This is a genomic window from Phenylobacterium ferrooxidans, assembly GCF_042714595.1.
In the GTDB taxonomy this organism is placed as follows: domain Bacteria; phylum Pseudomonadota; class Alphaproteobacteria; order Caulobacterales; family Caulobacteraceae; genus Phenylobacterium; species Phenylobacterium ferrooxidans.
In genome coordinates this window covers 1-48,435 of the sequence record NZ_JAOTJD010000040.1, presented here as the reverse complement: position 1 = coordinate 48,435, position 48,435 = coordinate 1, and the positions used below count along the sequence as shown (strand labels likewise).

Sequence of the window (48,435 nt, the reverse complement as noted above, 5' to 3'; positions counted from 1 at the left end):
CCAAGGGCCAGACCCTGGACCTGATCGCGCCGGCCGGCTCCGCCGCCGCCCGGGTGCTGCTGGTGGGCGCCGGCAAGGCCGACGGGTTCGACGGCCTGGGCGCGGAGAACGCCGCGGCGAGCGCCTATGGCGCCTTGAAGACCTCGGGTCTGACCACGCTGCGGGTGCAGCTGGCGGGTGATGCGGCCCAGGCGGCCAAGGCCGCCTTCGGCGTGCGCCTGGCCGCCTACCGGTTCGACCAGTACCGCACCAAGGAAGCCGCCGAGAAGAAGCCCTCGCTCACCCGGGCCGAGATCGTCACCACCGACGTGGACGGCGCCATCCAGGCCTTCGCCGACCTGGCGGCGCTGGCCGACGCCATCGCCTTCGCCCGCGACCTGGTCTCCGAGCCGCCGAACGTCCTCTATCCCGCCGAATTCGCCAAGCGGGTGAAGCAGCTGGAGGAGCTGGGCCTGGAGGTCGAGATCCTGGGCGAGGCCGAGATGGCCAAGCTCGGCATGGGCTCGCTGCTGGGGGTCGGGCAGGGGAGCGTGCGCGAGAGCCAGCTCGCCATCCTCAAGTGGAACGGCGCGGCCGACAAGAACGCCCAGCCCGTCGCCTTCATCGGCAAGGGGGTCTGCTTCGACACCGGCGGCATCAGCATCAAGCCCGCCGACAACATGGAGCACATGAAGACCGACATGGGCGGCGCGGCCGCTGTGTCGGGGCTCATGCACGTGCTGGCCGCGCGCAAGGCCAAGGTCAACGCGGTGGGCATCCTGGGCCTGGTGGAGAACATGCCGGACGGCAACGCCCAGCGACCGGGCGACGTGGTGACCTCCATGTCGGGCCAGACCATCGAGATCATCAACACCGACGCCGAGGGCCGCCTCGTGCTGGCCGACGCCGTCTGGTATTGCCAGCAGCGGTTCAAGCCGAAGTTCATGGTCGACCTGGCCACCCTGACCGGGGCGATCATCATCGCGCTCGGCGACGACGTCGGGGGCCTGTTCAGCAACAATGACGAACTGGCCGCCAACCTGATGGCGGCGTCGGAGGGGGAGGCCGAGCCGCTGTGGCGCATGCCGCTGCCCGCCCACTACGACAAGAACATCGACTCGGTGATCGCCGACATGAAGAACACCGGCGGCCGGGCCGGCGGCTCCATCACCGCGGCCATGTTCATCCAGCGCTTCGTCAACGGCGTGCCATGGGCCCACCTGGACATCGCCGGCACCGCCTGGAAGAAGCCGTCCACGATCCCCACCATCCCCGACGGCGCGACAGGCTTCGGCGTGCGGCTGCTGAACCGCATGGTGGCGGACAAGTACGAAGGCTGATCACCCGCCGTGCGGTTCGCGCTGCTGCATAGCCCGCTGGTGGGCGCGAGCTGCTGGCGGGCCGTGGTGGGGGACTTCGCGGCGCGGGGAATCTGGGCCGCGGCGCCGAGGCTGCCGGCCTGGGGCGCGGCCGAGCCGCCCTACTATCCGGCCCTGGCGGCCAGGGTGGCCGAGCAGATCGCCCAGATGCATCCCGTCGTGCTGGTGGTCCACTCCGGCGCGGGGTCGCTGGCGGCCTCCGTGGTGGCGGCGGCGAAGGGCGGGGTGAGCCAGGTGATCTTCGTGGACGCCATCCTGCCGCATCCGGGACGGACCTGGTTCGAGACCGCCTCTCCGGTGCTTGGCGACTCGCTGCGGGCCAAGGTGACGGACGGGGAGGTTCCGGCCTGGGATCAGTGGTTCCCGCCCGGCGCCCTGGCGGCGACCCTGCCGGAGGGCGAGACGCGGGAGCGCTTCATTTCCGAACTGACCCCGACGCCGGTGGCCTATCTGGAAGAGACCGCGCCGGAGATCGATCTGCCCGGTGACATCGGCTGGGCCTATCTGCGGCTCTCCAAGGCCTATGAGGACGAGGCGCGGGTCGCCCGCGAGCAGGGTATTCCCACCCTGCGGCTGGCGCGGCATCATCTGGCCATGATGACCCATGCCGACGAGGTGGCGAGCGCCCTGGTGAACCTAGTGCGGGGCGACCATGGCTGATCCCTGCGAGGTCTGGTTCTATCACCTGGAGCGCACGAGCCTGGACCAGGCCCTGCCCGAGCTGCTGGAAAAGACCCTGGCGCGGGGGTGGAAGGCCATCGTGCGCGCGACGGGTCCGCAGCGGGTGGAGCATCTGGACGGCTGGCTGTGGGCCTATCGCGACGAGAGCTTCCTGCCCCATGCGCCCGCCGATGAGCCGGGTGCGGCGCGGCAGCCGATCCTGCTCACCACCAGCGACGAGAACCTGAACGCGGCCGACGCCCTGTTCCTGGTGGACGGCGCCGAACCGGGCGAGCTTGGCGACTATACCCGGTGCGTGGTCTTGTTCGACGGCGGCGACGAGGAGGCCCTGGCCACGGCGCGCCGCCAATGGAAGTCGGTGAAGGCCAAGGGCCTGCCGGCGTCGTACTGGAAGCAGCAGGCTCGCGGTTGGGAGAAACAGGCATGAAGATCAAGATCCTGGCGGGCGCCGCCGCGCTGCTGCTGATGAGCGCCTGCGCCAGCGACGCGCCGGCCCCGTCGCCGCCGCCGCCGTCCTATCGTCCGCCGCCGCCCCCGCCGCCGCCCGCCGACCAGTGCGGGGCGGCCGAGGCGCAGAAGTATGTCGGGCGTCCGCGCAGCGAGATTCCGATCCCGGTGCTGCCGGCCCTGCAGCGGGTGGCCTGCACCACCTGCCCGGTGACCATGGACTACAGCCCTCGGCGGCTGAACTTCTACTACGACGCCCAGACCGGCATCGTGAAAGAGGTGAAGTGCGGCTAGAGCCTTTTGGGGTCAGATGGAATCATCTGACCCGTTCAAAAAGGCTCTAATCCAAAGAGATAGAGCGCGTCGGACGGGTTAACCGGCGTCCACTTAACCCTGACGCGCTCTAGGGGCGTTGACCTGACCAAAGGTCAATCTGGCCTGCTGCCCGAAACGGAGAGGCAGGCATGAAGTGGGTCGTCGGAATACTGGTGGTGGTCGCGGCGGGCCTGACCCTGGCCGGATGCGCCCTGACCGCCAAGGACATCCCCTATCCGGTGCTGGAGGCCAAGTATGGCGGGCCAGCCTCGCACTACATGGACCTGCCCGGCGAGCTGCGCATCCACTACCGCGACCAGGGCAGGGCCGATGGGCCGGCCGTGGTGCTGGTGCATGGGTTCGCGGCCTCGCTTCACACCTGGGAGCCGTGGGTGACGCGACTGGCGCCCGACTACCGGGTCATCAGCCTGGACCTGCCCGGCCACGGACTGACGCGGGCGCCAGAGGGCTATGTGGCGGCCCAGGCGACCAATGTGGCGGTGGTGGACGAACTGACGCGGCGTCTGAAGGCCGACCGGTTCGTGATCGTCGGAAACTCCATGGGGGGCGGGGTCTCCTGGGCCTATGCGCTGGCCCATCCCGAGCGCCTGAACGGGCTGGTGCTGGTGGACGCCGCCGGCTGGCCGCGCGAGGACAAGGGGAATGAGAAGCCGCCGGTGGTGTTCAAGCTGCTGGGCAATCCGGCGGGCCGCGCCCTGCTGCGCAACATCAACCCCCGGCCGCTGGCCACGCGGGGGCTGAAGTCGGCCTATGTGGACGAGACCGTCGTCACGCCGGCCGTGGTCGACCGTTACGTGGAGCTGGCGCTCGCGCCGGGTCACCGCGCGATCCTGACGTCGGGCCGCGACGGGCCGCAGCGGAGGGTCGACCGGTCGGTCTTCGCCACCATCAAGACCCCGACCCTGGTGATGCACGGCGAGGCCGACACGGTGATCGACGTGGCCGCCGGACGGGGGCTGGCCAGCGCCATCCCGGGGGCGAAACTGATCACCTATCCCGGCGTCGGCCACGTGCCGATGGAGCAGGTCCCCGACCGGTCCGTGGCTGACTTGAAGGCCTTCCTCTCGAGCCTTCCGCCTACTTAGCGGCGAAGCAGTAGAAGAGGCCCGCGCCGCCCGTCGACACCAGGTCGGGCTGCGAACAGCTGCGGGTCTGGTGGGCGGAGTTCCAGGAGGTGGGGTTCTGGCCGCCGCCGATGCGGTCGTGGTGGCCGACCATGGTCCGGCTCTCGCCCGAGGACGTCCAGTTGTTGCAGGTCAGGTTCGGCGGGGCGACCGGGGCCGGGGTTCCGGCGGGCGCGTTGGCGGGCAGGGGCGAGGCCACCGGCGGCGCCATGCGGCCGTCGGTCAGCGAGCCGGTCATGATGTCATGCTGGTTGGGGCTGTCGCCGCGGCCTTTGACGGGGTTGCCCTTCTCGTCGAGGGAATTGGCCTTGCTGGTAAGCGCCGCCTCGCTGTGCAGGTCATCGAGGCTGGAGGCGATCTGAACGCCCTTGGCGTTGAACCAGGGGCCCTTGCCGATGCGGTCGCGGGCGTGGATCGCCTTGCCCTTGGCGTCGGTGGCCGAGAGGTAGGCGCGCCAGGTGTGGTCGCCGATTCCGGCGTCAGTGGCCAGCTTCTGGCACCAGGCGTCCGCACCCTTCAGCCCGCCCAGGTCGCCGCCCTTGCCGGGGCCCACGCTGGTGATGAAGAAGGTGGTCTTGGACTTCTCCTTGGCCACGACCGCCGTGGTGGTGAGTGCGCCCGTGGCGACGAGCGCCGCGGCGCCGGCGAGGATCAACCGGTTCATGCTTGCCTCCCTGGATTTCAGGGCGATGCTAGCAGCAAAGAGGGAGAAGACGATGGCTGACTTCACCGCCGAGATCGCCGCCGCGCAGGGCGTGCTGGACGAGTTCATGGCCGGGTTCAACGCCCGCGACGTGGCGCGCTGGGACGCCACCTTCAACTTCCCCAGCGTGAGGCTGGCCTCAGGGACCCTGGTGATCCTGCAGGCGGGCGACCACAAGCCGGGCATGTTCGACAAGGGCGCCCTGGCGGAGTGGGATCACTCGGCCTGGGAACGGCGCGAGGTGATCCACGCGGGCGCCGACAAGGTGCATATCGACACCCGCTTCAGCCGCTTCCGCAAGGATGGCAGCGTGATCGGCGGGTTCGATTCCATCTATGTGATCACGCGCGAAGACGGCCATTGGGGCGTCAAGGCGCGGTCGAGCTACGCGCCGTAGAGCCTGACGGCCCTACGATTCTTGCTTAGTCGCGAGACGGACGCCCGAACCGGCATCCACTGTCACGCTCCAGCTACTTGGTGACGCTGAAGGATCCGGCGGCGCCGGGGAACACCACCGGGCTCTCGTAGCCGTCGGCGGAGATGGCCGAGACTCCGAAGAACCAGTCGTCGATGACGACATTCTTCAGGGTTTCCGCCGTGGCCGTGGTGTCCTTGGCGTGCTGCCAGCGCGGGGCCGTGGTCTCGCGCCAGTGGACCCGGTAGCGCGCCGCGCCGGGGCTGGCGGTCCAGGAGAGTTTGGTGTCGGGCGAGACCGCGCCCTCGATCTTCACGCCCTCGGGCGGGGCCGGCGCGCGGGCGAGCGCCGCCATCATGATCACGTTCAACCGAGTGACCTTGGCCAGATAGGGGAAGTCCACACCCTCTATGGTGTCGCCATAGACTCGGCCGTTCTCGGTGCGCAGGTCCTGGTGCTGGCGGTCATAGTGCTCGGCGGCCTCGGTGACGCGGATGGCGGGGATGCCGGCGTTGAGCATCTCCACCTGGTCGCCGCCGCGGCCATAGCGGTCGGTGCGGTAGACCATCACCACGTCGAGGTTCTTCAGATAGGTGTCGGCCAGGACGTCGGCGAAGCGGGCGAGGTTGCGCGACGGCGAGTCCACCTCGCCGCCGTTGTAGCGGCGGCTGTTGGCCTGTTCCTGGGTCTCGACCGCCTTGGTGCCCTCTGAGAAGACGCGGACCTGGCGGTCGTTGTGGACGCCGCTGGCGCCCCGGGTGTTGCCGATGATGTCGTTGTTCAGGTCGGCCTCGACCCGCCAGCCCTGCGCCTTGGCGTAGGCGGCCAGCACCTTGCCGCCGTAGAGGCCCTGTTCCTCCCCCTCCAGCACCGCGAAGACCAGGGTGGCGGGGAACTTGTGCTTCGACAGCACGCGGGCGGCCTCGATCACGGCGGCCACGCCTGAGCCATCGTCATTGGCGCCCGGCGCGTCGGAGGTGGCGTCCATGACGTCGCTGACCCGGCTGTCGATATGGCCGGAGATGACGATCACCCGATCCGGATCGGTGGTCCCCTTCTGGATGGCGAGGATGGCGCCGATCTCGGTGGGGTTGGGCACGCGGCGGCCGGTGAAGGTCTGCTTGGGGACGGCCACCGTCAGGCAGCCGCCGCACTCTTTCGAGATCGCCTCGAACTCGGCGGCGGTCCAGCGCTCGGCGGCCCCGATCCCGCGCGTGGCGGAGGTGCGGTCCGACAGGGTGTGGCGGGTGCCGAAGCTGACCAGCTTGGCCACCGTGGCGTGGAGACGCGACTGCTGGACCCCCTTGGCGATCTGGACCAGCTCGGGCTGCGGCTTGGCGGCGGCGGTGAGCAGGGGGAAGGCGAGGAGGGCGGTCAGCAGGATGGGGCGCATGGGGGACCTTCGAAAACCTGCTACGACTGTTACGCCACGACGGCGCCCTCTGCTAGGAGAGCGCCATGAAACTCCCCATCGATATCGACAGCGTCAAAGGCTTCATGGACCCCGCCGAGGGCGCGGCCCTCTACGAGGCGGCCCTGGCCTGCGCGCCGAGCGGACCGTGCCTGGAGATCGGCGCCTATTGCGGCAAGTCGGCGGTCTATCTCGGAACAGCGTGCCAGGCGGCGGGCGGGGTGCTGTTCTCGGTCGATCACCATCGGGGCTCGGAGGAGAACCAGCCGGGTTGGGAGTATCACGACGCCGAGCTGTGGGATGACGCGGCGAACGCCATTGACACCCTGCCGTTCCTGCGCACGACCTTGCGCCGCGCGGGGCTGGAGGATGTGGTGTTCCCGGTGGTGGGCCGCTCGGCCCTCATCGCCAAGGCCTGGGCGACGCCGCTCAGCTTCCTGTTCATCGACGGCGGCCACACCATGGAGCACGCGCTCGGGGACTGGCGCCACTGGACGCCGCACCTGATGGCGGGCGGGACGCTGGCGATCCACGACGTGTTTCCAGATCCCGCTGACGGCGGCCGGCCGCCGTTCGAGATCTACCAGCGGGCGCTGGCGTCGGACCTCTATGAAGAGGTGGCGGCGGTGAAGAGCTTGCGGATTCTCAGAAGGGTGTGACGCCCCTCCACCGCTCGTCCCGGCGAAGGCCGGGATTCAGGTCGTGAGTCGCGACCTGGGGCAAAAATTCGGAATGCGGTGGATGTATCTGGGTCCCGGCCTTGACTGCTTCGCGCCTCCGCTTCGCGGTCGCCGGGATGAGCGGGGGATTATTGCCGCGAGATCAGCACGTCCGACGCCGCCGAGGCGCCCAGCCGGGCGTCGAAGGCGAGGATGGCCGCAGCCTGGGTCCAGGTGGGGCGTTCGCGGGGCCAGACGATCTGTTCGGCGAACTGCCAGCCCATCCAGAAGGCGCCGTCCCCGTCGCGGTGATTGAGCTGGGCGTCCAGCAGGGCGCAGGCGGCGGCCCGGGCGCCGAGGCCCAGCAGCGCCAGGGCCAGTTCGCAGGACTCCGCCACCGTCACCCAGGGCTCGCTGGCCACGCAGCGGCAGCCGCGGCCCAGGACGGCGAAGCGCGGGGCGCGGGCCTCCAGGCGGGCGAAGGACGCGCCCGGCGACAGCACCCCGGCCAGGGCCGGATAGTACCAGTCCATGGCGAAGTCGGAACGGTCCTGCAGCCGGTCGAAGCGGTGTGGGGCGTTGCGGATGGCGCAGCTGAGCCGGTCCTTGGCCAGGCGCCAGGCAGGCTGGGGTTCGCCCAGCAGGTCGGCCAGCTTAAGGCCGCAGTCGAGGCTCTTGAAGATCGAGGCGTTGCCGGCCAGGACCGCGTCGTCGGCGCCGGTGCCGAAGGCTTCCTGGCTCCAGGAGATATCGCCCTCCGGGTGCTGCAGGGTCAGGACGAAATCGATGGCTGACTTCACCATCGGCCAGTAGCGGCGGGCGAAGGTCAGGTCGTTGTCGAGCCGGTAGCGGTGCCACAGGGCCACGGCGGGATAGGCCGCGAAGTTGGAGTCCCGGAAGGCGGCCGCCGGCGTGCGGGCCATGTGCAGGCGGTCGGCCATGGGCAGGGTGTTGCCGTATTCGCCCAGCCAGGCGCCCGAGGTCTCTTGAGACCAGGCCAGGTATTCGAACCCGCGATCAGCCGCCTCGAACTCGCCCATGGCCCCCAGGGCCATCAGGCATTCGGCGTGGTTCCAGGGGTCCCACGGGCCCTTGTCGAACCAGGGGATGGCGCCGTTACGCGTCTGTTGCGCCAGGATGACGTCCAGGGCGCCGGTGAAGGGCGCGAGCGGGCCGCCGACGCGGTCAAAGGCCAGGCTCATGCGGGCGCCTTACGGAAGTAGAGCGCCACGCTCTTGCCCGCCAAGGGGTTGGCGATCGCCTCCAGCACGCGGGTGAGGGCGGGGCGGTCCATCAGGTCCCAGACCAGGAAGCGGTGGTAGAGCTTCACCAGCGGATGGTCGTCGCGGCGGTCCCAGAAGGCGCACTTCAGCCACCAGTAGGGCGAGTGCAGGGCGTGGGCGTAGTGCTTGCCGCGATAGGAAAAGCCCAGCGCGCTGATGGATTTGCGCAGATCGGGCTCGTGGAAGATGCGGACGTGGCCGCCGGGCTGGTCGGCATAGCCGTCCTTGCCGGGCGCCAGGGCCCAGCAGATGCGCTCGGGCCAGGCGCGGGGCACGGTGGGGACGAAGCGGCCGCCGGGCTTCAACACGCGGCGGATTTCGGCCAGGGCCCGGTCGTACTCGTGCAGATGCTCCAGCACCTCGGAACAGATCACCACGTCGAAGGCGTCGTCGGCGAAGGGCAGGCGGTAGGCGTCGCCGGACAGGAAGGATGTCGCCCCCTCGGCCGCCACCGGCGGAAGGTGGTCGAGGCCGTCGCGGGCCTTCACCAGGCTGGGGATATCGAGATCCAGGCCCACGACATTGACGCCCGGGATCATATGGACGCCGTGGACGTGACGTCCCTCGCCGCAGCCAAGGTCCAGCACCCAGTCACCGGCCTTGAGGCCCAGGGTCTCCAGCCGGACGGTCAGCATTTGCGGGCGATGGCGCGGCGCAGGACCGCTTCATAGGTTTCGGCGGCGCGGTCCCAGGAGAAGGCCTTGCGGGCGCGCTGGCGGGCGGCGGCGCCCAGGTCGGCGCGGCGGGCCGGATCATCCAGCAGGGCGGCGATGGCGCGGGCCAGCGCGGCGCTGTCGCCCTTGGGCACGACGACGCCGGCGTCGCCGACGACCTCGGGCAGGGAGCCGCCATCGGTGACCACCACGGGGGCGCCGCAGCTCATGGCCTCGGCGGCGGGCAGGCCGAAGCCTTCGTAGAGGGACGGGGTCACGCAGATGGTGGCCCGGGCGTACTGCTCGGCCATCTCGTCATTGCTGAGATCGTGGATGAAGCTGACCCGGTCCAGCAGGTTGAGGTCGTCCAGCAGCTCGGCGGTCGGGCCCTCGCGCAGCTTGCCGATGACCACCAGTTCGAGACGCGGGTAACGCTCCAGCAGGCTGGAATAGGCCTCGATCAGGTGCTTCAGACCCTTCAGCGGCACGTCGGCGCTGGCGGTGGTGAGCAGGCGATTGTCGCGGCGGCGGATGTCGGGCTGAGGTTTGAAGGTTTCCTGGTCGATGCCCAGGTGGATCACGGTCATGGCCCGACGGTCGACCTTCAGGCAGGCGGCCACGTCGGCGGCGGCCGCCTCGGAGACCAGGATCACTTCGGCCAGGCGCGGGGCGACCTTCTCCTGCATCTTCAGGAACGAGTACCACTGGCGGGTCAGGAGGCGCATGCCCCACTGGGGCTCGGCGGCGAGCGCCAGTTCCAGGTCGCGGCGGATCGGGTGGTGAATGACCCCGACCACGGGCAGGCCGGTTCGCTCGATGGCCAGCAGGCCTGAAGACAGGGACTGGTTGTCCAGCACCACGTCATAGTCGCGGCGGTGGGCGCGCAGGTACTTCGCCGCGCGGCGTCCGAAGGTCCAGGGTTCCATGAACTTGCCGGCCCAGTGGCCAACATATTCGGCGGTGTCGGTCCAGCTTAGCAGGTGTTTCCAGCGCAGGGCGCGGTGGCCGTTGTGCGGCTGATTGTAGAGGTCCAGCGACGGCAGGGTGATCAGGCGCACGCCCTCGGGCACATCGGGGTAGGGCGGGCCTGACAGGATATCCACCTGGTGGCCTCGTCGCGCGAGGGCCGCGGCGGCCTGGCTGAGATAGACGCCCTGTCCGCCCACACGCGGATCGGAGCGATAGGAGAGGAAGGCGATGCGCAGCGGCGGCTGATCGAGCGTCCCGGAGCGGACGCGCGTCTCGGAGACGCCCACAGGAGGAGAAGGTGTTTTCAGCATCGCCGATGTCCTTAACGCGCCAGCGGCGGAAAGGACTAGGACCAAACCCGGAGAACAGCGGAGTTTGTTGTTTCAGGGCCGATATCTAGCGGGTTGCTGCGCCACACGGGGCGGGACGCCTACACCTGCTCCACGATCAGCGGCAGGCCGCTCTTCGGGCGGATGGCGATGTCGCCGGTGGGTTCGACGGTGTGGCCGGCGACAGGGCGGAAGCGGAACCGGGCCAGCCAGTGGGAGAGCACCAGCAGGCCCTCGGCCTGGGCGAAGGCCGCTCCGATGCAGACCCGCGGCCCGGCGCCGAAGGGGATGTACTGGAAGCGGTGGTGCGCGGCCTTGGCCTCCGGGTGGAAGTTCTCCGGATTGAAGGCGTCGGGGTCGTTCCACAGCCGGCGGTGGCGGTGGACGATCCAGGGCCAGATCGAAACCTGGTCGCCCTTGCGCACCCGGTGGCCGCAGAGCTCGTCGTCGACCAGGGCCTCGCGGTCGATGCGCACGGCCGGTGGGTAGAGGCGCAGGGTCTCCTCCCAGACCATCTTCAGATAGGGCAGGCGGGTCAGGACCTCCTCGGGGGTTCCCCCGGTGTCCCAGGCGGCGCGCGCCTCCTCGCCGGCCCATTCCTGGGCCTGACGGTCGCGACTGAGCAGGTAGAGGGCCCAGGTCAGGGCGTTGGCGGTGGTCTCGTGGCCGGCCCCCAGGAAGGTGACGGCGTTGTCGAGGGCCAGCCTGGCGGCCTCCTTGGGCGGATGGGTGGCGCTGAAGGCGTCGATCACCCGGGTCATGAAGTCCTGGGGCGGGGCGGGGTCGGCCTGCCGCCGGGCGATGAACTCCGCCAGCCGGTCGATGATGAAGCGGCGGCCCGCTGCGCCCCGCCACTGGACCGGATTCTGGTCGAGCCAGGGCATGCCGATGATCGGGCCCAGGCGGTACTGGGTCAGGGCCTTCATCACCGCGGCCATGTGGCCGGACGCCTCCTGCGCCGTGAAGCCGGCGGCTGACGAGAAGAGGGTGGCGTTGATGATGTCGAAGGTGGTGCGCAGGCTTTCGGCCGCCACGTCGACGACGTCACTGTCGCCGGTGGCCCAGCGGTCGCCGGTCTGCTGGGCGATGCGGACGAAGGTCGGGGTGAACTCGGTGACCATGTGCGGGGTGAAGACCGGGGCCATCATCCGCCTCTGCTCGCGCCAGGCCTCCCCGTCGGTGGTGAGCAGGCCCTGACCCAGGGCGACGCTGAGCATCTTATTCACCAGCGGGGGCTTCTGATAATTGCCGAGCTTGTCCATCAGGACGTGCTGGATGGCGGCCGGGTCGCTGATGAAGTGGTAGTTCAGGGTGAGGACCCTGCGGGCCTTGTAGTGGTCGTCGAAGGCCTGTTTCGGCCAGCCGTTGAGAGCGTTCTGAGCCTCCTTGTCCACGAAGATCCGCCACACCGGCAGCCAGTCCTCGGGGCGCTCAGGCGTGGCCGGCCGGAAAGGGGCGCGGGGCGCCGGGGCCCAATCGAATGTGGCGGTGTCGCTCATCAGCTTGTCCCTCGGTCGGTGACCTCGCGCGAAGATGGGAGAAATTGATGCATCGCAACAAACGATATAACGGTGCTATTCTTGTGAGCTGAGATCACAGAGCTGGCGATGACACGACGTTCGCTTCCGCCCCTGACCGCCCTGCGCGCCTTCGAGGCGTTCGCGCGGCTGGGCAAGATGACCACGGCGGCCGATGAGCTGTGCGTCACCCACGGTGCGATCAGCCGGCAGATCCGCAGCCTGGAGGAGTCGGTGGGCCTGGCGCTCACCGAAGGGCCGCGGCACCGGCTGAAGCTGACCGACGCCGGCGAGCGGCTGGCGGCGTCGCTGTCGGGGGCCTTTGACCGGGTTGAGCGGACCCTGGCGGACCTGAGGTCGGCGGCTGACACCGAGCTGCACCTGTCCTGCCTGGGCACCTTCGCCATGCGGTGGCTGATCCCGCGGCTCGGGTCGTTCCATGACCGGCATCCGGGCCTGCGGGTGCGGGTGACCGAGAGCTTCGCGCCGGCTGATTTCGCCCGCGAGCGCTATGACGCCGCCATCCGGCTGACCGAGCACGTGCCGGCCCACGGCGGAGAGGCCATCGCCTTTCTCGACAATTTCCATGGCCCGGTAGCCGCGCCGCAGCTGACCGGCGCCACGCCTGGGGTAAAGGCCTTCGCCAGCCTGCCGCGACTGCACACCCGGCCCCACCTGCAGGCCTGGTCGGAGTGGGAAAGCCACACCGGGCTCTCGTTGCCCGAGGCGGCGCAGAACCGGGAGTTCGAGCACCTGTTCTACATGCTGGAGGCGGCGGTGGCCGGCCTGGGCGTGGGGCTCAGCCCCTTCGTCTATGTGGCAGCGGACATCGAGGCGGGGCGGCTGGCGGCTCCGGTGGGTTTCGTGCGGACGCCCGCCCAGTTCTACCTGATCCTGCCGCCGGGACCTGCCCGGCCGGCGGCCTCGGCGTTCCGGGACTGGCTGCTGGACGAGGCGGCCAAGGTTCCTGTGCCTAGTTGAAGACCTGGGTCAGCCGGAAGGCGGCGGGGAGCAGCAGCACCCCCAGCAGGCAGGGGAAGATGAACAGGATCAGGGGGACGGTGAGCTTCACCGGCAGGGCCAGAGCCTTTTCCTCGGCCCGCAGCATCCGCTTCTGGCGCATGTCCTGGGAGAAGACCGACAGGGTCTCCCCCAGGCTGGTGCCCATGTCCTCGGCCTGGCGCAGCATGGTGGCGAAGGCGCGCGCGTCGTCGATGCCCAGGCGGTCGGCGAAGGCGGTCCAGGCCTCCTTGCGAGATTTGCCGGCGCGGAGTTCCAGGGTCAGCATGCGCAGGTGGATGGTCAGGCGCGGATAGCGGCGGGCCAGCTCGTCGGTGACCCGGCCCACGGCGGCGTCGAGGGAGAGGCCCGCCTCGACGGAGGCCACCAGCAGGTCCAGCAGGTCGGGGAAGCCGTCGGCATATTCCCGCTCCCGGTCCTTCTGGCGCATGGAGAGGACCTGGTCGGGGCCGAGCAGGGCGATGAGGGCCAGGATCGCGGCCAGCAGCACCGGGGCCATGCCGTGGCCCGGCTTCAGGGCGAAGGGCAGCAGGACAATGGTCCCCAGGGTGGCGGCGGCCAGGGCGGCGGCGCGGGCGCCAAGATAGTAGATGGCGGCTTCACGGCCGAAGAAGCCGGCGCGGACCAGGCGCATGCGGACGTCCGAGACCTTGGACGGATCGCGGACGGCGGCCTGCTGGCCCAGGCGGCGCACGCTGGCGGTGACCTGGCCCAGGATGCGTACCTCGCCCCGGTTCGCCTCGACCGCAGGGCCGGCGGGGTCCTGGAAGCGGGCCTTGCGCAGGGCGCGCACGCGAAGCTCGCCCATGACCAGCACGCCGCCGCCGGCCACGCCGAGGCCGACCAGGGCTAGGCCGAACCAAAGGATGAGGGTCTGCAGGTCCATGGCCTAGATCCGCATGTCGACCATGCGGCGCATGATCAGGTTGCCGATGGCGATCCATATGCCCATGGCGATCAGGCCGGTCTGGATGAAGGGCTCTCCCAGGACCTCGCCATAGAAGTCGGGCGACATCAGGTGGATGGCGCCGCCGGCGATGAAGGGGGCGGCGGTGAGGATGAGGGCCGAGATGCGCCCCTCGGCCGAAGCGGCCTTGATCTTCAGGCGCATGCGGTGGCGCTCGCGCACGGTGGCGGCGTTGAGCTTCAGCAGGCCGGTCAGGTTGCCGCCGGCCCGTTCCTGCAGGCGCACGGTGGCGGCGAACAGGTCGACATCGGGGTGCTGGCAGCGCTGGGACATCCGGCCGATGGCCTGTTCGAGGGTGGCGCCATAGGCGATCTCGTCGGCGGCCATGCCGAACTCCGAGCCGATGGGATCAGCCATCTCGCGGCCCACAAGCTGGATGGCGGTGGGGACCGGATGGCCGGCCTCAAGGCTGCGGACAATGATCTCCAGGCCCTGGGGCAGCTGGTGACCCAGGGCCTTGGACCGGCGGCCGGCCATGAACCTCAGGAAGAAGATGGGCCCCGCGCCGCCGAACACGATCGCGCCCACCGGCGCCATCAGCAGGCTGTGGGTGAAGAAGGCCAGGAGGACGGCGCCTGCGACCGCCGCGGCTATCACCGCCATCAGCCACTTCCTGGGGTCATAGGGCACGCCGGAGCGGACGATCAGTTCGGCCAGCCACTTCACCCCGGCCCGCAGGTCGCCGGCGGCGGTGAGGCCGCGCTGCTTGCGCAGCTCCACCACCAGCTCCTGGATGCCGCCGATACGCTCGGAGACCTTCAGGCGCTGATTGACCTTGCGCCTGACCTTGGCGGTTCCCAGCAGGCCGAAACAGGCCTGGCCGGCGGCGAAGACGGCCGCGAAGACCAGGACCAGATAGGCGCTCTTGGCGTCGAACCCCATCAACCCAGCACCCGCGACGGGTCGAAGTTGGCGGTGTCGTAGGCGATGCCGCGGCGGGTCATCTCGTCCAGGCAGCGGGCCCGCAGGCCGCTGGCGCGGAACTCGCCGTGCACCACGCCGTCAGCGGTGGTGTGCAGGCGGTTGAAGAAGAAGATCTCCTGCATCTGCACCACCTGGCCTTCCATGCCGGTGATCTCGGTGACGCTCATCAGCTTCCGCTTGCCGTCCGAGAGACGCATGATCTGGATGATCAGGCCCACCGCCGAGGCGATCTGGCCGCGCACCGCCTCAGGCGACAGCTTCATCCCCGACATGGCCACCATCTGCTCCAGGCGGGTGATGGCGTCGCGGGGCGTGTTGGCGTGGATGGTGGCCATGGAGCCCTCGTGGCCGGTGTTCATGGCCTGAAGCATGTCGAAGGCTTCCTCGCCCCGGACTTCCCCCAGGATCACCCGGTCGGGCCGCATGCGCAGGGCGTTCTTCACCAGCTCGCGTTGACGGATCTCGCCCTTGCCCTCGATATTGGGGGGCCTGGTCTCCAGGCGCACGATGTGCGGCTGCTGCATCTGCAGCTCGGCGGCGTCCTCGATGGTGATCAGCCGCTCCTTGTGGCTGATGGCGGCCGAGAGCGCGTTGAGCAGGGTGGTCTTGCCCGAGCCGGTGCCGCCGGAGATCACGGTGGAGACGCGGGCCTTGATGGCGCCGTGCAGGAAGTCGGCGACGCACTGAGGCATGGCGCCCACGTCCACCAGCTTTTCCAGGGTGTAGGGCTTCTTGGAGAACTTGCGGATCGAGACGCAGGCCCCATCGATGGCGATGGGGGCGATGGCGGCGTTGACCCGGCTGCCGTCGGGCAGGCGGGCGTCGACCATGGGCTGGCTCTCATCGATGCGGCGGCCGACCCCGGCGACGATGCGGTTGACGATCCGCAGCAGGTGATCGTTGTCGCGGAAGCGGACGGCCGTGGGCTCCAGCTCGCCGCGGCGCTCGACATAGACCTGGAAGGGGCCGTTGATCAGGATGTCATTGATGCTGTCATCCTTGAGCAGGGGCTCAAGGGGGCCCAGACCCATCATCTCGTCATAGACCGAGGAGCCCAGGTCCTCGAGTTCGGCGGTGTTGAGCACCAGGCGCTCGGCGCGGGCGAAGTCGCCCACCAGCACCATCACCTGGCGGCGAAGCTCCTTCTCACCAACCGATTCAAGCTTGGATAGATCAAGTTCTTCAATCAGTTGCGCGTGCAACTTGAGCTTGATGTCGAGCATCTGGCTCTCGGCCATAGCGCTGGCGGCGGGCGGTGGCGGCGCGCGTTCCGGCGCGGGCCCTGGCTCTTGCGTCTCGATGACTTCCAGGGCGACGGGCTTGGCGGGGCTGAAGCGTCCCATCAGGCGGCTCGCGAGGAGGTGGCGGCGGGAACCGGCTGGGGCGCGCGGCGGCCGCGGTCGGCCAGCATGCGGTCCACCAGGGACGCGATATCGCGGACGATCTTCGACTTGGGCCGGTGCTGGCTGATGGCGCCGCCCAGGTTCACCGAGGCCGCCGCGGCGTCCCAGTCGGACGCGATGGCGCCATCGGCCTTACGCTGCAGAGCCTTCTCGGCTTCGGCGGTGGAGGGGGCGGGGCCGAACATGCGGTTGGCGAGCCGGTTGAGCACGATGCGGGGGCGCAGACCCGCGGCGGCCTCCACCTCGTCGGACAGAGCGCGGGCGGCCAGCAGCGCCGGCACAGTCAGCTCGGAGACCACGACCACCTCGTCGGAGCCGGCCAGGGCGTCCAGGGTCCAGGAATGGCGGTGGCGGGGCATGTCGAGGACCACGTGGTCGTAGGCCTCGCAGGCGATTTCCAGGATGCGCAGGACAGCTTCGCGGGAGATGGCGTTGAAGGCGGTCGGATCACGGGGGCAGGCCAGCAGGTCCAGGCCCTTGCCGACCGGGGTGGCGAAGGCGGCCAGCAGGGCGGCGTCCATGCGCTCGGCGGCGGGGCCGAATTCGGCCAGGCCCATCGAGGGCGTGGCGCCGAGATAGGGGGCGCAGGCGCCGTCGGCCAAGTGCAGGTCAATGAGGCAGACGCTGTTGGCGCGCGAGGACCGGGCGGCGAGCGCGCTGGCGATCTCGATGGCCGCCATGGTGGCGCCGGCGCCGCCGACTGCGCCCATCACCGACCAGCACCGGGAGCGGTGTCCCTGGGCGCTGGGCGCCTGGGCGGCGGCCTGGTCCAGCAGGGCGTAGATGGCGTTCTGCAACTGTTCGTGGGTGAAGGGGGTCTCCACCACGTCGGCGTGGGGCAGGCGCATCAGGGCGCGTACCAGGCCGGCCGGCAGATGTGCGCCGAGGAAGAGGGTCGGCGGCAGGTCGACGACCTGGGACAGGGTGGCCACGGCGGCGGCCAGGGCGGCGGGCTCGGCGTGGTCGGCGTCGATCAGGATGAGGTCGGTCATCCCGGGGCGCAGGTCGGAGAGGCGGTTGAGGCCCGCGACCTCCATGGCCGCGCCGAACAGGGGGCCGCGCGCCAGGGGGGCGAGGCTGTCGCCGATCGCCAGGACCCGGCGGCCCAGAAGGCTCCAGTTGCTCATGTGGGGGCCCCGGTCCGGGCCGAGCCCTCGACCTTGGCCAGAGGCTTGTCGAGGGCCAGGCCATTGAGGATCAGGTCGATGGCGGTGGCCTCATTGCCGGCCATGATGGTGGAGGTGGCGCGATAGTCCTCCTCGCCGGCCATGCGTGGGGTGACGATGATGACCAGCTCGGTCTCGGCCTTCTTCCAGCGCGAGGAGCGGAACAGGCTGCCCAGGACCGGGACGTCGCCGACCCCAGGCAGTTGTCGCACGGCGTTGGAGTAGTCCTGCTGGAACAGGCCTGCGATCGCGAAGCTCTCGCCCGAGCGCAGCTCCACGGTGGTGTTGGCGCGGCGGACCACCAGGCTGGGGATCTCGATGCCGTTCAGCTTTAGGGGCGTGCGGCTGTCGAGCTGGCTGACCTCCGGGGCCACCTGCAGCCGGATCAGGCCGTTGTCCTGCACGGTGGGTTGGAAGTCCAAGGTCACGCCGAAGGGGCGGAACTCGATGGTGACGCTGTCGCGGCCGTTGGGGACCGGGAAGGGGAATTCGCCGCCGGCCAGGAAGCTGGCCTTTTCGCCAGACAGCGCCACGAGGTTCGGCTTGGCGAGGGTGCGGATGACGCCCTTCTCCTCCAGCGCGCGCAGCACCACGTCGATGGTGGCGCTGCCGATCGAGCCGCGGAGTGACAGGCCGCCCTGGGGCGCGGTGTTGCCGATCAGGCCCGTGCCGGTCTGCAGGGCGAAGGTGGAGCCGTTGCTGGCGTTGATGTTGAAGCCGATGTCCTTCAGCGAGGAGCGGCTGGCCTCCAGGACCCGGACCTCCAGGATCACCTGCTGCGAGGCGCGCACGGTCAGGGCCGAGGTGACCGAGCCAGGCGCGAACTTCTCGGCCAGGCTCTTGGCCTTGGCGGCCGCGGCGGTGGTGGAGACGTCGCCAGCCAGCAGCAGGCCTTCGCCGAGATTGCGGACCTGGATCATCTCGCCGGGGAGGGCGGCAGTTAGGTCCTCCTGCAAGGCTTCGGCGTCGTAGCCGACCCGGACGTCCACCACCTCCTGCAGGGCGCCGCCCGCGCCGTAGATCAGCAGGTTGGTGGAGCCCAGGGCCTTGCCGCGCACATAGAAGCTGCGGTCGGTGGTGGCGACGATCTGGGCGGTCTCGGGCTGGGCCACCACGATCTTGCTGGCGGGGCTGTCCAGCCGGAAGGATGCCGACTTGTTGCGCGGCACGCTGATGACGCGAGACCGGGCGGCCTCGCTGGAGAACTGTTCGGCCGCGACGGGCAAGGCGGCGCCGAGAACCAGGGCGCCGGCGAGCGCGCCGATGAGGGGGGAGCGGAGCATGGCTGTGGTGTCCTTAGGCCGCGGGCTTGGGGCTGGCGGCCGGGGCGGAATTCTCGCCTTCGACGATGGTGATGCGGCCGCCCGAGGCGGCGCCGGACGCCGAGGCCCGGAGGGCAGGGCCCCGGGCGCGGGGCGGCGGCGCCGAGAGCTCGGCCACCGGTTCGACATCCGAGGCGCCGAGCGGGCGTAGCGCGAGCGAAAGGGAGCCCAGTTCCGCGGCCATGGCGAGCTTCTGGGCGTCCTTGACGCTGACCTCCAGGGTCGTGGTCGAGGGCTTCTCGGCCTTTGTGGAGGTGGGGTCGGCGTTGAGATCAACCCCGAGGACGCGGACGTTCTGGACCACCAGCTGGGAGGTCAGAACCTTGTTCGGGCCGTTGGGGGTCAGGTTGCGCATCATCACCACGTCCACGCGGTCGCCCGGCAGGGCGTGGCCGCCGACGCCGGAGATGTCGTTCACGCCGATGGCGTAGGCGCGCATGCCGGGTTCCAGCTCGGCCGCCACTGAGGGGCGGGCCCCGGGTCCGGAGAGCTTGGCCGGCAGCAGGGGCTCGCGGGCCGCGATCAGGGTCAGGGCGACCGGGGCGCCGCCGTGATCCTGCGCCAGGACCTGGGCCACGGACCCGAAGGCGTTAACCGGGGCGCCGTCCTTGGGGATGCGGATCAGCTTCAGGTGACCGGCCTCCAGGCGTTCGCCATAGGCGATGTCGCGGGACGCCACGACCACCGAAACCGCGTTGGCCATGGGGGAGATGACAACCTGCGCCGCCTGCACCTTTCCGGTGTCCGGCAAGGCGACGCGGGCCACGATGATGGCGCCGAGGCCAAGGGCGACCGAGGCGCCAAGACTGCCAATTGTAACGAGCCGCATGCCCCGCCTCTGGTGCTAATAGCTTCAAACTATCAGCCAGTTATGGGCAGGCCCCCTTGCGAGAGGGACAATAAAGAAGGTGAGCGGATGTAAACCCTAACCGCGCAGTTTCCGTTGACGCTCGGGCTCCCGTCCGGTTGGCGAACTCGCGAGCGGCCTCAGGCGTCGGCCTTCAACGCCTCGTAGGCTTCCACGGCCGCCATCCACTCCTGCTCGGCCGCGTCGAGGGCGGCCTGGGCCTTGGCGCGGTCGGCGCCCAGGCGGGCGGCCTTGCCGGGATCCTTGGTGAAGACCGTGGGATCGGTGAGAGCCTTGTCGAGGTCGGCGACGGCCGCGGTGGCGCGGCCCAGCGCGGCTTCGGCCTGCTCGGCGCGGCGGCGTGCAGTGCCGGTGGGGACCTTGGCCTTGGGGGCGGCCTTGGCCGCCGGGGGCGCTGCGGCCTGCGGAACCTGCGACGGACCTTTGGCGGCCTGGCGGGCGCGGTCGATCACCAGCTTCGCGTAGTCGTCCATGTCGCCGTTGAAGGGCGCGATGGTGCCGTCGGCGGCCAGCCACAGACGGTCGGCCACCAGCTCCATCAGCGAGCGGTCGTGGGTGATCAGGATGACCGCCCCGGCATATTCGTTCAGCGCGTCCAGCAGGGCGCGGCGGCTGTCGATGTCCAGGTGGTTGGTGGGCTCATCGAGGATCAGGAGGTGAGGAGCCTCCATGGCCACCATGTTCAACAGCAGGCGGGCCCGTTCGCCGCCCGACAGGTTGGCGACCGTGGTCTCGACCTTCTGCACGCCCATGCCGAACTGGGCCAGGCGCGAGCGGCGCGCCGCGTCGCTGGCCTCGGGCATGGCCCGGCGGATGATCTCCAGCGGGGTGTCGGAGGGGTCGAGCGCCTCGATCTGATGCTGGTGGAACCAGCCCACCTTCAGGCGACGGTCGCGGCGCAGGTCGCCGTGCATGACCTGCAGAGCGCCGGCGATCAGCTTGGCGAAGGTGGACTTGCCGGCGCCGTTGACGCCCAGCAGGCCGATGCGGTCGTCCAGGTCCAGCCGCAAGTCCATGTTGCGCAGGATCGGCGAGCCGTCATAGCCCGCCGAGGCGCCTTCCAGGCGGATCAGGGGCGGCGGCACGGGGCGCTCAGGCGAGGGCAGGATGAAGGGGGCGGTGCGCTCGGCCGCGACGACGGAGACCGGCGGCAGCTTGGCCAGTTGCTTCAGGCGCGACTGGGCCTGGGTGGCCTTGGATGCGGTGGCCCGGAAGCGGTCGACGAAGGCCTGCAGGTGGGCGCGCTGAGCGTCGATCTTGGACTTGTTGGATTCCAGCAGGCGGGCGCGCTCGGCGCGTTGGGTTTCGAAGTTGTCGTAGTTGCCGGGATAGAGGTCGAGCTTACCCGAGTGCAGGTGGAGGATGTGGTCCACCGAATTGTTCAGGATCTCGCGGTCGTGGCTGATGATGATGGCGCTGTTGGGGTACTTCTTCAGCCGCGCCTCAAGCCAGAGCGCGCCTTCCAGGTCGAGATAGTTGGTGGGTTCGTCCAGCAGCAGCAGGTCGGGTTCGGCGAACAGGGCCGCGGCCAGGGCCACGCGCATCCGCCAGCCGCCGGAGAACTCCGCCATCGGGCGGGCCAGGTCGGCGTGCGAGAAGCCCAGGCCGGACAGGATTTCCGCCGCCCGGCTGGGGGCGCGGTCGGCCCCGATCTCGCTGAGCCGGGCATAGATCTCGCCCAGATGCTCGGGCTCGGCGGTGTCCAGCGACGCGGTCAGTGTCTCGCGTTCGACGTCGGCGGCCAGCACGGTGTCCATCAGGGTCACCGGGGTGGCCGGGTGCTCCTGGTCCACCGAGGCGATGCGGGCGGCCTTCGGATAGCCGATCTCGCCCGAACCCTGGTGAAGCTGACCTAGGATCAGCTTGAACAGGGTCGACTTGCCCACGCCGTTGCGGCCCACCAGGCCGACCTTTGAGCCCACGGGCAGGCTGATGGTGGCGTCGTCGAAGAAGCGACGGCCCCAGGAGTCAAAGACGAGTTCGTGGATCTGAAGCATGGGAGTCGAACTTACAAAGCAGGAGGAGAGAAAAGCGTCGCCGTGCGGCCGCCGCAGATGTCGTCGCTCGCGGCGTTGACTAGGAGCTGATCAACCGTCTCTCGATGACGCGGGCTCCATAACAGAGGTCGGCGCCGCAGTCGCGCGTAACCTGCCTTGGCGCTGTCACCTCCGGCGGCTATAAGCCCGCACCCTTCGGCGCGGACGGCCGCGCCCCGAATACAAAGAACAAGCCAAAGACCATGACTGAACGCACCTTCTCGATCATCAAGCCGGACGCCACCAAGCGGAACCTGACCGGCAAGATCAACGCGGTGATCGAAGACGCGGGCCTGCGCATCGTCGCCCAGCGCCGGATCCAGATGACTGAAGCCCAAGCCAAGAAGTTCTACGAAGTGCACGCCGAGCGTCCCTTCTACGGCGAACTCGTCGAGACCATGACCTCGGCCCCCGTGGTCGTGCAGGTCCTGGAAGGCGACAACGCCATGGCCCGCTATCGCGAAGTCATGGGCGCCACCAACCCCGAACAAGCCGCCGAGGGCACCATCCGCAAGCTGTTCGCCCTGAACGTCGGCGAGAACTCGGTGCACGGTTCGGACTCCGTCGACAACGCCAAGATCGAGATCGCCCAGTTCTTCAAGGACGAAGACATCGTTGGCTAAGCGGCCCGTGGTCCGCTAGCGGACGCCGCGTCACCGTTTCCAAGGAGCCCTCCATGCGCTAGCCAAGGCTGGTCGCAGGGAGGGCTTTTTCGTGGGCGCAGCAGCGGGTGAGACCTTCCCCGAGATCCGCGATGCGGTGCGCCGCCTCTGCGCCCAGTTCCCGGGAGCCTATTGGCGGGCGCTGGACCGCGACCGCATCTATCCCACCGAGTTCGTGACGGCCCTGACGGAGGCCGGCTTCCTGTCGGTGCTGATCCCCGAGGCCTATGGCGGGTCTGGCCTGGGCCTGGCGGCGGCCACGGCGGTGCTGGAGGAGATCCACCGGTCGGGCTGCAACGGGGGCGCCTGTCACGCCCAGATGTACACCATGGGCGCCTTGCTGCGGCACGGGAGCGAGGCGCAGAAGCAGGCCTATCTGCCGAAGATCGCCAGCGGCGAGCTGCGCCTGCAGGCCTTCGGGGTGACGGAGCCCACCGCGGGCACCGACACCACCCGCATCTCCACCTTCGCGCGACGCGAGGGGGACAGCTATTTCGTCACGGGCCAGAAGCTGTGGATCAGCCGGGCCGAACATTCCGACCTGATGATCCTGCTGTGCCGGACCACCGCGCGGGAAGACGCCGCCAAGCCCACGGCGGGGATGAGCGTGCTGCTGGTGGACATGCGCGACGCGGTCGGCCGCGGCCTGACTATCAATCCGGTCCGCACCATGCTGAACCACGCCACCACCGAGCTGTTCTTCGACAATCTGCAAGTTCCTGCCGCCAATCTGATCGGCGAGGAGGGCAAGGGGTTCGGCTACATCCTGGACGGCATGAACGCCGAGCGGATCCTGATCGCGGCCGAGTGCATCGGCGACGCCAAGTTCTTCATCGACCGGGCCAGCGCCTACGCCACCGGGCGGGAGGTGTTCGGCCGGCCCATCGGCCAGAACCAGGGGGTGCAGTTCCCCATCGCCCGGGCCCATGTCCAGATGACCGCGGCCTCGCTGATGGTGGACAAGGCCGCGACGATGTTCGACGCCGGCGAGCCCTGCGGGACCGAGGCCAATATGGCGAAGATGGTGGCGTCCGAGGCGTCCTGGTTCGCCGCCGACACCTGCCTGCAGACCCATGGCGGCTTTGGTTTCGCCGAGGAGTACGACATCGAGCGCAAGTTCCGCGAGACGCGGCTCTACCAGGTGGCGCCGATCTCCACGAACCTGATCCTGAGTCACGTGGGCACCCACGTGCTCGGCATGCCAAAGAGTTTCTGACCCGGCGAAGGCCTTAGACGATCGGACCGCGGAGCTATCAAGATATTGAACCACGAACCTCACGAACCCACACAAACGCTTTCCGGGAAGGCTCGGCCAGCTCCGCCCGTTCGTGTGGGTTCGTGAGGTTCGTGGTTCAATATCCCTTCGGCCTCCGGCCAGGAGCACTGAATGTATGACCTGCTGAAAGGCCTTCGCGTCGTCGAGGGCTCGGCCTTCGTGGCGGGGCCGACCTGTGGGCTGTACCTGGCGCAGATGGGCGCCCAGGTGATCCGCTTCGACAATATCGGCGGCGGGCCTGACTTCCGGCGATGGCCGCTCTCCGAGGGGGGCGACAGCCTCTATTGGGAGGGGCTGAACAAGGGCAAGATGTCGGTGGCCCTCGATCTGGCCCGCCCCGAGGGCCGGGAGCTGGCCCAGCGGCTGGCCGCCGCGCCGGGCGAGGACGGCGGGCTGTTCGTCACCAACTTCCCGGTGGACGGCTTCCTTTCTTACGAAAAGCTCAGCGCCATCCGGGCCGATCTGATCTGCGTTCGGGTGATGGGCTGGGCCGACGGCTCCCAGGGCATGGACTACACGATCAACTCGGCGCTCGGCCTGCCATTGATGACCGGGCCGGTGGGCGACGATCGGCCCGTGAACCATGTTCTGGCGGCCTGGGACTTGCTGACCGGAGCCTATTGCGCCTTCGCCCTGGTCTCAGCCTTGCTGGCGCGGATGCGCGGCCAGGGCGGGCGGGAGATCCGCGCGCCGCTGTCGGACATCGGGGCGGCGACCATGGCCAATCTGGGCTTCACCGCCGAGACCCTGCTGGCGGGCCACCAGCGGCCGCGCATGGGCAACGACATCTACGGCGCCTTCGGTCGCGACTTCACCACCAAGGACGGCCAGAAACTGATGCTGCTGGCGATCACGCCCAAGCAGTGGAGTAAGGCCCTGGAGACGCTGGGGATCGTCGCCGAGGCCGCCGCCGTCGAGGCCGAGCTGGGTGTCTCCTTCGCCACTGACGAGGGCTTGAGGTTCACCCACCGCGCGCGGCTCTATCCGCTGTTCGAGCGGGCGTTCGCGGCCAGGACCGCCGCCGAGCTGACCCCGGCCTTCGACCTAGGCGGGGTGACCTGGGGCGCCTACCAGACCCTGGAGGCGGCGCTGGAAGACCCGCGCCTCTTCAAGGCCAACCCGGTGTTCCAGGATGTGCGCCACCCGAGCGGGCTGAACTATCCGGCGCCGGGCGCCATGGCCACCATTCCCCAGGACGACCGCGGCGACGTGCGTCCTGCGCCGAAGCTGGGCCAGCATACCGACGAGGTGCTGGCGGAGCTCCTGGACATGTCCGGGGTCGAGATCGCCAGGCTGCACGACGCCAAGATCATCGCCGGACCGGAGAGCAAATGAACCAGACCATCGCCGTCGAGGAGACGGGCCCCGGCCTGCTGGTCGTCACCCTGTCGCGACCTGAGGCCGCCAACTCCCTGAACACCGCCATGGGCCGCGAACTGCTGGCCCTGTGGATGCGGATCGCGGACGACGAACAGGTGCGCGCCGTGGTCCTAACCGGGGCGGGGCGGTTCTTCTGCGCCGGCGCCGACCTGAAGGAACGCGACGGCATGTCCGACGCGGCCTGGTCCGAGCAGCATCGACTGTTCGAGGACATGATCCGCGCCCAGCTGGCCTGTCCCTTCCCGGTGATCGCGGCGGTGAACGGCGCGGCCATGGGCGGCGGGGCGGAGATGGCCCTGGCCTGCGATTTCGCATGGGCTTCGGAGACCGCGCGGATCGGTTTGCCGGAGGCGGGGCTTGGGATCATTCCCGGGCTGGGCGGCACCCAGTTGCTGACCCGGGCGGTGGGGGAGAGGCGGGCGTCGGAGCTGTTGATGTCGGGCGCGCCCATCGATGCGGCCGAGGCCCTGGCGATCGGGATCGTCAATCGAGTGTGCGGGGCGGAGGATCTTCTGCCGAGGGTTCTCGAGCGCGCGGCCCTGATCGCGTCCAAGGCGCCGCTATCGGTGCGGGCGCTGAAGCGGGTGGTGCGGGGAGGGGCGGTGCTGCCGCTGGATGAGGCGATGGCTCTTGAGCTCGACGCTTACAACCAGCTGTTCACCACGCAGGATCGCCGGGAGGGCGTGGCGTCCTTCAACCAGAAGCGGACGCCCAACTTCCGAGGTCTCTAGCGCGGGCGGCGGATCTGGCTGTCGCGGAGGAAGGGCGAGTGGAGGCGTTCGTAGGGGGGCGCCTCCGATCCCCTCACCAGGGCGTCGATCAAGTCTGATCCGTGCAGGCCACAGGGCGGGGACCCTTCCTTCATGGCCTTCCAGAGGTCGCGCGCCTCCTGCTCGATCTGTTGCTCCCGGGTCATCGCATCCTCAATTCCAGGTGGAAAAGGCGCGAGGCGAGGGGCTGTTCCGAAAAAACTCTCTTTATTTTCGGTAGCTTGGCCTTAACTCGGCGGTTGTGTGGCCGAAGATGGGCGCTAGCCTGCGGCAAGCTCGCCGCAGACGAAGGCGTCTTCGCCCGCGGCCAGGAGAGCCTCCAGCACCGCAGGCGCGTCGCCGGGCGCCACGATCAGGATCAGGCCCACGCCGCAGTTGAAGGTGCGGCGCAGTTCGTGGTCGGACACGCCACCCACCTGCTGCATCCAGGCGAAGACCGGGGGCAGGGGCCAGGCGTTCCAGTCGAAATTGGCCGTCAGGCCCTCGGCGATGGCGCGAGGCGGGTTCTCGATCAGGCCTCCGCCGGTGATGTGGGCGCAGCCCTTGACGAGGCCGGCCTTGATCTGCGGCAGGACGCTCTTGATGTAGATGCGGGTCGGGGCCATCAGCGCCTGAGCCAAGGTCTGACCCTCGGCGAAGGGGGCCGGGTCGGCCCAGGCCAGGCCCGAGCGCTCGACGATGCGGCGGACCAGAGAATAGCCGTTGGAGTGCGGACCACTGGACCCGAGGCCGATGATCAGGTCGCCGGCTTTCTGGTCGTCCATGCGCGGCAGCACCGAGCCACGCTCAACGGCGCCGACGGAGAAGCCGGCCAGGTCATAGTCGCCCTCGCGGTACATGCCCGGCATTTCGGCGGTCTCGCCGCCCACCAGGGCCGCGCCGGCCTGGCGGCAGCCCTCGGCGATGCCGCTGACGACGCGGGTCGCTTCCTCGACGTTGAGCTTGCCGGTGGCGAAATAGTCCAGGAACAGCAGGGGCTCGGCGCCCTGGGCCAGCAGGTCGTTGACGCACATGGCCACCAGGTCGATGCCGACGGTGTCGTGCATGCCGGTGTCGATGGCCACCTTGAGCTTGGTGCCGACGCCATCTGTGGTGGAAACCAGCAGGGGATCGGCATAGCCGGCCGCCTTCAGGTCGAAGAGCGCGCCGAAACCGCCGAGCGCCGCGTCCGCGCCGGGGCGTCGGGTGGCCTTGGCCAGGGGCTTGATACGCTCGATCAGGGCGTTGCCCGCGTCGATGTCGACGCCGGCTTGAGCATAGGTGAGGCCGTTCGGACGGTCGGTCATGGAGAAATAGGCCTCAAGAAATTCGCCGCCGGGGTTGCAGACTCGGGCGTGCGCGGGGCTATAGCTAATTGATGACGCCGATTACAACCACCGCCGAACTGGCGGCGTACTGTGACAAAATCAAAGGCCAGCCTTTCGTCGCCGTGGACACCGAGTTCATGCGCGAGACGACCTACTGGCCCAAGCTCTGTCTGATCCAGGCCGCCGCCCCCAACGCCGAGTGCGTTATCGATCCCCTGGCCGAGGGTCTCGACCTCGAGCCGTTCCTGGAGATCCTGCGCGACGAGAGCATCGAGAAGGTGTTCCACGCTGCCCGTCAGGATGTTGAAATCTTCAATAATCTCAAAGCGATGCCGAAGCCTCTCTTCGACACCCAAGTGGCGGGGATGGCGGCCGGCTATGGCGAGCAGATCGCCTATGACGCCCTTGTGCGCCAGATGCTGAAGATCGAGTTGGACAAGTCCAGCCGCTTCACGGACTGGGCCCGGCGGCCGCTTTCCGAGGCCCAACTGACCTATGCGCTGGCCGACGTGACCCACCTGGCGGCCCTCTATCCGATGCTGAAGGCGCGGCTGGAAAAAGAAGGCCGATTGGGCTGGGTGCACGACGAGATGCAGAACCTCTGCGATCCTGCCGTCTACGACGTGGAGCCGGAGAACGCCTGGAAGCGGCTCAAGCCGCGCCGGCATACGTCGAAATATCTCGCGGTCTACAAGGCCGTCGCCGCCTGGCGCGAACGCACCGCCCAGCAGCGTGACCAGCCGCGCGGCCGCATACTGAAGGACGAGGCCATCGACGAGTTGGCGACCCAGGCGCCCACCGACGCCGCCGCGGTCGATCGCCTGCGGTCGGTTCCGAAGGGGTTCTCGGGCTCGCGGTTCGGACCTGACCTGCTGGACGCCATCAAGGAAGCCCTCAAGGACCCCGACGCCTACGCGCCGGTCATCGAGCGCAGCAAGATCGCCGCCTCGCCGGCCGCCGGCGCGGTGGTGGAGCTGCTGAAGGTGCTGCTCAAGGCGCGAGCCGAGGATTCCGGCGTGGCGTCCAAGCTGATCGCCACGGTCTCGGACCTAGAGCAGATCGCCAATGACGACAACGCCAAGACCCCGGCCTTGGTGGGCTGGCGCCGCGAGGCCTTCGGCGAGGACGCCCTGAAGCTGAAGCGCGGCGAACTTGCCCTGGTGCTGGACGGCACGCGGGTGCGGGTGGTCGAGGTGCGACGCGCGCCTAAGGCGAACGCGGCAGAGTGATGTTGCGCCTGCTCCTCAACATCCTCTGGTTCGTGCTGGGCGGGTTCGTCGCGGGCCTGTTGTGGCTGCTGTCGGGGGTGTTGCTGGCCATCACCATCGTCGGCCTGCCCTGGGCGTTCGCAGCCTTCCGCCTCGCCGGATTCAGCGCCTGGCCCTTCGGGCGCCAGGTGGTGTCACGCGACCTGCACACCGGCCGCGAGGATCTGGGCACTGGTCCGCTGGGCTTCGTGATGAACGTGGTCTGGTTCATCCTGGGGGGCTGGTATCTGGCGCTCAGCCACCTGGTCATGGCCTTTGGCCTGGCGGTCACCATCATCGGCATCCCCTTCGCCCTGCAGCACGTGAAACTGGCCCTGATCTCACTGGCCCCGGTCGGCAAGCAGGTCGTCGAGGTCTGACGCCCTCACAAAGCGGTGGATAGTTCGCGCGCCCTTAGGGCGACGCGGGTTGCGAGCCGCCGTCCACCCGTCACGCACCGTTTGTGCACCGCTGACCCACCGGTGGCGGCCAAAACGCGCTTGCGGGTTTGGCGCGATGGGCGGACCCTCATGAGGCCGAGAGGGACTGCGGCGCGGGGGACCTGAGAAACCGGGTCACCAGGCGGGCAGGAGGTTCCAGGCAAGGGGCTGACGGGGCGACCTGTCAGCAACCAGCCCGGGCGACACCGGTCGAAGGCGAAGCGGCGCAGGGCGACCTGCAAACCGACGCGGCGACTGACCTTGGAAGCGCAGCTCCCGCAAGGGATCTGGATGAGAGGGCGGCATGTCGGGCGACCGACGTGTCGCCCTCTTGCTATGGACTATGCCGCGGCGCTCACGTGGGCCTCGATGAAGGCGGCCGCCAGTTCCAGGGACTGCCGGGCCTCTGCGCTCTCCGTGCGTTCCCACACGTGGGTCTGGCCGCGCCACACCCGCAGGGTCAGTTCGCCGCCCGTGGCCTCGACGGCGTCGGCCAGGCGTTTGGCGTCATCAAAGACGATGTCGGTCTGGCTGGCGTGCACCAGGATTGGAGGCAGGCCCGAGAGGTCGCCGAAGATGGGCGAGGCCACCGGATGGGTGGCGGGTCGCCCCTGCAGGTAAAGGCGACTCATCACGCCAAGCGAGGCCATGCTGTAGGGCGTGGACCCCGCCAGCGAGGCCGCCGTCACCGACCAGCTCTGCAGCGACAGGTCCACCCAGGGCGAGAACAGCAGCACCCCTTCCGGCAGACGACCGCCCTGGTCGCGCACCTGGCACAGGGCCGCCAGCAGGATCGCCGCGCCGGAGGACTGCGCCACCGCGATCAGCGGTTCATCAGGATAGGTGAGGGCCAGCCAGTCCCAGGCGGCCACGACGTCCTCGATGCCGGCGGGGCAAGGATGCTCGGGCGCCAGTCGGTAGTCGGGGGAGAACACCCTGGCGCCGGCCGCGGCGGCCAGCTTGGCGATCATGCGGGTGACCCGGGGGCTCTTCTCGCAGACGAAGGATCCGCCATGCACATAGAAGACGAAGCCGCGGTCCTCTCCCTTGGAGGGCCGGAACCAGGTCGCCGCGATGGGGGCCGGCGAGGGCGGTGAAGGCGGCCCGCTCCAGGCCTCGGCCTCGACACGGGCCAACGGGCCGACCGGCCGGTCGTGGCGCAGATAGGCGCGGCGCAGGCGCTCGACCGACCGCCGCAAGCGCTCGCCGCCGCCCTCCACCAGATGAACCTCGCGGGCTATGCCGCGGTCGAAGGCCCATTGAAAGAAGCGGTTCTTGATCGTCTGGGCGGTTAAAGACCACGCCTTGGCGTCGCCGCGACTCGCCACGACTTCCATACGCACGCGTCTCGCGCGGGACTGTTCAAACAAGGCCACTGATGCGCCAATCTGCGGGATATCGCCACCGCGCGGGGCGCTGCGGTCGCCACGGTCCGCAACCAGGTCAAGAGCGTGATGGCCAAGGCCGGGGTGCGCCGCCAACCGGAGATGGTCGCGCGGCTGCTGGCCTACCTCTAGAGTCCCACCTCGCTGGGCGAGGCTTCGTTGATCAGCGGGTCGCCGGCCAGGAAGCGTTGTAGATTGTCGACGAACAGTTGGTCCCCCCGCGCCGCCGTGCCGTGGCCGGAATTGGAGGTGTGGGCGCTGATCCGGACATTGGGGTGGTCCCACATCCAGCTGTCGGCGGGCAGGGGCTCCACCTGGAAGACGTCCAGCACCGCATAGCCAGGCTTGCCGGCCTCGAGGCCGCGCTTGAGGGCGTCCTCGTCCACCAGGCCGCCGCGGCCGATATTGATCAGGATGGCTCCAGGCTTCATGGCCTCGAAGAAGGCGTCGTCAGCCATGTCGCGGGTGTCGTCGTTCAGGGCGCAGGCCAGGACCACCACGTCACTCTGCGGCAACGCCTGGGGCAAGCCGGCCATGTTGATGGTGGCGTCGGCCATTTCGGCCGGCTTGTCGCTATGGCGCACGACTGTCAGGTGGACGCCGAAGGCCTTGGCGCGCCGGGCGATCTCCGTGCCGATTGCGCCCGCGCCCACGAGGGTCCAGCGGGTCTGGCTGATCTCCCGATAGGGCGTCGACTTCCATTCCTTTCTCGCCTGCAGGTCGCGCTGAGCGGCGATCGGGGCGATGAGGGCGAGGGCATGGGCGAGCACGTATTCCGCGATGGCCACGGCCTGGGCGTTGCTCTTGGACAGCCGCACGCCCTTGGCCATCACCGACTTGAAGATGGGCGCGTCGATGCCGGCGTTGAAGGTCTGCATCCATTGGGTCTTCGAGCCCTTGAGAATGCGGCCCATGAGAGTGGGCAGCAGGCCGCCGCCATAGGCGTCCAGGGTGGTCCAGACGATCTCGGGATCGACCTCTTCAACGCTGATATCCTGGCCGTTGCGCTGGAAGCTGTCGGGCCCGGTCACGGTGACGATGTCCAGCTCGCCGACGAAGGGGGCGATTCGGGCCTTTACGCGCTCATAGGCGGTGGCGGAGAGCAGCAGCTGCATCGGTCAGGCCATTTCGAGTTTGAGTTTCAGCGCCTGGGCCAGGGTGGCGGCGCGCTTGGCGGTCTGTTCGCCCAGCAGCATGTCGCACCAGTCCGGCTCGGCGCCCAGGGTGAGGCGGCCGCCGCTGATCACCAGGCTGGCGTGGGGCAGCAGGGTGGCGTTGCGGCCGGAGAGGTCGCAGCCCAGGCGGACGGCGGCCCCCAGGGCGCGGGCCCTCTGGCGGCGCTCGGGCGAGAGCACCTTGGCCACGGTCTCGGGCTCGGGCGTGACAGGCGCGCTGGAGTGGCGCGCGAAGGCGACGCAGGCGAGGAAGGCGCGCTCGGCGTGGGTCATGCCGGCGATGGGAGCCCGCAGGACCTGGTCGAAGGCCAGATCTGCCCGGTGATCGGGGTGCAGGCGGGCGCCGAGGTCGGCCAGTCGGCAGGCGGCCGCGGTGAGGACAGCGTCGCGCTCGCCGAACACCGGCGGCAGGGTGGCGAAGGCCCGGGTCAACCAGGTCTCCAGGGCGAGGCCCAGGTCCTGCGAAAGGCCACGCACAGCGGTCAGGGCCTCACAGCCTTCGATCAGCGGGTCGCGGGCGCGCTCCTCCGGTGACATGGCCTCCAGCAGCAGGCCCTCGCGCAGGCCATAGGCTGAGATCACGACCTTCTCGACCCCAAGCCGTTCGATCAGGGCGTCCAGGACCAGGGCCGAATAGGGCAGGGTGTCGAAACGCTTCTTCGACAGGCCCTGGATACGTTCGAGCGAACCGCGGGACTGTCGGCTGACGAAGCGGGCCACGTCCTGGGCGTCCGCGCGTGTCATCTCATACTGATGGGCGACGCGCAGGGGGTAGTCGGCCATGATCATGTGCAGCAGGGCGAGGTTGCGCCAGGCGCCGCCCACGGCCTGGAACTGCGACGTGGCGAAGCGCTCCCCCATGGGGGCCAGGGCCGCGTCGATCCGCTTGCGGGTCTTGTCGACGTCCAACGGCCGTGGGGCGCCGAGGGAGAAGGGTCCCAGGGGCAGGGTGACGCCGTCGCCGGACCGTCCGTCCTGCAGGCGGATCAGTTCCAGGCTGGACCCACCCAGGTCGCCCACCACGCCCTTGGCGTCGGGCTGGCCGGCGATCACGCCAAGGGCGGCGTAACGCGCCTCCTGTTCGCCGGTCAGGATGCGGACCTGCAGGCCCGTCTCTTCCTGAACCCGAGCCAGGAAGTCCCGGCCGTCGACGGCGTCGCGGGCGGCGGCCGTGGCCACCACCATGATTTCCGAGGCGTGCAGCCCGTCCAGCACCGCGCGGAAGCGGCGCATGGCGGCGATGGCGGTCTCTATGCCGTCTGGCGATAGCCGGCCCGTGGTCGGCAGGTCGCGGCCAAGGCCAGCTAGGGCCTTTTCGTTGAAGATGGTCCAGATCGCCCGGCCTTCCAGCCGGTAGATGACGAGACGTACGGAGTTGGAGCCCAGGTCGATGACGGCGGCCTGGCGACCGGGTGAACTATCCGTGCGTGGCCACATGATCGATCGCGCGCGGCATGTCCTTAACCTTCTGTCCCCGGCCAGACAGGCTGGGATTGGTCATGAAATACTCGTGCGCGGAGAAGGCGCCCGGGTGGTCCCACGAAGGATCGCGGGTATAGCGGCCCTCGGCGTCCAGCGTCCAGCTCTGCGCCTCGTCTTTCAGGTTGGCGACCATGATCTGCTGGAGGACCTGCTGGTGCACCGTGGGATTCTCCACCGGCGTCAGGCACTCCACCCGGCGGTCCAGGTTGCGCGGCATCCAGTCGGCCGAGGAAATGAACACCCGGGTCTCCGCCGAGGGCATGGCCGCGCCGTTGGCGAAGGCCACGATGCGGGAGTGCTCCAAGAAGCGGCCGACGATGGACTTGACGCGGATATTCTCCGACAGGCCCGGCACGCCGGGACGCAGGCAGCAGATGCCGCGAATCACCAGCTCGATGGCGACTCCGGCCTGGCTGGCCTCGTAGAGCGCGTCGATCAGCACGGGATCGACGATGGAGTTGAGCTTGCACCAGATGCCGGAGGGCTTGCCGGCCCGGGCGTTCTCAACCTCCCGGCCGATCAGGGTCAGCAGGTCGGTCTTCATGGTGATCGGCGAGAAGGAGAGCTTCTCAAGCCGGTCAGGCGTGGCGTAGCCGGTGATGTAGTTGAACAGCCGGGCGCTATCGCGGGCCAGCGCCGGGTCGGTGGTGAACAGCGACAGGTCGGTATAGATGCGCGCCGTGATCGGGTGGTAGTTGCCAGTGCCGAAGTGGCAGTAGGTGCGCAGGGTGTCGCCTTCCTTGCGGACGACGATCGAGAGCTTGGCGTGGGTCTTGTACTCGACGAAGCCGAAGACGACGTGGACCCCGGCGCGTTCGAGATCGCGCGCCCACTTCAGGTTCGCCTCTTCGTCGAAACGGGCCTTGATCTCCACCAGGGCGGTGACGTTCTTGCCGTTCTCGGCGGCCTCGATCAGGGCGGCCACGATTGGGCTGTCGGACGAGGTCCGATAGAGGGTCTGCTTGATCGCCAGGACATTGGGGTCGCGGGCGGCCTGGCGCAGGAACTGCACCACCACATCGAAGCTCTCGAAAGGATGGTGGACCAGGATGTCCTTCTCGCGAATGGCGGCGAAGCAGTCCCCGGCATGGTCACGGATCCGCTCTGGGAAGCGGGGCTCGAAGGCCTTGAACTTCAGGTCCGGGCGGTCCGGCGGGATCAGCTGGGAAAGTTCGTCGAGCCCCAGCAGGCCGTCGACCATCAGGATGTCGTCTTCGCGGGCGTGCAGGTTGCTGACGATGAAGGCTCGCAGCTCTTTGGGCATGGCCTGCTCGATCTCGACCCGGACGACCGAGCCCAGGCGGCGCTGCTTCAGGCGCGCCTCGAACTCCCGCATCAAGTCCTCGGCCTCTTCCTCGATCTCGATGTCGCTGTCGCGGATCAGCCGGAAGACACCCTGGGCCTCGATCTCGCAGTCGGGGAACAGATGGTCGAGGAATAGGGAGACCATGTTCTCCAGCGAGATGAACCGCCGCTCGGGCTTGCGTCGGCGCGATGGAACCGCCGGCAGGGGCCAGAACCGCGCCACCTGGGCCGGGATCGGCACCAGGGCGTAGAGCCGCCGTCCGTCCGACTGGCGCCGCAGCTTCAGGGCCAGGGAGAAGGCCAGGTTCGGGATGAAGGGGAAGGGGTGCGCGGGGTCGATGGCCAGCGGGGTCAAGACGGGGAACAGGCGGCTGGCGAACGTGTCCTTGAGGGCTTCCTTCTCGGCGGCGGTCACATCCTGCGGACCCACGACGTGCAGGCCCTCGCCGGCCAGCTCGACGCAAAGTTCGCGCCAGCGGGTCTGCTGGCCGCTCATCAGGTCGGCGGCTTCGGAATTGACCCGTTCAAGCTGCTCGGCGGGGGTCAGGCCGTCCTGGCTGACAACCCGCACGCCTTCGCGGACCTGGGCCTTCAGGCCGGCCACGCGGACCATGTAGAACTCGTCGAGGTTGTTGGCCGAGATCGACAGGAAGCGCAGGCGTTCCAGCAGGGGGTGCCGTGTGTTCTGGCTCTCGCCCAGCACGCGCTTGTTGAAGGCCAGCCAGGACAGCTCGCGGTTGAAGAACCGGCTTTGGGATTTCAGCAATTCGGCGTCCAGGCTGAGCGGTTCGCGCCCGATTTCGACACCGTCGGATCGCAGGGGCGCGGCATAGGTCATCGGTGGACATTCCCGAGGCTGGAGATCGAGCCTCTTCTGACCCAACCGACTTGAGGCTTCAAGTTATCCATCGAAAAGGTCAAGATTGTCCGTATCCTCTTCAAGGATCTGTCGCGCGAGCGCGCGCGATATGGGCCGCTGTTCCTCGTCGGCCGCCTCATCCAGCTTCCTGACGATCTCGCGGGCCGCGGGGATCGACCTTTCCATCCGCCGCAGCAGATAAGGGAAAACCTCCTTGGGCGGCCGAATGCTCCGCTCTCGGAAGAATTTTCTCAATACACCTTCCAGAACCTGGTCGTCCGGCTCCTCGATGAGGGCGACAGGCAGGGCGTTCAGACGCGAGCGTAGGTCGGGGAGCTGGGCAGGCCAGGCGGCGGGGGCCAGGCGCGCGGTGAGCAGCAGGCTGCCGCCATCGTGGCCGGCCATGTTGATCAGGTGGAACAGGGTCTCGGCGTCCATGCCCTGATCGACATCCTCCACCAGGACCGGACGCCCATTGGCCGCGGCGATGTCGGTGGCCTCGCGGTCCAGGACCAGAGCCCGGGACTGAGCGGCCCAGCCCTGGGCCAGGTGGGTCTTGCCGCTGCCAGGCGCACCCACCAGCACCAGGCAGCCGCCATGCCATGCCGGCCAGGCATCCAGGGTCGCGATCGCCTGCGCGTTGGAAGGGCCCTGGCTGAACTCGCGGCGCGCGTAGGACACGGGTCGCCTGAGGCTCAGGCGCAGCTGTCGCACTATGCGTCTCTCGGGGCGGTGACGGTCACGGGCCGACCTTACCTGCCGCGCCGCACGGGGTCGATGTGGACAGGGCGCGCAGTTGGGGATGAACGGTGCGCCGCTGCAAGGGGAAGGCGCCGCGCGGCGCGCGGGGCATGGGTCGGCGCCGCGTTGGGGGGCAACCAGCTGCCTGTCTGCGCGCCGATCCGGCGATCGCCCGCATAATGCGGAGCTTGACCAGTTGTCGCTGTCTGCAGCCGGGGCGGTAGGCCAGCTTTCCTCCGCACCAAGAACGGTGAGCTGGGGATAGCTCGATGAACATTCTGAACCTGCGCCGCACGGCGCTGTTGTCCGGCGCGGCGGTGGCCACGGTCCTGAGCGCGCCGACCTGGGCGCTGGCCCAGGGGCCGGGGACCGTGGAGGAGCTGGTGGTGACCGGCAGCCGGGTCTCCGAGGCCTCGGTGGCCATCGGCACCGACCAGGCCACCGCCACCGTCGCCATCACCCGGGAGGCGTTGCTTTCGGCGCCGGCGGGGGTGACCGGCCTGAAGATGCTGGAGTCGCTGCCGGGGTTCAACGTGCAGGCCAATGACGCGCTGGGCATGTACGAGTTCGGCAACTCGGTCTCGGTCCGGGCCTTCAATTTCCAGCAAATCGGCTTCCTGCTGGACAACATCCCCATGGGCCGCAGCGACCAGTTCGGCGGCAGCCCGATCTATCGTTACGTCGACAACGAGAACCTGCTGCGGGTCACGGCCTCGGCGGGCTCGGGCGATGTGAGCCTGCCCAGCTACGCCTCCCTCGGCCCCATCGTCAGCTACCTGACCCAGGTCCCCGATGAGGAATTCGGCGGGGTGGTGAGCCAGAGCCTCGGCAGCGACAACCTGCGCCGCACCTTCGCCCGCATCGACCTGGGCGAGCATGGCGGCCTCTCGGGCTATGTGAGCGGCTCGTGGATCAAGGGCGACCTTTGGCGCGGGCCGGGTGACATCGAGCGCACCCACTACGAGGCCAAGCTGCGTTACGAGGTGGGCGAGGGCGCCATCACCTTCCAGACCGTCCACAACGACTATTTCGACTTCGACTCGCCCTCGATCACCAAGGCCCAGTACGCCGGTACGGCGGGCGACATCTTCGGCCGCTCGGGGCGCAGCTTCGCCTATCTGGGCTATGTGCCGGTGCTGCCGGTGACGGCGGCGGGGATCACCTACTCCAACACCGCCTATAACCAATACTACAAGCAGGCCATCAACAGCCGGCAGGACCACCTCTACGGCCTGACCTACGACACCCCGATCGGCGAGAGCCTGAAGCTGACAGTTGGGGCCTACTACGAGTCCAAGGAGGGCTATGGCGTTTCGCCGGAGGCCTATGCGACTTCACTCACCAATTACAACGCCGAACGCCTGATCGTGCCTGGGTTGTTCGCGCCCCTGGGCCTGCAGTACGGCCTGTCGACGGTGGACGGGACGCGACAAGGGGCGACCGGAAAGCTGACCTGGAGCATCGCCAACCACGACATCTCCGGCGGCGTCTGGGTGGAGAACGACGATTATCACCGCACCCAGCAGCGCTATAACCAGGTGGGCGGCAGCCCGGATGGCGCGCCGCTGCTGAGCCAGCCGGTCCACCTGCAGCGCAACTACGTCTCGACCCGCGACACCGTGGAGTTCTTCCTGAAGGACACCATCGGCCTGTTCGACGACCGGCTGAAGATCGACCTGGGCTTCAAGAGCCTGAGCGTCGACTACAATATCGCAGGCTACCGCAATCCGGCCGACTTCATCGCGCGCCGCCAGCCCTCGGTCTCCAAGACCTGGGAGGACAACTTCCTGCCGCAGATAGGCGCGGTTCTGGACGTCAACGGCCGCGACCAGGTCTTCGCGTCCTACTCGGAGAACATGGCCCTGCCTCGGGGCGCCGACGACATCTTTTCGGCCGCCAGTCCGCTGGCGCCCGGACCGGAGGCCGAGACCTCCAAGAACTGGGAGATCGGCTACCGCGCCAACCGCCCGACCTTCAACGCCTCGATCGTGGCCTACAAGACCACCTTCGAGAACCGGCTCCAGTCCTTCGCATCGGTGGTGCCAGGGTCAACGACCACCGAGACCTTCTTCCAGAACGTCGGCGGCGTGGAAGCCCACGGCGCGGAGTTCAGCGGACAGTGGAAACCGGAGCTTTTGGGCGGGAAGGTCTATTTCAACACCAACCTCAGCTACAATATCGCCGAGTTCCAGGACAACTTCGCCACCTTCGCCATCGCCGGCAAGCGGGTCCCTGACTTCCCCGAATGGCTGTGGACCGGCGGTGTCACCCTCGAGCCGGTGGAAGGCGCTGTGATCAACATCTCGGCGCGTCACATCAGCTCGCGCTTCACCAACTTCGTGAACAGCGAGAAGACCGACGGCTACACGATCTACAACGCCTATGTCGATTTGGGCGACGGGTTCGGGGCCGGGCCGTTCGAGCAGATCAAGGCCCGGGTCAATATCGACAACATCCTGGACGAGGACTACCTGGGCACGGTCAACACCACGACCAACACGCCCGCGAGCTTCCGGCCGGGGCCCCGGCGGACCATCCAGTTCACGATCTCAGCAGAGTTTTAGGGGTACGCGCCGCCGTGGCTCATCCCACGGCGGCGCCGAACTTGTCGGCGCAGCGCGCCCGAAGCCAGCAGGTCAGATCGCCTCGGCGACCCGGTCGCGGGCGGATATCAGGCGCCAGCCCTCGGGGCGAAGCAGCTCTATGGGGGAGAAGCGGACCTTGTAGTCCATCTTCTCCGAGCCTCGGACCCAGTAGCCGAGATAGACGTAGGGCATGCCGGTGAGGCCGGCCTGGACCACGTGGTCCAGGATCACGAAGGAGCCCAGGCTGCGCCGGGTCACGGTGGGATCGTAGAAGCTGTACACTAGGGAGAGACCGTCGCTCATCAGGTCGACGAGAGCGCAGGCCACCAGGTCGCCGGGGCCGCCATCCCTGGAGCGCAGGCGATACTCGATGATGTGGGTGCGGACCGCGGTGTCCTCGACCATGGCCACGTAGTCGGGCCAGGTCATCTCGGCCATGCCGCCGTCGGCGTGCCGGGTCAGCAGGTAGCGCCGGAGCAGGTCGAACTGCTCCATGGTGGCCTCGGCCTCCACCAAGTGGCGCTCGATGTCCTCGTTGCGGGCCAGGGTCTTGCGCTCCGAACGCGAGAACACGTAGTCCACGGCCGGGATCCGGGCTGAGACGCAGGCCGAGCAGGACTCACAAGCGGGGCGATAGGCGATGTTCTGGGAGCGGCGGAAGCCCACCTGGGTCAGGGAGTCGTTGACCGTGGCGCCGTCCGACAGGGGCAGGTGGGCGAAGACCTTGCGCTCATGACGTTCCGGCAGATAGGGGCAGGGGCTCGGCGCTGTCAGGAAGAACCTGAGCTGTCGGGTCGGAAAATGTTGCGTCACGGACTTGCGATCGCTCTCGAACCACTGCGCCTAACCCGATTAGGCGTCATGCCGGTGGGTTGCGCAAGTGTTCCGAGAGTCACAGCCTAGAACCCGTTATTCGGCGGCAGCACCGGGGCTTCGCGCAGCAGGACGATGGCGATCCGCCGGTTGCCGGGCAGGGTTGGATCGTCCGGATACAGCGGTTCGGAATTGGCCTTGCCAGCCACCTGATAGACCCGGTCGGGATCCACGCCGGTGGTCTGCAGGAGGCGGCGCGAGGCGTCGGCGCGGGCCGAGGACAGGGCCCAGTCGGTGTCGGCCTTGCGGCCGTTCATGCTGGCCGAGGTGTGGCCGGAGATGCTGATCCGGTTGGGCAGCTGGTTGACGATCTTGCCCACAGCTCGCAGCAGCAGCTTCGCCCGGTCATTGGGTTGCACCTGTCCCTCGTTGAACAGGGAACGACCTTCCTGGTCGACGAGCTGGATGCGAAGACCCTCGGGGGTCTGGTCGATGATGATGTTCTTCGAGAGCTCGGCGAGCTCAGGCATGTCCTGCAGCGACTGGCGCAGGGACTGGGCGGCCGACTGGAAGGCGGCTTCCTCGCGCTTCTCCAGCGCCTCCTTCATGGCCTCGCTGGAGGCCTGGGAGTCGATCGCCTTGGCCGCGTCGGAGGCCTTGCCGTCGTCAGGATTCTTGGACTCCGGAGACATCTCCTCGATGATCGCCATGGAGCCCGCCCCCTTGGCGCCGTCTTCACCCAGGGCGGTGCCGGCCAGAATGCCGCCGGAGCCGGAGGTGGTCTCGGAAACGCTGGCTGGGGCGAAATAGTCGGCGATGCCGCGCTTCTGTTCCGGGCTGGTAGTGTTGATCAGCCACATCAGCAGGAAGAAGGCCATCATCGCGGTGACGAAGTCGGCGTAGGCCACCTTCCATGCGCCGCCATGGTGTCCATGGCCGCCGCCCTTCTTGATTTTCTTGATCAGGATAGGGGCTTCGCCGACGGCCATGATTCAAATCCGGTTAACGCTGATTCCAGCGCAAGGTGCGGTGAGGCTCGTTAAGATGGCGTTGAGTTTGTTTAGAAGGGTGGGGACATGAAGGTCGCGTTCGTGGGCTTGGGCGTTATGGGCTTCCCGATGGCCGGACACCTGGCCAAGGCCGGCCACGAGGTCGCGGTGTTCAACCGCAGCCCGGAGAAGGCGCAGCGCTGGGCTCAGGCCCACGGCGGCCGCGCCGGAGCGTCCGTCGCCGAGGCGGCCCACGACGCCGAGATCGCCTTCCTTTGCGTGGGGAATGACGATGACGTCCGCGGCGTCGTGTCCCAGGCCCTCCCGGCGATGGCGGCCGGGGGAATCATCGTCGACCACACCACCACCTCGGCGAAGGTGGCCCGCGAGATGGCGGACCAGGCGGTGCGGGACGGCCGGTTCTTCGTAGATGCGCCGGTGTCGGGGGGGCAGGCCGGCGCGGAGAACGGCCAGCTGACCGTCATGTGCGGCGGCGATCCCGCCGCCTATGCCCGGGCCGAGCCGGTGATCATGGCGTTCGCCAAGGCCGTGCGGCTGATGGGCGAGGCCGGCGCCGGCCAGCTCACCAAGATGGTCAACCAGATCGCGATCGCCGGCCTGGTCCAGGGCCTGGCCGAGGGCATGCACTTCGCCAAGCGGGCGGGGCTCGATCCGCTCGAAGTCTACGAGGCGATCTCCAAGGGCGCGGCCCAATCCTGGCAGATGGACAACCGCTGGAAGACCATGGCCGAGGGGAAGTTCGATTTCGGCTTCGCCGTCGACTGGATGCGCAAGGATCTCGGTCTGGTGCTGGACGAGGCGGCGTCGAACGGCGCGACCCTTGAGGCCACGGCCCTAATCGACGGCTTCTACCGCGAGGTCCAGGCGATGGGCGGCCGCCGCTGGGACACCTCAAGCCTCGTCGCGCGGCTTGAAAAGCCGTGACCGAGATACGGCCCGCCGTCCTGACGCGGGACGTGGAGAGGATCGCAGCGATCGACACGGCCGTGCAGAGCACCAGTGTCCTGGCGGCGAACGCCGGACCGGAGGGGATCGTCCTGCGCTCAGTTCCGCAGACCGTGACCAAGGTCTTCCCCCTGGAGGACCTGGAGGATCCCGATCGCCCCTGGGACGTCGCATGGGTGGCCACCGACGGGTCGCAGATCATCGGGTTCGCCGCCGTGGGCTTCCAGGCCTGGAACCAGCGGCTGGTGCTCTGGCACTTCTATGTGGACGCTGGCCGGCGCGGCCAGGGCCTCGGCCGGCGGCTGATGGAGGCGGTGCTGGACCACGCGCGGTCCCTGGGCGCGCGTCATGTCTGGTTGGAGACCAGCAACCAGAATCAGCCAGGTGTCGCGGTCTATCAGGCCCTGGGCTTCTCCCTGACTGGCCTGGACCTCACCCTCTATGACGCCACCCCCTCGGAGGGGGAGTTTGCTCTGTTCTTCAGCCGCGCCGTCTAGGTACAGTCGGGCGTTCCCAAAGCGGAGAACGACAGTGCGGGGAGGATCGTGGTGTCGGTGATGGTGCTTGAGACCGAGCGGCTGTTTCTGCGCCAGCTGACGCCCGACGACGACGCCTTTATCCTCGAGCTGCTGAACGAGCCTGGGTTCCTGGAGAACATCGGCGACCGGCAGGTGCGCGACCTGGAGGGCGCACGGCGCTATGTCGCCGAAGGACCAGTGGTCAGCTATGCTCGGCACGGCTTCGGTCTCTGGTGGGTGGGGCTGAAGGCCACCGCCGAGCCGGTCGGCATCTGCGGCCTGATCAAGCGCGAGGTGCTCGATCACCCCGATATCGGCTACGCCTTCCTGGCGCGGTTCTCAGGCCAGGGGTTCGCCTCGGAGGCTGGCGCGGCGGTGCTGGCCTATGGCCGCAGGGCGCTCGGCCTGGGCCGGATCGTGGCGATCACCAAGCCTGATAACGACGGGTCGGTCCGGGTGCTGGAGAAGATCGGCCTGACGTTTGATGGGATGGTCAACCTGCCCGACCACGGCGGAGAGAGCCGCTACTTCGTCTCCGACGCTTAGTTTGGCGCCCAGCCGGAGGGTTCGCCGCCGGCGACTTCCGCGGCCTTGGTCTTCTTGTCCATGGCGCAGGCGTACTTTACCGGGGCCCCGCCCTGGGCCTTGCCGGTGAGGATGGCCATGCCGAAATTCTGGCTGCCGAACGCCGAGACCGCCACGGTCCAGGTCTTCACGCCCGAATCCTTTGTGGCGGCCGCCTTGCAGCGGGTGGCGACTTCCTTCTGGAACGCCAACCAGGCGTCGTCGGAGCTGGCGGCGGCGGAGCCGGCGAACGACAGGGCCAGTGAGGCGCCGATGACGGCGCGGGCGAGGGATTTGGACAAGATCGTCTCCATCGGGGCTCTGGGCCTAGAATAACCGCGGCAGGACCTGGGTTTCCAGTAGGGGGGCGAGGCGTACCGCGGGCGGCGTGGTCGGATCGATCCACAATAGTTCGGCGATCTCAGCCTGGGCGGCGACCTCGCCGCGGATCGTCGCGTGATAGATCGCGCCCTCGACCTGGGTGTCGGGCTCGTTGGCGGCCGGCGCGCTGAAGACGCCGAGCGGGCGGCTCTCGACCAGGACGCATCCCAGTTCCTCGGCAAGTTCGCGGGCCAGCGCAGCGGCGTCGTCTTCACCGGGATCGCGCTTGCCGCCAGGCAGCATGAAGGCGGTCGTGTCGGCCTTGCGAACCGTAAGCAGCCGCCCCTCTCCGTCGCGGATCAAGGCTGCGACGATGCGGATCGGCGGCTGGGTCACGCGCCCATCAGCCGGGCGGCGACCGGTGCGAAATAGGTGATCACGCCGGCGGCCCCCGCGCGCTTGAAGGCGCCCAGGCTCTCCAGGATGGCGCGTTCCTCGTCCAGCCAGCCGTTCTGGGTGGCGGCCTTGATCATCGCGTACTCGCCCGAGACCTGGAAGGCGAAGGTGGGCATGGCGAAGGTCTCCACCACGCGCTGCACGATATCGAGATAGGGCATGCCCGGCTTGACCATGACCATGTCGGCGCCCTCGGCGATGTCGAGGGCCACCTCGCGCAGGGCCTCGTCCGAATTGGCGAAGTCCATCTGGTAGGTCTTCTTGTCGCCCGGGTTGTCCACCGAGCCCGTTCCGAGCTTCCCGGAACCGATCGCCTCGCGGTAAGGGCCATAGAAGGCCGAAGCATACTTGGCGGCGTAGGACATGATCATAACATCCTGAAGTCCCCCGCTTTCCAGGGCCTGCCTTAAGGCGCCGCAGCGGCCGTCCATCATGTCGGAGGGCGCCAGGATGTCAGCTCCGGCCTCGGCCTGCATGATCCCCTGGCGGACCAGGGTCTCGATGGTCGGGTCATTGAGGATGCGCCCGTTCTCGATCAGGCCGTCATGGCCGTGGTCGGTGAAGGGGTCCAGCGCCACGTCGCACATGATCCCGACCTCGGGGGCGGCGTCCTTCATGGCCTTGACCGCCGTGGCCACCAGGCCGTTGGGATCGTGGGCCAGGCTGCCGGTGGCGTCCTTTTTGGCCCCGTCGATGTGGGGGAAGACCGCGATGGCCGGGATGCCAAGCCTGCGGGCCTCCACCGCGGCCTTGGCGCAGTCCTTCACCGAGAGGCGTGACACGCCCGGCATGGAGCCCACCGGAACCTCGCCCTCGCCCTCGTGCACCACCATCGACCAGATCAGGTCGGCCGGTGTCAGCACGCTTTCGCGGACCAGTCGGCGGACCCAGTCAGCCTGACGCAGACGGCGCAGGCGCAGGGCGGGGTAGGCGGCGAGATGGGCGCTTTTCATGGGCCGCTATCTAGGCCGGGTGGGAGGTCAGGCCAATCCCTCGCGCCGAGACCAGCCGGATAAAGCCGATCGCCGGGGCCGCGATCAGCCACAGCCCGGCCAGCAGCGACAGCACCACGGCCGCCACCAGGAGGCTGACGATCCGCCCGTCGAGAACCATGCGGGAGAGGTCGATATTGATGGTGGAAAAGCCGTCCCAACCGTTGACCCGGGTGAACTCCAACAGTTCACCGACCCCGCTGATGAGCGCCCCAAGTCCGCACGCCCCGGCGGCCATGGTCAGGCCAAAGGCCACCCAGAAGATCCTGATCTGGAAATCGTGATGCGAGCGGATGGCCACCGGCGCTTCGTCCCGCTGCGAATAGGCGATGATCACCGCGATCAGGGCCGGGATGCCGGCGAAGAAGATCGACGCGAACAGCAGGCCATAGTTCACCAGGGCGAGGTTTCGCGCCGCCTCTGGCCCTCGTCCCATCAATTGATCCGTCATCGTCCGACTCCCCGCGCGTCGTTGACAGGTTGCGCCTACGGAGCGAGTTCCTCAAGCTAACCCCTTCCGAAGGCCGCCAAGATCATGGATTTCACCCTCAACGAAGACCAGCGCGCGATCGAGGACGCCGCCCGTGTCTTCGCCGCCGAGGAGTTGGCTCCGCACTCGGCCCGCTGGGACGAGGACAAGCACTTTCCGGTCGATGTCCTGCGCAGGGCGGCGGGGCTCGGCTTCGCCGGGCTCTATGTGCGGGAGGACGTCGGCGGCTCGGCCCTGAGCCGACTGGACGCCTCCATCGTCTTCGAACAGCTGAGCTATGGCGACGTGTCGACCGCGGCCTTCCTTTCAATCCACAACATGGTCTCGTGGATGATCGATCGGTTCGGGTCCGACGACCTGCGCCAGCGATACCTGCCGCGTCTGACCAGCATGGAGCTGATCGCCTCCTACTGCCTGACGGAGCCGGACTCGGGGTCGGACGCCGCGGCGCTGGCGACCACGGCGAAGAAGGACGGCGACAGCTACGTCCTGACGGGCTCGAAGGCCTTCATCTCGGGCGCCGGGAGCTCCGACCTCTATCTGGTGATGGCCCGCACCGGGGCGGCGGGCGCCAAGGGAGTTTCGGCCTTCGTGGTGGAGAAGAACCAGCCGGGCGTCTCGTTCGGGGCTCAGGAGCGCAAGATGGGCTGGAACGCCCAGCCCACGGCTCAGGTGAACCTCGATGGGGTCCGCGTGCCGGAAGCCAACCGCCTGGGCGGGGAGGGGGAGGGCTTCCGCTTCGCCATGGCCGGCCTGGACGGCGGGCGCATCAACATCGCCTCCTGCTCGCTCGGCGGCGCGCAGCTCGCCCTCGATACGGCGCGGGAACACCTGCTCACCCGCAGACAGTTCGGCCAGGCCCTGGCCGAGTTTCAGGCCCTGCAGTTCCGGCTGGCGGACATGGCCACCGAGCTGGACGCCGCCCGCCTGATGGTCCGCCGGGCCGCCGCGGCGCTGGACGCCCGCGATCCCAAGGCCACCCAGTACTGTGCCATGGCCAAGCGGATCGCCACCGACACCGGTTTCGAGGTCGCCAACCAGGCCCTGCAACTGCATGGTGGCTACGGCTATCTAAAGGACTATCGCCTGGAACAGATCGTGCGCGACCTGCGGGTCCACCAGATCCTGGAAGGCACGAACGAAATCATGCGGGTGATCATCGCCCGGGAGCTGCTGCGCCAATGAGTGATGACGAAGTTCTAGTCCGCTTCGAGGGCCGCGTCGGCCGCCTGACGCTAAACCGGCCCCAGGCGCTGCACGCCCTGACCACCCGGATGTGCGAAATCCTCACCGAGGCCCTGCTGGCCTGGAAGGATGATCCGGCCGTAGCCCTGGTGCTGCTGGATCACTCCGGCGAGCGCGGCTTCTGCGCCGGCGGCGACATTCGCATGCTGGCCGAAAGCGGGGCGGCGGACGGCAAGGCGGCCCGGGAGTTCTTCTTCAAGGAGTACCGGCTCAACCACCTGCTGTTCAGCTACGCCAAGCCGGTGGTGGCGATCATGGACGGGGTGACCATGGGCGGTGGCGTCGGCTTGGCCGCGCCCTCCCAGTACCGGGTGGCTACCGAGCGGACCACCTTCGCCATGCCCGAGACCGGGATCGGCCTGTTCCCCGACGTCGGCGGGGGCTGGTTCCTGTCGCGCATGCCCGGCCACATCGGCCTCTGGCTGGCGCTCACCGGCGCGCGGCTGAAGGCGGCCGACTGCGAACTGGTGGGGATCGCCACCGACTACATCCCGAGCGATCAGATCAAGGCTTTCAAGAGCGCCCTGATCGCCGACCCGGCCGCCGTCGAGACCCTGCTGACGGAGTTCGAAGGCGACGCGGGAAGGCCCCGCCTGGCCGAGCATCAGGACGAGATCGAGCGCATCTTCGGATTGGCCAGCGTCGAGGCCATCGTCGAGGCGTTGCAGCACTCCGACACGGACTGGTCGGACGACCAGCTCAAGGCCCTGGCCTCGAAGTCTCCCCAGACCCTGAAGGTGGCCTTCCGGCAACTGGCGCTGGGCCGCAAGGCCACGAGCTTCGCCGAGAACATGGAGATGGAATACCGGATCGGCGCCCGCGTCGTGCAGCGCCACGACTTCATCGAGGGCGTGCGCGCCGTCATCGTCGAGAAGGACAATGCGCCGAAGTGGAGCCCCGCCACCCTGGAGGGGGTCACCGAGCCCATGCTGGACGATATCTTCGCCCCCCTGCCTTCCGATGAGGCCTGGTCGCCCCTACCTCCACTGTAACGAGACGCCAGCGGCCGCCGAATGGCGTTCCGAAAGACAACGAGACTTGGGAGAGAACCGATGACACGCAATCTGTTGCTGGCCGCCGTCGCCGTCCTGGCGCTTTCCGCCGGCGCCGCTCAGGCCGCGCCTTCCAGCGAGGTCGCCGCCGCGGTGGCCGACAAGGCCCGCCCCGAGGCCGACACCAAGCGCGACGCCGACCGCAAGCCTGCCGAGATGCTGGAGTTCGCCGGGGTGAAGGCCGGCCAGACCGTGGCCGATTTCCTGCCAGGCGGCGGCTATTTCACTCGCATCTTTTCCAAGGCGGTCGGGCCCACGGGCGTGGTCTATGCGGTGATCAACGCGCCGCCGCCGAACCCGGCGCCCGACGCCAAGCCCAACCCTATCCTCGCGGTGGCCGCTGATCCCGCCTACGGGAACATCAAGGTGGTGCAGGCCAGCTTCCAGACCCTGGCCCTGCCGACCCAGGCCGACGTGATCTGGACGGCGCAGAACTATCACGACCTGCATCTGGCCCGTTTCAACCTGGACGTGGCGGCGGTGAACAAGGCCGTCTATGCGGCCCTGAAGCCGGGCGGCGTCTATGTCGTGCTGGACCACGCCGCGGTCGCGGGCGCGCCCTTGGACACCGCCGACAAGCTGCACCGTATCGATCCGGCCATCGTGAAGACCGAACTGGCGGCGGCTGGCTTTGTCTACGAAGGCGAGAGCACCCTGCTGCGCAACGCCACTGACGACCACACCAAGGGCGTCTTCGATCCGACCCTGCGCGGCCACACCGACCAGTTCATCTACAAGTTCCGCAAGCCCAAGTGAGGGAGCGCCGCCCATGACGCGGATCGCGTTCATCGGTCTGGGAAACATGGGCGGCGGCATGGCCGCCAACCAGGCTAAGGCGGGCCACGAGGTGGCGGCCTTCGACCTGTCGGCCCAGGCGCTGGAGAAGGCCGTGGCGGCGGGTTGCCGCGCGGCCGGTTCCGCGGCGGAGGCGGTCGCCGGCGCGGAGGTCGTGATCACCATGCTGCCGGCCGGACCCCACGTGCGGGCGGTCTATGCCGACGAGGTGCTGACCAAGGCGCTCAAGAGCGCCCTGCTGATCGACTGCTCCACCATCGATGTGGAAAGCGCGCGCGCTGTGGCGGCCGACGCCAAGGCCCGGGGCTTCCGGTTCGCCGACGCGCCGGTCTCCGGCGGCACAGCGGCGGCCGAGGGCGGAACGCTGGCCTTCATGGTGGGGTGCGACGAGGCCGACTTCGCCGCGGTGGAGGCGGCGCTGGCCCCGATGGCCCGCGCCGTGATCCGGGCCGGCGACCACGGGGCGGGGCAGGCGGCCAAGATCTGCAACAACATGGTGCTGGGCATCTCGATGATCGGGGTGTGCGAGGCCTTCGCCCTGGCCGAGAAACTGGGCCTGGACCCCGACCGGTTCTTCGAGATCGCCACTAAGTCCTCGGGCCAGTGCTGGTCGCTCAGCAACTACAGTCCTTGGCCAGGCCAGGTGCCGGCGGCGCCTTCGAATCGCGACTACGAGGGCGGTTTCGCCACCGCGATGATGTTGAAGGATTTGAAGCTGGCGCAGGAGGCTGCGGCCAAGTCGGGGGCCGCTACGCCGATGGGGGCTCAGGCCGAGGGGATGTACGCCCTGTTCGATCGCCTGGGGGGCGGCGCGAAGGATTTCAGCGCGATCCTCCAGCTCTTTCGGGGCAATCTGCCCTGAGGCGGGTTATCGCCGTTCACGAACTCTGACTGCACGCTCACGAAATGTGCGGTCTTGCGACATGACGGATTGTAGACAACGGGGTCGGGCGGCGCGATAAGCCCGGCGAAGCTAAGGGGACCGGTTGCGGCGCGAGATGGTCGAGCGCGCGGCCGGAATTCAAGTCG

48 protein-coding genes are annotated in these 48,435 nt (G+C 68.6%); 22 read left to right on the top strand and 26 right to left on the bottom strand.

Translation table 11 applies throughout. The features are described 5' to 3' along the window. The 5 genes from OCL97_RS17990 to OCL97_RS17970 form a co-directional block, all read left to right on the top strand. Positions 1-1,319 (top strand): leucyl aminopeptidase (locus OCL97_RS17990; RefSeq protein WP_377371201.1); only part of this gene is annotated, 1,319 nt, incomplete at its 5' end. Positions 1,320-1,328: 9 nt separating this feature from the next. Further along, positions 1,329-2,018: an alpha/beta fold hydrolase gene (locus OCL97_RS17985; RefSeq protein ID WP_377371200.1), complete on the top strand. Its 690-nt coding sequence runs from the start codon at positions 1,329-1,331 to the stop codon at positions 2,016-2,018. Next, entirely contained in the window at positions 2,011-2,466 is a 456-nt protein-coding gene (locus OCL97_RS17980) for a DNA polymerase III subunit chi (RefSeq protein WP_377371199.1), read from the top strand. Before OCL97_RS17985 ends, OCL97_RS17980 begins: the two co-directional genes overlap by 8 nt. Continuing rightward, a complete protein-coding gene (locus OCL97_RS17975; protein ID WP_377371198.1) occupies positions 2,463-2,780 on the top strand; it encodes a peptidase inhibitor I78 in 318 nt (105 codons plus the stop codon). The genes OCL97_RS17980 and OCL97_RS17975 overlap by 4 nt, the downstream gene beginning before the upstream one ends. Positions 2,781-2,950: 170 nt before the next feature. Continuing rightward, complete coding sequence (locus OCL97_RS17970; RefSeq protein ID WP_377371197.1) at positions 2,951-3,907, top strand: alpha/beta fold hydrolase; 957 nt, start codon at positions 2,951-2,953, stop codon at positions 3,905-3,907. Here the strand turns inward: OCL97_RS17970 and OCL97_RS17965 are convergent. Then, entirely contained in the window at positions 3,900-4,610 is a 711-nt protein-coding gene (locus tag OCL97_RS17965) for a hypothetical protein (protein WP_377371196.1), read from the bottom strand. The genes OCL97_RS17970 and OCL97_RS17965 overlap by 8 nt on opposite strands. A gap of 52 nt (positions 4,611-4,662) precedes the next feature. On the opposite strand from OCL97_RS17965, the gene OCL97_RS17960 reads away from it, so the two are divergent. Further along, on the top strand, positions 4,663-5,046 hold the full coding sequence (locus tag OCL97_RS17960; protein WP_377371195.1) for a hypothetical protein: 384 nt from the start codon (positions 4,663-4,665) through the stop codon (positions 5,044-5,046). A 73-nt stretch (positions 5,047-5,119) separates the two neighbouring features. Here the strand turns inward: OCL97_RS17960 and OCL97_RS17955 are convergent, their stop codons facing one another. Beyond that, positions 5,120-6,457: a M20/M25/M40 family metallo-hydrolase gene (locus OCL97_RS17955; protein WP_377371194.1), complete on the bottom strand. Its 1,338-nt coding sequence runs from the start codon at positions 6,455-6,457 to the stop codon at positions 5,120-5,122. Positions 6,458-6,522: 65 nt separating this feature from the next. On the opposite strand from OCL97_RS17955, the gene OCL97_RS17950 reads away from it, so the two are divergent. Beyond that, a complete protein-coding gene (locus tag OCL97_RS17950; RefSeq protein WP_377371193.1) occupies positions 6,523-7,134 on the top strand; it encodes a class I SAM-dependent methyltransferase in 612 nt (203 codons plus the stop codon). Positions 7,135-7,283: 149 nt separating this feature from the next. On the opposite strand, the gene OCL97_RS17945 is transcribed toward OCL97_RS17950, so the two are convergent. The 4 genes from OCL97_RS17945 to OCL97_RS17930 form a co-directional block, all read right to left on the bottom strand. Beyond that, positions 7,284-8,336 carry a hypothetical protein gene (locus OCL97_RS17945; protein ID WP_377371191.1) on the bottom strand — a complete coding sequence of 351 codons (1,053 nt, stop codon included), beginning with the start codon at positions 8,334-8,336 and terminating at the stop codon, positions 7,284-7,286. Then, positions 8,333-9,052, bottom strand: a complete 720-nt coding sequence (locus OCL97_RS17940) for a class I SAM-dependent methyltransferase (RefSeq protein ID WP_377371190.1) — start codon at positions 9,050-9,052, stop codon at positions 8,333-8,335. The genes OCL97_RS17945 and OCL97_RS17940 overlap by 4 nt, the downstream gene beginning before the upstream one ends. Beyond that, positions 9,046-10,350 carry a glycosyltransferase family 4 protein gene (locus OCL97_RS17935; protein ID WP_377371189.1) on the bottom strand — a complete coding sequence of 435 codons (1,305 nt, stop codon included), beginning with the start codon at positions 10,348-10,350 and terminating at the stop codon, positions 9,046-9,048. The genes OCL97_RS17940 and OCL97_RS17935 overlap by 7 nt, the downstream gene beginning before the upstream one ends. A 119-nt stretch (positions 10,351-10,469) precedes the next feature. Beyond that, positions 10,470-11,867, bottom strand: coding sequence for a cytochrome P450 (locus tag OCL97_RS17930; protein ID WP_377371188.1), 1,398 nt, complete (start codon positions 11,865-11,867; stop codon positions 10,470-10,472). 108 nt (positions 11,868-11,975) lie between these two features. Here OCL97_RS17930 and OCL97_RS17925 point away from each other — a divergent pair, with 108 nt between their 5' ends. Beyond that, entirely contained in the window at positions 11,976-12,866 is an 891-nt protein-coding gene (locus OCL97_RS17925; RefSeq protein ID WP_377371187.1) for a LysR substrate-binding domain-containing protein, read from the top strand. Here the strand turns inward: OCL97_RS17925 and OCL97_RS17920 are convergent. The 7 genes from OCL97_RS17920 to OCL97_RS17890 all read right to left on the bottom strand — a co-directional run bounded on the left by OCL97_RS17920 (position 12,859) and on the right by OCL97_RS17890 (position 21,552). Further along, on the bottom strand, positions 12,859-13,791 hold the full coding sequence (locus OCL97_RS17920; protein WP_305703439.1) for a type II secretion system F family protein: 933 nt from the start codon (positions 13,789-13,791) through the stop codon (positions 12,859-12,861). The two genes, OCL97_RS17925 and OCL97_RS17920, sit on opposite strands and share 8 nt — an antisense overlap. A gap of 3 nt (positions 13,792-13,794) precedes the next feature. After that, positions 13,795-14,754: a type II secretion system F family protein gene (locus OCL97_RS17915; RefSeq protein WP_377371186.1), complete on the bottom strand. Its 960-nt coding sequence runs from the start codon at positions 14,752-14,754 to the stop codon at positions 13,795-13,797. Beyond that, positions 14,754-16,139: a CpaF family protein gene (locus OCL97_RS17910; RefSeq protein WP_377371185.1), complete on the bottom strand. Its 1,386-nt coding sequence runs from the start codon at positions 16,137-16,139 to the stop codon at positions 14,754-14,756. Before OCL97_RS17910 ends, OCL97_RS17915 begins: the two co-directional genes overlap by 1 nt. Then, complete coding sequence (locus OCL97_RS17905; protein ID WP_377371184.1) at positions 16,139-17,326, bottom strand: AAA family ATPase; 1,188 nt, start codon at positions 17,324-17,326, stop codon at positions 16,139-16,141. The genes OCL97_RS17910 and OCL97_RS17905 overlap by 1 nt, the downstream gene beginning before the upstream one ends. Further along, entirely contained in the window at positions 17,323-18,648 is a 1,326-nt protein-coding gene (locus OCL97_RS17900) for a type II and III secretion system protein family protein (RefSeq protein WP_377371183.1), read from the bottom strand. The genes OCL97_RS17905 and OCL97_RS17900 overlap by 4 nt, the downstream gene beginning before the upstream one ends. Positions 18,649-18,661: 13 nt before the next feature. After that, positions 18,662-19,516 carry a Flp pilus assembly protein CpaB gene (gene cpaB, locus OCL97_RS17895; RefSeq protein ID WP_377371182.1) on the bottom strand — a complete coding sequence of 285 codons (855 nt, stop codon included), beginning with the start codon at positions 19,514-19,516 and terminating at the stop codon, positions 18,662-18,664. Between the two features lie 158 nt (positions 19,517-19,674). After that, positions 19,675-21,552, bottom strand: a complete 1,878-nt coding sequence (locus OCL97_RS17890) for an ABC-F family ATP-binding cassette domain-containing protein (protein WP_377371180.1) — start codon at positions 21,550-21,552, stop codon at positions 19,675-19,677. 242 nt (positions 21,553-21,794) lie between these two features. On the opposite strand from OCL97_RS17890, the gene ndk reads away from it, so the two are divergent. The 4 genes from ndk to OCL97_RS17870 all read left to right on the top strand — a co-directional run bounded on the left by ndk (position 21,795) and on the right by OCL97_RS17870 (position 25,640). After that, entirely contained in the window at positions 21,795-22,214 is a 420-nt protein-coding gene (gene ndk / locus OCL97_RS17885) for a nucleoside-diphosphate kinase (RefSeq protein ID WP_304783349.1), read from the top strand. A 91-nt stretch (positions 22,215-22,305) separates the two neighbouring features. Beyond that, complete coding sequence (locus OCL97_RS17880; RefSeq protein WP_377371179.1) at positions 22,306-23,469, top strand: acyl-CoA dehydrogenase family protein; 1,164 nt, start codon at positions 22,306-22,308, stop codon at positions 23,467-23,469. A 171-nt stretch (positions 23,470-23,640) separates the two neighbouring features. Next, positions 23,641-24,864 carry a CoA transferase gene (locus tag OCL97_RS17875; protein ID WP_377371178.1) on the top strand — a complete coding sequence of 408 codons (1,224 nt, stop codon included), beginning with the start codon at positions 23,641-23,643 and terminating at the stop codon, positions 24,862-24,864. Further along, positions 24,861-25,640 (top strand): enoyl-CoA hydratase/isomerase family protein, encoded by a 780-nt coding sequence (locus OCL97_RS17870; RefSeq protein WP_377371177.1) that lies wholly within the window; start codon positions 24,861-24,863, stop codon positions 25,638-25,640. The genes OCL97_RS17875 and OCL97_RS17870 overlap by 4 nt, the downstream gene beginning before the upstream one ends. Here OCL97_RS17870 and OCL97_RS17865 read toward each other — a convergent pair. Together OCL97_RS17865 and purM are read right to left on the bottom strand one after the other, a co-directional pair. Beyond that, the gene (locus OCL97_RS17865; RefSeq protein WP_304783338.1) at positions 25,637-25,825 is read right to left on the bottom strand and encodes a hypothetical protein; all 189 of its coding nucleotides are present in this window, start codon (positions 25,823-25,825) and stop codon (positions 25,637-25,639) included. The two genes, OCL97_RS17870 and OCL97_RS17865, sit on opposite strands and share 4 nt — an antisense overlap. Before the next feature lie 114 nt (positions 25,826-25,939). Beyond that, complete coding sequence (gene purM / locus OCL97_RS17860; RefSeq protein WP_377371176.1) at positions 25,940-26,965, bottom strand: phosphoribosylformylglycinamidine cyclo-ligase; 1,026 nt, start codon at positions 26,963-26,965, stop codon at positions 25,940-25,942. 71 nt (positions 26,966-27,036) lie between these two features. Between purM and rnd the strand changes: the two genes are divergently transcribed. Both rnd and OCL97_RS17850 read left to right on the top strand, forming a co-directional pair. Then, a complete protein-coding gene (gene rnd, locus OCL97_RS17855) occupies positions 27,037-28,215 on the top strand; it encodes a ribonuclease D (protein ID WP_304783332.1) in 1,179 nt (392 codons plus the stop codon). Further along, positions 28,215-28,613, top strand: coding sequence for a YccF domain-containing protein (locus OCL97_RS17850; protein ID WP_377371175.1), 399 nt, complete (start codon positions 28,215-28,217; stop codon positions 28,611-28,613). Before rnd ends, OCL97_RS17850 begins: the two co-directional genes overlap by 1 nt. A gap of 401 nt (positions 28,614-29,014) precedes the next feature. On the opposite strand, the gene OCL97_RS17845 is transcribed toward OCL97_RS17850, so the two are convergent. The 5 genes from OCL97_RS17845 to OCL97_RS17825 form a co-directional block, all read right to left on the bottom strand. Beyond that, entirely contained in the window at positions 29,015-30,010 is a 996-nt protein-coding gene (locus tag OCL97_RS17845) for an alpha/beta hydrolase fold domain-containing protein (RefSeq protein ID WP_377371203.1), read from the bottom strand. Positions 30,011-30,186: 176 nt separating this feature from the next. After that, positions 30,187-31,173, bottom strand: coding sequence for an NAD(P)-dependent oxidoreductase (locus tag OCL97_RS17840; RefSeq protein ID WP_377371174.1), 987 nt, complete (start codon positions 31,171-31,173; stop codon positions 30,187-30,189). 3 nt (positions 31,174-31,176) lie between these two features. Continuing rightward, positions 31,177-32,670 carry a Ppx/GppA phosphatase family protein gene (locus OCL97_RS17835; RefSeq protein WP_377371173.1) on the bottom strand — a complete coding sequence of 498 codons (1,494 nt, stop codon included), beginning with the start codon at positions 32,668-32,670 and terminating at the stop codon, positions 31,177-31,179. After that, positions 32,651-34,858 carry an RNA degradosome polyphosphate kinase gene (locus OCL97_RS17830; RefSeq protein WP_377371172.1) on the bottom strand — a complete coding sequence of 736 codons (2,208 nt, stop codon included), beginning with the start codon at positions 34,856-34,858 and terminating at the stop codon, positions 32,651-32,653. Before OCL97_RS17830 ends, OCL97_RS17835 begins: the two co-directional genes overlap by 20 nt. A gap of 63 nt (positions 34,859-34,921) precedes the next feature. Then, on the bottom strand, positions 34,922-35,560 hold the full coding sequence (locus OCL97_RS17825; RefSeq protein ID WP_377371171.1) for a P-loop NTPase family protein: 639 nt from the start codon (positions 35,558-35,560) through the stop codon (positions 34,922-34,924). Positions 35,561-35,889: 329 nt separating this feature from the next. On the opposite strand from OCL97_RS17825, the gene OCL97_RS17820 reads away from it, so the two are divergent. Beyond that, the gene (locus OCL97_RS17820) at positions 35,890-38,184 is read left to right on the top strand and encodes a TonB-dependent receptor domain-containing protein (RefSeq protein WP_377371170.1); all 2,295 of its coding nucleotides are present in this window, start codon (positions 35,890-35,892) and stop codon (positions 38,182-38,184) included. A 72-nt stretch (positions 38,185-38,256) separates the two neighbouring features. On the opposite strand, the gene OCL97_RS17815 is transcribed toward OCL97_RS17820, so the two are convergent. Further along, the gene (locus OCL97_RS17815) at positions 38,257-39,018 is read right to left on the bottom strand and encodes an arginyltransferase (protein WP_304783304.1); all 762 of its coding nucleotides are present in this window, start codon (positions 39,016-39,018) and stop codon (positions 38,257-38,259) included. Between the two features lie 86 nt (positions 39,019-39,104). Beyond that, complete coding sequence (locus OCL97_RS17810) at positions 39,105-40,007, bottom strand: flagellar motor protein MotB (RefSeq protein WP_377371169.1); 903 nt, start codon at positions 40,005-40,007, stop codon at positions 39,105-39,107. An 87-nt stretch (positions 40,008-40,094) separates the two neighbouring features. Between OCL97_RS17810 and OCL97_RS17805 the strand changes: the two genes are divergently transcribed. From OCL97_RS17805 to OCL97_RS17795, 3 genes are read left to right on the top strand one after another with little or no spacing between them, the layout of a single operon-like run. After that, a complete protein-coding gene (locus tag OCL97_RS17805; protein ID WP_377371168.1) occupies positions 40,095-40,952 on the top strand; it encodes an NAD(P)-dependent oxidoreductase in 858 nt (285 codons plus the stop codon). Beyond that, positions 40,949-41,470, top strand: a complete 522-nt coding sequence (locus OCL97_RS17800) for a GNAT family N-acetyltransferase (RefSeq protein WP_377371167.1) — start codon at positions 40,949-40,951, stop codon at positions 41,468-41,470. The genes OCL97_RS17805 and OCL97_RS17800 overlap by 4 nt, the downstream gene beginning before the upstream one ends. Before the next feature lie 60 nt (positions 41,471-41,530). Further along, entirely contained in the window at positions 41,531-42,037 is a 507-nt protein-coding gene (locus OCL97_RS17795) for a GNAT family N-acetyltransferase (RefSeq protein ID WP_377371202.1), read from the top strand. Here OCL97_RS17795 and OCL97_RS17790 read toward each other — a convergent pair. The 4 genes from OCL97_RS17790 to OCL97_RS17775 are packed head-to-tail and all read right to left on the bottom strand — an operon-like array spanning position 42,034 to position 44,275. Beyond that, on the bottom strand, positions 42,034-42,357 hold the full coding sequence (locus OCL97_RS17790; protein ID WP_377371166.1) for a hypothetical protein: 324 nt from the start codon (positions 42,355-42,357) through the stop codon (positions 42,034-42,036). The two genes, OCL97_RS17795 and OCL97_RS17790, sit on opposite strands and share 4 nt — an antisense overlap. Before the next feature lie 25 nt (positions 42,358-42,382). Further along, positions 42,383-42,772, bottom strand: a complete 390-nt coding sequence (locus tag OCL97_RS17785; protein ID WP_377371165.1) for an NUDIX hydrolase — start codon at positions 42,770-42,772, stop codon at positions 42,383-42,385. After that, positions 42,769-43,785 carry a porphobilinogen synthase gene (gene hemB, locus OCL97_RS17780; RefSeq protein ID WP_377371164.1) on the bottom strand — a complete coding sequence of 339 codons (1,017 nt, stop codon included), beginning with the start codon at positions 43,783-43,785 and terminating at the stop codon, positions 42,769-42,771. The genes OCL97_RS17785 and hemB overlap by 4 nt, the downstream gene beginning before the upstream one ends. A gap of 10 nt (positions 43,786-43,795) precedes the next feature. After that, complete coding sequence (locus OCL97_RS17775; RefSeq protein ID WP_304783282.1) at positions 43,796-44,275, bottom strand: hypothetical protein; 480 nt, start codon at positions 44,273-44,275, stop codon at positions 43,796-43,798. An 84-nt stretch (positions 44,276-44,359) separates the two neighbouring features. Between OCL97_RS17775 and OCL97_RS17770 the strand changes: the two genes are divergently transcribed. From OCL97_RS17770 to mmsB, 4 genes are read left to right on the top strand one after another with little or no spacing between them, the layout of a single operon-like run. After that, positions 44,360-45,499, top strand: coding sequence for an acyl-CoA dehydrogenase family protein (locus OCL97_RS17770; RefSeq protein ID WP_377371163.1), 1,140 nt, complete (start codon positions 44,360-44,362; stop codon positions 45,497-45,499). Next, positions 45,496-46,551: an enoyl-CoA hydratase/isomerase family protein gene (locus tag OCL97_RS17765; RefSeq protein ID WP_377371162.1), complete on the top strand. Its 1,056-nt coding sequence runs from the start codon at positions 45,496-45,498 to the stop codon at positions 46,549-46,551. The genes OCL97_RS17770 and OCL97_RS17765 overlap by 4 nt, the downstream gene beginning before the upstream one ends. Positions 46,552-46,611: 60 nt before the next feature. Next, a complete protein-coding gene (locus OCL97_RS17760) occupies positions 46,612-47,367 on the top strand; it encodes a class I SAM-dependent methyltransferase (protein ID WP_377371161.1) in 756 nt (251 codons plus the stop codon). A gap of 13 nt (positions 47,368-47,380) precedes the next feature. Further along, the gene (mmsB, locus tag OCL97_RS17755) at positions 47,381-48,268 is read left to right on the top strand and encodes a 3-hydroxyisobutyrate dehydrogenase (protein ID WP_377371160.1); all 888 of its coding nucleotides are present in this window, start codon (positions 47,381-47,383) and stop codon (positions 48,266-48,268) included. Positions 48,269-48,435: the final 167 nt, after the last annotated feature.

Coding starts and splice junctions, on each gene's coding strand:
- OCL97_RS17980 (WP_377371199.1), top strand. CDS start 2,011: ATGGCTGATCCCTGCGAGGTCTGGTTCTATCACCTGGAGCGCACGAGC.
- OCL97_RS17975 (WP_377371198.1), top strand. CDS start 2,463: ATGAAGATCAAGATCCTGGCGGGCGCCGCCGCGCTGCTGCTGATGAGC.
- OCL97_RS17970 (WP_377371197.1), top strand. CDS start 2,951: ATGAAGTGGGTCGTCGGAATACTGGTGGTGGTCGCGGCGGGCCTGACC.
- OCL97_RS17965 (WP_377371196.1), bottom strand. CDS start 4,610: ATGAACCGGTTGATCCTCGCCGGCGCCGCGGCGCTCGTCGCCACGGGC.
- OCL97_RS17960 (WP_377371195.1), top strand. CDS start 4,663: ATGGCTGACTTCACCGCCGAGATCGCCGCCGCGCAGGGCGTGCTGGAC.
- OCL97_RS17955 (WP_377371194.1), bottom strand. CDS start 6,457: ATGCGCCCCATCCTGCTGACCGCCCTCCTCGCCTTCCCCCTGCTCACC.
- OCL97_RS17950 (WP_377371193.1), top strand. CDS start 6,523: ATGAAACTCCCCATCGATATCGACAGCGTCAAAGGCTTCATGGACCCC.
- OCL97_RS17945 (WP_377371191.1), bottom strand. CDS start 8,336: ATGAGCCTGGCCTTTGACCGCGTCGGCGGCCCGCTCGCGCCCTTCACC.
- OCL97_RS17940 (WP_377371190.1), bottom strand. CDS start 9,052: ATGCTGACCGTCCGGCTGGAGACCCTGGGCCTCAAGGCCGGTGACTGG.
- OCL97_RS17935 (WP_377371189.1), bottom strand. CDS start 10,350: ATGCTGAAAACACCTTCTCCTCCTGTGGGCGTCTCCGAGACGCGCGTC.
- OCL97_RS17930 (WP_377371188.1), bottom strand. CDS start 11,867: ATGAGCGACACCGCCACATTCGATTGGGCCCCGGCGCCCCGCGCCCCT.
- OCL97_RS17925 (WP_377371187.1), top strand. CDS start 11,976: ATGACACGACGTTCGCTTCCGCCCCTGACCGCCCTGCGCGCCTTCGAG.
- OCL97_RS17920 (WP_305703439.1), bottom strand. CDS start 13,791: ATGGACCTGCAGACCCTCATCCTTTGGTTCGGCCTAGCCCTGGTCGGC.
- OCL97_RS17915 (WP_377371186.1), bottom strand. CDS start 14,754: ATGGGGTTCGACGCCAAGAGCGCCTATCTGGTCCTGGTCTTCGCGGCC.
- OCL97_RS17910 (WP_377371185.1), bottom strand. CDS start 16,139: ATGGGACGCTTCAGCCCCGCCAAGCCCGTCGCCCTGGAAGTCATCGAG.
- OCL97_RS17905 (WP_377371184.1), bottom strand. CDS start 17,326: ATGAGCAACTGGAGCCTTCTGGGCCGCCGGGTCCTGGCGATCGGCGAC.
- OCL97_RS17900 (WP_377371183.1), bottom strand. CDS start 18,648: ATGCTCCGCTCCCCCCTCATCGGCGCGCTCGCCGGCGCCCTGGTTCTC.
- cpaB (WP_377371182.1), bottom strand. CDS start 19,516: ATGCGGCTCGTTACAATTGGCAGTCTTGGCGCCTCGGTCGCCCTTGGC.
- OCL97_RS17890 (WP_377371180.1), bottom strand. CDS start 21,552: ATGCTTCAGATCCACGAACTCGTCTTTGACTCCTGGGGCCGTCGCTTC.
- ndk (WP_304783349.1), top strand. CDS start 21,795: ATGACTGAACGCACCTTCTCGATCATCAAGCCGGACGCCACCAAGCGG.
- OCL97_RS17875 (WP_377371178.1), top strand. CDS start 23,641: ATGTATGACCTGCTGAAAGGCCTTCGCGTCGTCGAGGGCTCGGCCTTC.
- OCL97_RS17870 (WP_377371177.1), top strand. CDS start 24,861: ATGAACCAGACCATCGCCGTCGAGGAGACGGGCCCCGGCCTGCTGGTC.
- OCL97_RS17865 (WP_304783338.1), bottom strand. CDS start 25,825: ATGACCCGGGAGCAACAGATCGAGCAGGAGGCGCGCGACCTCTGGAAG.
- purM (WP_377371176.1), bottom strand. CDS start 26,965: ATGACCGACCGTCCGAACGGCCTCACCTATGCTCAAGCCGGCGTCGAC.
- rnd (WP_304783332.1), top strand. CDS start 27,037: ATGACGCCGATTACAACCACCGCCGAACTGGCGGCGTACTGTGACAAA.
- OCL97_RS17850 (WP_377371175.1), top strand. CDS start 28,215: ATGTTGCGCCTGCTCCTCAACATCCTCTGGTTCGTGCTGGGCGGGTTC.
- OCL97_RS17845 (WP_377371203.1), bottom strand. CDS start 30,010: ATGGAAGTCGTGGCGAGTCGCGGCGACGCCAAGGCGTGGTCTTTAACC.
- OCL97_RS17840 (WP_377371174.1), bottom strand. CDS start 31,173: ATGCAGCTGCTGCTCTCCGCCACCGCCTATGAGCGCGTAAAGGCCCGA.
- OCL97_RS17835 (WP_377371173.1), bottom strand. CDS start 32,670: ATGTGGCCACGCACGGATAGTTCACCCGGTCGCCAGGCCGCCGTCATC.
- OCL97_RS17830 (WP_377371172.1), bottom strand. CDS start 34,858: ATGACCTATGCCGCGCCCCTGCGATCCGACGGTGTCGAAATCGGGCGC.
- OCL97_RS17820 (WP_377371170.1), top strand. CDS start 35,890: ATGAACATTCTGAACCTGCGCCGCACGGCGCTGTTGTCCGGCGCGGCG.
- OCL97_RS17810 (WP_377371169.1), bottom strand. CDS start 40,007: ATGGCCGTCGGCGAAGCCCCTATCCTGATCAAGAAAATCAAGAAGGGC.
- OCL97_RS17805 (WP_377371168.1), top strand. CDS start 40,095: ATGAAGGTCGCGTTCGTGGGCTTGGGCGTTATGGGCTTCCCGATGGCC.
- OCL97_RS17795 (WP_377371202.1), top strand. CDS start 41,531: ATGGTGCTTGAGACCGAGCGGCTGTTTCTGCGCCAGCTGACGCCCGAC.
- hemB (WP_377371164.1), bottom strand. CDS start 43,785: ATGAAAAGCGCCCATCTCGCCGCCTACCCCGCCCTGCGCCTGCGCCGT.
- OCL97_RS17775 (WP_304783282.1), bottom strand. CDS start 44,275: ATGACGGATCAATTGATGGGACGAGGGCCAGAGGCGGCGCGAAACCTC.
- OCL97_RS17770 (WP_377371163.1), top strand. CDS start 44,360: ATGGATTTCACCCTCAACGAAGACCAGCGCGCGATCGAGGACGCCGCC.
- OCL97_RS17765 (WP_377371162.1), top strand. CDS start 45,496: ATGAGTGATGACGAAGTTCTAGTCCGCTTCGAGGGCCGCGTCGGCCGC.
- OCL97_RS17760 (WP_377371161.1), top strand. CDS start 46,612: ATGACACGCAATCTGTTGCTGGCCGCCGTCGCCGTCCTGGCGCTTTCC.
- mmsB (WP_377371160.1), top strand. CDS start 47,381: ATGACGCGGATCGCGTTCATCGGTCTGGGAAACATGGGCGGCGGCATG.